Here is a 52,637-nt window from a genome sequence, read left to right on the forward strand (position 1 = left end):
ACATTTATTGACTGTTAATTGTTAAAGATCACAGAATATTGAATTCTTTTTTCTGCTTGCCTTCCGGCTTTTGCTTCGAATCGTTTTGTTCGTCAGCAGCAGAGAAACGAGATTATGAAGCCTAGCCCCGCTTGTGTCAACACCCTTCGATGAATTATGCTGAAATCCATTACAAGCAGCGCTTGAGTGTCTCGTCTTTGTTGAAATAGCAGGTGGGAACAAGCCTCATAGATAAAGAAGGAATTCAGCCTGGATAATTACCCTGTCCTTGGGATTCGAGATGATCTGCGGTTCGTATCATCGTGGTAATGGCGCGTTCAAACGCGGGGCCAGGTTCTATCAGTTTGGCCTGACTGCGGCTGAACTGTTGCAGCAGATATTTCTGCTCTGCGATCACGGGTTCACTGACGCCTGAAACACTGAGTATCAAAACGCATGCATGCGGGTCACTCCAGTGCACGCAAGCGCGCCTGGCATTTCCTTCATACTGTATTTCCAACGGTGTGCCAGCAATCAGCTTGTCCAATATCGCCTTGGAATCGAATGACTTGCCTGGCTTCAATGCGATCGGAATTGCTGCAGCATCAGTGTTATATGCTTCTGACTCCAGATAATGCACCGCTAAATCAATTTCTGCGGTCACTGCACTCAGGAAAGGACGGATAGCTGTATATTCTCCGCTCAAGTCCCCTTCGCTACACAACAGCGGGATGTGTCTGAGTAAGAGCGCAAACCGGTTCTGCAACTCCACCTGGCTCAGTACCGTTCCGCCTGTCGTCACCGTATTCAGGGCTTTTTGATGAGCATCGTTCAGCCAGCCATACAGTGCGTTTTGCTTAAAATTGTTCCAATTAAGCAAATCCAATCCCTGCTGCAGACAACTTTTTAGTTCTGGCAATTTATCAGTCAGCAGCAGTCTGTCCTCAATGCTGGGCTTGGGCTGAATACTCCAGATGACATCCGGCACGAAGGCACAGAAGCGCTGCATTTGGCTTTCACTCTGCCGCGCTGCCAGTAAAATTGCTCGTGCCCACTCCAGTTCGAGAAAATTTTTGAATTGCTGTGCAAGCGGGATGTCCGCTAACGGCCGCGAAATCAGCAAAGAAAGCCGGCTCTGCTCTTGATAACGCAACTGGGCTTCTTCTACCGACTTAACAGCCCGCCGGATCGCCTTATCCTGAACGCGCAATTCTTTCTCTACATAGATGTCAAAACGCGTATGAATTCTTTCGAATAAACCCGGCACTTCACAATCATGTCGTGCCAAGGTCTTAAAGATTTTTGCGATTTCTGCTTCGAATTCACGCTCAGTGGCACGATGTGCAGTGACGGCCAACATCACGCTCGAAATGCGACTCAGCAGTAATCTGGCGGGATGCCGCGGTGCGAGCACAAAACTGCTATCCATCAAGGCTAATTGCAGATAGAGAAATTGCAATCTGGCAAAACTCTGCTTCAACTCTGCCGTAATCAGCGTGTCAGCGAACACACTCTCAAACAGCATGCTGATGACATCGATCAACATTTGCTGCTCAGGTTTATCGGTCAGCGCACGCAAATTCTGACGTTGCTCGACAAGCAAATTTCGCAGATCGCCGCGTGCATTAAGTAACCCTGTCTGTTCGGTTACCCATTGTTTATGCATCTTGCCCAGCAGCTTCAGCAATACTGACTGGCTGGCAAAGCGTTCCGACGCCAACATACCGGAACTGGCTGCTTCAGACTGCAATTCCTTCAACAAAGGAAGGAGAGCTGCGGGAAAACTCAAATCCCGAGTCTTGACGTTGGTGGCAGTCTGGTTCAGGAACTGGGTATAACCTGATCCTTCAGGAAAACGGCCATCATCTTTACCGAAAATTCGCCGCAATACATCACCCAATGCGAACTTGTCTGACTTCCAGCTAAACTCGCTGTCATTTAACTGTCCATCTTGATTCAGTTCCGCACAGGCAGCACGTCCACGCTGTAGGCTGATAAAGTCCTTGAGACTGGGAACGGACGACATGCTCATCGCAGGGAAACCCGATGCCGCGGCCACCACGGCGGCCCGGCCATAATGCGATGTCGAATTCGCAAATGCAGAATGCCCGAATTTGCCCGTGGTTGTATTCGATACATCGGTGTTGTGCTTGACTTTGACGATCAGTTTGGCCTCCACGCCTTGTCGCGCCAGGTCAGCATTCACCTGCTGATAGATGTCTGAGATACTGCGGCCCAATGCCTCACTGAGATATATCACCATCAGATTTGCGATATCAGCCTCAAAGCGCATACTCTCGATGGCCTGCTCTATACAGCGCGCGAAAATATAGGGGCGGAAAGGATTTTCGCGCTCGCGTATATCTTCCTGACCAAATAAAGTGGAAATGCGCAGATTCAGTTCATTCAGTTGCTGATCTGCCTGATTGCGCAACAAAGTGGTGATGCTGTTAAAACGCAGCGTTTCTTCGAAACGCATAGAATCCAGCAAAGACAGGGAATCTGCCTGTTGAGTCAGGATATTACTGGCAGGGCGAAAATGGGCGTAACTGGTTTCCAGACCCCGATCAAGCAACATACGCAGAAAGAACTGCATTTTTTCCAGAATAGCCTGCCGCTTTTCCTGCAAGTAATAGCGCGTTTGAAAAACGGTCGCCTGCTCGACTGCAGACGAACTGGAGCTGGCTTTCGCAAACAAAGCCTCTATCGCGTGTGGAATCAGATTTTCTATCGCAGCCTGAAAAGACTGTTCCAGTACCTGTCGAGACGCCCCCAATACTTCGCGCGGCAGCATACATTTCCCAATGCAAAATTGTTATTGAGAACAATATACCGAACAAGCTGAGGAATTAGCAAATTTTGCTGCTATAACTGTCTGTTCTGAACTTCTTTGGCCGCAAAGCCGGACCAAAGAGACAGTCGTCCGCCAGCTGACTGCTTGCAGACGACCAGGATGAACGCGGATCAGGCCGCTTTCTTTTTACGTACGGCTGGTTTCTTGGCGACGGCTGGCGCGTCGGCCTCAGCCGCCACGGCTTTTGCTTTGGCTGTTTTTGCAGGCGCTTTAGCTTTGCGCTCTTCAAATTCAAAACCTATCTTGCCATCTTTAGCGCGCACCAAAAACGCCTTGAATGGCCGACGCGTACGTTGGGAAATGAAGCCAGGTAATAAATCGGTTTTTCCATCCACCAGTAATTTCACCATCTGCTCTGGCAAGATTTCCTGTTGCAGGATAATCCGTCCACTGCGGAAATCGCAGGCCTTAGGCTTGGCTACGGTTTTTTCGCAGACGTAAGCCAGACCCATTTCGTACACACCACTGGCGCATTTAGGGCAAGGTCCCAAGGCGGTCTGCTGAGAAAAATCGACGCCTTCGGCATCTTCATCATCATCCTGATTCTGGCCAAAGTCGAATTCCAGCTTCAGGTTATTGTGTTCGGTATCCGGCACGATTTTCAAAATCGCAGCAAACGGTCTGCCCATTTTTGAGCGGAAGCCTTGTAAAGGACCAATTTCCCGCTTAGCCAGCAACTCCTCCACTTCCGCAACTTCAAACTGGCGACTACCCGGTACTTTACTCATAGAGAAACTACATTGGGTACAGGCAAAGCGACGGTAATTCTCTTTCACGACACCGCCACAATGCGGACAAGGTGTCTGTAAAGTTGCATAGTCACCCGGTATGGTGTCGTTGTCATATTCTTTGGCACGCTTAACGATAATCTGCGTCATCTGGGCAATTTCGCGCATGAATTCATCGCGACTGATTTTGCCTTTTTCCATTTGCGACAGCTTGTATTCCCACTCACCGGTCAACTCCGGCGAAGTCAGCTCGTCCACACCCAAGCCACGCAGCAAGGTCATTAATTGAAATGCCTTGGCAGTCGGCATCAGTTCGCGACCTTCACGCAGCAAGTATTTTTCTGTGAGCAAACCTTCAATAATGGCGGCGCGGGTGGCTGGTGTGCCCAAGCCCTTACCTGCCATGGCCTCACGCAACTCGCCATCATCCACCAACTTGCCCGCACCTTCCATCGCGGACAGTAAAGTCGCTTCTGAATAGCGGGCTGGCGGCTTGGTGAACAGGCCATGCGCCTGGACTTCTTCGGTAATCACTTTCTCACCTTTAGCCACCGGCACCAGTGTTCCTTTGCCATCGCCGTCTTTTTCTTCCAGCGCTTCCTTACCGTAAATCGCCAGCCAGCCAGCCTGGGTCATGACCTTGCCTTCAGTTTTGAACTGATGACCGGATACTTCAGTGATGCGGGTCGTGACCTGGAATTCGGCAGCAGGGAAGAACACGGCCATAAAACGGCGTGTGACTAAGTCATACAATTTCTGCTCAGGCTCAGACAGATTTTTCGGCGCCTGGCCAGTCGGAATAATCGCAAAGTGATCACTGATCTTGCTGTTATCAAAAATCCGCTTATTCGGCTTGATCCAGCTATTCTTCAAAATCTGTGCCGCAAATTGCTGGTAATTATGATTTTCTGAAATATTTTCCAGTATCTGCTTCGTGGTTGGCAGATAGTCTTCCGGTAAATGACGGGAGTCCGTACGCGGATAAGTTAAGACCTTGTGCTTTTCGTACAAAGCCTGCGCCAGCCCCAGCGTGTTTTTTGCAGAGAAACCGAATTTGGCATTCGCCTCACGTTGCAGGCTGGTCAAATCAAACAAAGCCGGTGCCATCTGGGTAGCCGGTTTGGATTCTTCACTGACATGACCCTGACGTCCACGACATGCTGCGACAATAGATTCGGCCGCGGCTTTACTCCATAAGCGCTCGGCTTTCTTTTCTGTATCGTGTTCGTCTTTTTTGAAATTCGGATCAAGCCAGCGGCCTTCGTAAATACCGGCGGCACACACAAATTCTGCGCGTACTTCCCAAAAATCACGGGAGACGAATTTCTTAATCTTTTCTTCGCGCTCCACCACGATGGACAAAGTCGGCGTCTGCACTCGACCCACAGTAGTCAGATAAAAACCGCCTTCTTTGGAATTAAAGGCTGTCATTGCACGGGTACCATTGATACCGATCAGCCAGTCAGACTCGGAGCGGCAACGCGCTGCATCCGCCAGCGGCAACATGTCCGCATCACTGCGCAGCTTGTGGAAACCATCGCGTATCGCGGTAGGTGTCATCGATTGCAACCATAAGCGCTGCACTGGCTGCTTCGCCTTGGCATGCTGGGCGATCAGACGAAAAATCAACTCCCCTTCACGGCCCGCGTCACACGCGTTGATGAGTTGACTGACATCTTTACGCTTGATCAGCTTGGTCAGCACTTTCAGGCGCGACTCGGTCTTTGCGATCGGGTTCAGTGCAAAGTGTGGCGGTATCATCGGCAAATGCGTGAAACTCCATTTGCCGCGTTTAACGTCGTATTCTTCCGGAACCGTAATTTCCAGCAAATGACCGACTGCCGAAGACAACACATATTCATCCGATTCAAAAAAGTCATCATGCTTGGTAAATCCTCCCAAAGCTTTCGCTATGTCAGCGGCGACAGAAGGTTTTTCGGCAATGATGAGCGTTTTTGTCATTTCGGAATTCTCGGATGGTTTGGTACTGCAAATGTCGAATTTGCAACATTTATTGCAAAATAAGCGTAAGACTAACCTAAATTAGCGCGCAATAATAATCGGAGCTGGCAAGAAACCGCAATGCAGACCAGATTTTTGCGGGAAATCTTTCGTAAAAGAAAGGATTAATGTAAAAGCCGGGGTTCGTTGTCGTCATCTGACAACAATAACTCGTCAAACATTAACATGTCGGGCTCTGCACCCTGACTCCACAGCATCATCAGCACGATGATGCGCAGCTTTTCCAAAGGCAGGGGAGACTCATTCACTGCCAGCGCGCGCTCAATCACAATTTCACGCTGATGGAAACTTAATAAGCCTGCAGATTCCAGAAACTGTATAAACCCTATCGCCTGCGGACCCAGCACGCGCATTTCAGACTGGGCATAAATACGAAAACCACTTGAGGTCTGTACCGGCAACTGCGCTTGATCGGAAGTGGTGGCGAGCCCGGTCAGCCAGTCTATCGCTTCAGAAATTTCATCTTCAGGAAAACCAACCGCAGAGAGTTTTTTGACCAACGCCGCCGTATCGGGGCAGGCTTCCGGCCGATAATACGTTTCGTAGAGGTATACAAGAATATCAAACATGCGTGTACTGTATCTGTTGCTTTGCTCCGGCACAAGTCCCCGTGCACAGATTATGTGTATCAAGTCAGCACTGTCCGACGCACAGCACCAGCTTGCTTCCAAAAAATCAACACAAACGCCTTACCAGCCCACCGGGTAAAGTCTCGACCATACCGGATAATTCCAGCTCCAGCAGCTGCGCCTGTAAGCTGGCTAAATCCATCCCTGTCCTTACGCCCAGCTCGTCCAGCGGTACCGGGTCGTACGCAAGCTGCTGCAACAGTGCGCTGGCTGGTTCCGAATCGCACGAAGCTGGACTCAGCACCGCGTGAGCCCCTGAGCCAGCAGTGACGTCGAACCAGGCTAGCTCTTCCAGAATGTCTTGTGCAGACTCCACCAGTTTCGCTCCTTGTTTAATCAGCTGATGGCAGCCCTTGGCGAGCGGAGAATGTATCGAGCCAGGTATCGCAAAGACTTCCCGTCCCTGCTCAGCCGCCAGCCTGGCGGTGATCAATGAACCCGACTGGGCGGCAGCTTCCACCACTAATACCCCGGCCGATAAACCAGAGATCAGTCGGTTGCGGCGCGGAAAATTCCCTGCGATGGCAGGCGTTCCAAGTGAGTATTCACTAATGACACAACCTTTATCAGCTATGGATTTTTCTAAATTTTTATGACGGGCAGGATAAATAATATCGACGCCGGTACCGACGACTGCAATGGTAGAGCCGCGATATGCTAAGGCTGACTCGTGCGCGGCTGCATCGATACCGGCCGCCATCCCGGAACTGATACAAATTCCGGCTTGCGAAAGATGCTCAGCGAACCAGCCAGCATTGCGCACCCCTTGTACACTGGCGTTGCGACTACCCACCACGCCCAGACTGCGTGCGGATAACAAGTCGGTACGGCCTTTGACGTACAGCAGCAGCGGAGGATCAGGAATTTCCAGCAAAGTCGCCGGATAAGCGGCATCCGCGAGCGTGATCAGGTGATGGGAAGGCTGCTGCAGCCAGGCATCGGTTTGCTCTGCGAGACGTAACAAAGATGCTGAGACCGGCGCCAGCAACGCTTCTGCCAGCTTAGGGGAGACAATCGCAGTCAGCTGAGTTGTGCTGGCTGCAAAAATGTGTGAAGGTAAGCCAAATGCTGCCAGCAAGCGTCGTGCTGTTTCCGGCCCGACGCCTTTGGTATGTTGCAAACGTAACCAGTAAAACCAGTCTGGCAACAAAGCTCCTCCATTCGCTTACTGCGGAGACTGCGCGATATCTCCTACTTTCACAAAGTCCGTGACTTGCATCACCAGGCCATAAGAAATCGTATCGAACACGCGGAAAATAAACACATGACCATACTGCTCATTCGGCAGCTTGATAAGGCGGTTACCGTCGGTACGATCCTTCACCGTCGCACCGTAGCGCTGCAATGACAACACGGTTCCCAGATCGATGCCATGTTCGCGGCCACGGTTAATCGTCACAATCTGATTCTGTCCAGCGACCGATACACCACCATAAACACTGACTATCCTAGCCTTAATCTCATCATACGGCGGATGCGGGACATAGCTCAGTATGGGTGTAGGCGGAATCGGTAATAAACGATCCCCCACTGACATTTCCTCTTTCGAGTTCACCACCGTAAAAGTATGCACATCACCGTTCTCGTCGCCTTCGCGATCGAGCTTGACGGTACCGACGAACGCAGCTTCATAGCCGATGATATTCCCGCTTTCCGGATCTTTCAACGGTGTGCCGGGTCGAAATACCTGGAATGAGGTACCGCCGTCAAGATCACCCCGCACGTAGGCTTTTTCATTCTGTCCCAGATTCACACGGCTTTCCGGAGCTGCCACGATACGCGGCGTACGTTCCAGTGTGTTGACGTCAACTACCATAGGTTGCGATAAAAATGGCTCAATTGCCGATGCAGGTATAGAGCGGATCGCATTTGCGCCCAGACCCTGAACCCGGGCACGTGGCGACAATTTAACCGTAGCGACACCGCCCACCATGCCTTCACCCGAGGCATTTGCCAAACGCAAACGCTGGTTGACGCGATCAAAATAAACAATCTGTCCCGGATAAATCCAGTGTGGATTACGGATATCTTCTTTGTTCATGCCCCAAACCTGTGGCCAGCACCAAGGATTTTGCAGAAAACGTGAAGAAATGCCCCACAGCGTATCGCCGCTGACGACCACATGTTTATCGGGTGCATCTGGCAGAAAACTACATTTACTCTTGGCAGCAACTGCCTGAGCCTGAGCAATCGTCGCATCAGCCGGAGCCGCATGAGCATTTGCGGAGGCCAGAGGAAGGCCCGCAACGAGGAAGGCGGCGATTGTGCTAAACTTTTTCATGAACATTATCCGATGCAAAATGCTGCAATCCGCAAACTGGCGAGTAGGCACTAGCTTGCAAAACTTGCCAAATTGAATCAAATTCTGCCCATAAAACCCTGAACTAGCAAGAAAAACCGCGTAAACCTGTTTCCGGCTTGTTGCGAAAAATCTTATGTCTATACTAAATATTTTGTGTTATCCCGACCCACGTCTGCACACCGTGGCGAAACCTGTCACGGTATTCGATGACAAGCTGAAACAATTCATTGCTGACATGGCTGAAACCATGTACGACGCACCAGGTGTCGGTCTGGCCGCATCACAAGTGAATGTGCATGAACAAGTCGTCGTGATCGATGTTTCTGAGTCGAATGACCAGTTACAGGTGTTTATTAACCCTGAAATCACCTGGGCCAGCGAAGAAAAGCGTATCTATGACGAAGGTTGTCTGTCTGTTCCTGGCATCTATGATGGCGTCGAGCGCCCGGCGGAGGTCAAGGTAAAAGCACTGGATGGCGATGGAAAACCGTTTGAAATTCACTGCAAAGACTTGCTCGCCGTCTGCATTCAACACGAAATGGATCACTTAAAAGGCAAGGTTTTTGTGGAATATTTGTCTCCGCTAAAACGTAACCGTATTAAAACAAAGTTACAAAAAGAAGAGCGCGAAAAACAACGGAATCAGGCTGGTCGTCGATGAAAGTCATTTTTGCAGGTACACCTGAGTTCGCGGCAAGTGCGCTGGCAGCCATACATGCTGCAGGCTTTGAGATTCCACTGGTGCTGACCCAGCCAGATCGTCCGGCCGGACGAGGCATGCAACTACAAGCCTCTGCGGTCAAACAATTTGCGCTCAGCCACAATTTGCCAGTGGCGCAGCCAGTCTCGCTGAAACTGGATGGAAAATATCCGGACGTGGCGCAAAGTGCCCATGAATTATTACGCACGACCCCGCACGATGTCATGGTGGTTGCGGCCTATGGCCTGATCCTGCCGGTATCCGTACTCAGCATTCCGCGCTTAGGCTGCCTGAATATTCATGGCTCCCTGTTACCGCGCTGGCGCGGTGCTGCGCCGATACATCGTGCTATAGAAGCTGGCGATGCCGAGACCGGCATCACGATTATGCAGATGGAAGCTGGCCTGGACACAGGTCCTATGCTGCTGAAACAAAGTATGCCCATACTGGACAGCGACACCACCGGCAGCCTGCATGACAAACTCGCCGCCCTCGGTGCGCAAATGATTGTCGATGCCTTGCATGCCTTACAGCATGATGGCCTGACTGCGACCGTTCAGCCTGAGGAAGGTGTCAACTATGCGGCCAAAATCAGTAAGGAAGAAGCCGCGCTGAACTTTAAGCTGCCTGCCACTGAGCTGGCACGTAAAATCCGTGCATTTACGCCCTTCCCCGGCACCCATGCGCAATGTGCGGGCCAGACCATCAAAATTTTCGCGGCCAGGGTCTTGCCACATCAGGGCACTCAGCAACCTGGCAGTATCCTCAGCGCCCATCCTCAGCAAGGTATCGTTGTGGCTTGTGGCAAAGATGCCCTGCAACTCACTGAATTACAAAAGCCTGGTGGAAAACGCCTGCCAGCTCAGGAATTTTTACAGGGATTTCAATTCCCGGCTGACGCCAGCTTTTCCTGATTGTCTGCGAGGCGGTGCCGCAAGCCAGCGGCACCTGCTGCATTGTTTGCAAATGCAGCAAAAAAACGACATTCCTGACCAGAAATCTCATGTCAGCCCCAAAGTTCCCCCCAAAAATTTTGTTTATCTCTTAGTCGACTGCAAATTCTTTCGCTGAGGATACTAGTTGTTGTATTCTTCAAGGCGGATTCAGCCTCTGCATCTAGCGCAGAGCTGTGCAATTATTTTCAGTTTCTCAGGATTAAAGGTAAGCGGATGAAGAAATTTGTTCCCGTTGCTGCCGCAGTAATGCTGCTGGCGGGTTGTGCAAGCTCCAAATTCAGCAGCTATACGGAAGCAGGCACAACAAAAAGTACGGATAGTCAAACCAGTGCATCTAACTGGTTACTGATCGCCAAGGATGTCGCCAATCAGATTAAGCTGGGAACCGATACGATCGGCGCTCCGGTGTTTGTGACGCCGCCTGTAAATCCGAGTAAGTTTACTCAGACTTTTTATGCTCAAGTTGTAACATCGCTGGTCAATCAGGGTGTCACTGTGCGTAAATTTAATGATGGCACAGCGCAGATTATTGATATCGACACACAGTTAGTGCGTTTTGTTCCTGAAAAACAAGGCAACCGGCGCTTTCTCGGTCTGACTTCCGCTTCGGGCAATGAAACTCAGCCGAATTACGAAGTCATCGTCACGACTTCACTGGTGAAGAATTCACAATTTGTCGCGCGCCGCACAGATGCATATCCTGTCAACGAACACGATGCGTCTTTATACAACAAAGATACGGAATTCAAATTTAAAGTTATCGGGAGCCAATAATGATGAAAAAAATCGCACTTGCTGTCGGTTGCGGCTTAGTACTGAGCGCATGCTCAAATATGAACCTGCTGAACAACCAGTCTGCCAGCTCATCCACAGCGCTGTCCTGGAAAGATGCAGAAACCAATGAATTTATCCCTACCAACCAGAAAGCTGCAGCAGCGCTGATCGCGGCAGCCGGTCCGGCTCTGGATAAATCGCGTCCGCTGATCGTGGCAACATTGGCCAACATCAACGCATTAGAAGAATCGTCCCCCTTCGGCCGTATCGTGGCTGAACAGGTCTCCGGCCAGTTTTCACGTTCCGGCTACCAGATGGTAGAGATGAAATTCCGCGATAAAGTATTCATCAAACAAAACGTCGGCGAATTACTGCTGACCCGCGAAATCAAAGAAGTCGCCAGCAATCACAGCGCACAGGCTGTCATCGTCGGCACCTATGCGGAAAGCGAAAAACTGGTGTTTGTGAACCTGAAACTGATACGTCCAGGCGACAATATCGTGCTGAGCACCTACGATTACGCGGTTCCTATGGATCGTACCGTCAAATCCCTGTTAGGTCGCCGCTGATCATCCGTTTTACGGCCATTTTCAGACCGCCTGCTTTTGCAGGCGTTTTTTTTCCTGCCAGGCGGCCCACCAACGCTCACCAAACAGATTGCATATCAATCCAGACAAAATCAGTGCAGACGCGAACAGCTTTAAATAACCTATAGGCTCTGAAAAAAATAAAGCGGAAACAGCCAGTCCAAACACCGGAATGAGTAATGAAAGCGGCATCACTCTTGATACGGAATACTGACGAATCAGAAAATTCCAGGCGGTATATCCGAATAGCGTGACGATATAAACCTGGTAAAACAAGCCCAACCAAAATGATGGCGTCATGGCTCTGAATTGCGCTTTCAAAAAAAACATATCGTGTGACAGCCAGCTCATTAACAGTAAAGGTATTGGGGCGAATAAGCAGGACCACACTAAAAATCCGAGTAACTCTTTCGTACGCGACTCTTTAAGAACAAAATTGGACAATGCCCAGCAAAGAGCACCTGCCATGACCAATATAATCCCGCTAAAAGTGACCGTACCATCTGATACGAAAATAATCATACATAATCCCGCTCCCGCCATGCAAGACCCCTGCCACTGAAAACGATGGAGTTTTTCCCGGTATAGCCAGGCACTGAGACCTAGGGAAAAGAACACAGCGGACTGAATGATCAATGACGCGAGGCCAGCAGACAGGCCCGTTGCAATGCCCAGATTACACAAGCCCCACAAAAAGCTACCAAATAACAATCCGTATGCAAGCAGATAGGTCCACGCAACTTGTGGCCGCCGGACAAAGAAAATTGCGGGTATTGCACACAATAAAAAACGCAGTCCCGCCAGCAAAAAGGGATCTGCTACGGTCAGACTCCATTTGATCACAGAAAAATTACTTCCCCAGATCATCGTGACCAGCAAAGCCAGTGCTAAATGTCGATATTTCATGATGTCTCTCCTGATTCATTCACAGGAGACATTGTCAACTTGCTTGAATTAATCAACAATGACCGATAACTTCAATATATCTTTGAATAATATTCAATAATGTATCTACTCAACGAAATGGCGGTCTTTGCTAAAGTGGTGCAGACTCAAGGCTTCAGTCGTGCAGCCCGCGAACTTAACCTGACCACCTCAGCCGTAAGCAGACATATACAAAGACTGGAGCAACATCTGGGCGCAAGGCTGTTGGTCAGAACGACGCGCCGTCTTGCACCGACTGAACTGGGGCAAGAAGTCTATGCCTGCTGCTGCCGCATCGTTGAAGATGCTAAAGATATCGAAACCATGAGCAGCCGCTACCAGCAAAGCCCCCAAGGAAAGCTGCGCGTTTCTGCTCCGGTCACGCTGGGGCAAATTTGGCTGGCACCCCTACTGGCAGAGTTTTCTAGAATTTACCCTGCAGTCACAGTGGAACTAAGCCTGCTGGATCGTTTTGTCGACATGATCGAAGAGGGATACGATCTGGTCTTACGCATTAGCAAGGATATGGCGCCCGGCCTTGCTGTACGCCCGTTGCAACTGATGCGTTACATCCTCATTGCATCACCCGCCTATTTGGACAAGCATGGCAAACCAACCCATCCAACTCAGTTAGTACAACATCAATTCACTCTTTTTGGTTACGCTGACTTTGATGGAGACTGGTATATGCGCTCTGCAAAAGATGAACAGATTCACATTCGCGTTCATCCGACGATCACTGTCAATAACAGCACTGCCATGCTGAGCGTCGTCGAACAACATGGCGGGATTAGCTTGTTACCCGACTATGTTGCAGCGAATGCCCTGAAAACGGGTAAGGTCGTCAGACTCCTGCCTGATTGGGAGTTTGAACAAAACTATGCGCCCAGGCACATCGTAGTCGCCTATCATCCGACCCGCCACCTCGCACTCAAAGCCAGGGTCTTCATTGATTTTCTTCATAGCCATCCTTTCCTGCACGATGATGTCAGGGCAGTACCGCGGAGCGAGCCGCCTCGCTGATGGCGAGGACCGCGGGATGGGTGATCTTGCGCTGGATGGAAATCGCGTAAAACTGTTCCTGAATTTCAGGCGTTTGTCCGATTAACTCCACATCATACTGACGCATCACTCTGTCCATGATCACCGTTGGCGCAGCGAATACACCAGCGCCAGCCTGACCAAATGCACTCATGAGCGCACTGTCATCAAACTCGCCAGTCATCTTGGGGTGTAGTTGTTGCTGATCCAACCATTGCAGCAAACGCCCACGTAAAGCTGCATCTTCACCGGGTAATAAAAATGGCGCACCGTCCAGTAAAGCCGGAAAGCTACCGGACAGGTTGGCGCGCAGGGCTGAGGTGGCAAAAAAACTGATCCCGGATTCAGCCAGCAAATGGCTGTAACCGCGTACATTGGCGGTCACAGGCATAGGACTGTCCGACAACACCACATCCAGCTTATGCATCGCCAGTTCCGCCAACAGCAATTCCAGTTTGCCCTCGCGACAATTGATGCGTAAGGTCTGTGGCAGACTCATGGCCGGTTCCAGCAATTGATAGGCCACTGTCTTGGGTACCGCATCAGATACCCCGACCCGCAGTTGCACGGTACGCGCGGTCGGCCGGTGATGCAGCACCTCTTCCAATTCACGGCCCAATGCGAAGATATCTTCCGCATAGCTCAATACCAGGCGCCCTGCTTCGGTCAGCTCCAGATTACGTCCTTGCTTACGGAATAAAGCTTCGCCCTGCATTTCTTCAAACAACGTGAGCTGGCCGCTGATCGTCTGTGGTGTCAGATGCAATTGCTCACTGGCGCGTGCGATGCTGCCGGATTTCGCCACCATCCAAAAATAGTGCAGGTGTTTGTAATTTAAAGCGGGCATATTTTGGCAAGCGAAGGCAGGTAAAAAGGGGAAAATCCGGTCAGCATCAAACAACCCTTCACGCAGATTGATTAAGCAAGCGTAAAACATCGAATTTTACGAAGTATTTATCAAGTATATTCGACTTTTCTTTCAATTTGCTTGCAACTAGACTGTAGCCACCTTCTGTTGGGAAGGGGAAGTCCTGTTCTTAGGAATATTTGTGAGACTTCAACATTTCAGGAGAAAAGCATGAAAATCTTGAGCCGTTCGACTGCACGTGATGTGCAATCTGTCGACTATACCGATACCACCGCGAGTGACAGCCATAAGGTATTACGCAATACCTATATGCTACTGTCGATGACGCTGCTGTTTTCCGCGCTGACTGCAGGGCTCAGTGTGGCGTTTGCCGTACCGGGGCCGGGTATCCTCATCACCCTGGTCGCCTATTTCGGCCTGCTGTTTGCGGTGACTAAATTACGTAACAGTGGCTGGGGTATTGCTGCTGTATTTGCGCTGACGGGCTTCCTCGGTTACACCCTGGGACCTATCCTGAGTCTGTATCTGAAAATGCCAGGCGGCTCCTCCATCGTGATGACCGCCATGGGTCTGACCGGTCTGATTTTCATGGGCCTGTCTGCTTACGTGTTGGTCAGCAAGCGTGACTTCAGTTTCATGGGCGGCTTCCTGATGGCAGGCATGATCGTGGCGCTGGTCGCGAGTCTGGGCGCAATTTTCTTCCAGATTCCCGCTTTGTCGCTCGCGATTTCCGGTCTGATGGTACTGCTGATGTCCGGCATGATCCTGTTCGAAACCAGCAATATCATTCGTGGTGGTGAAACTAACTACATCATGGCGACTGTCAGCCTGTACATCACTATTTTCAACTTATTCACCAGCCTGTTGCAGTTGCTGGGATTTATTGAAAAAGAGTAAGCCATGATGCATTCCGTCGCACAGCCCTGGATGTGGGCCGTATTTATCGCTTTTGTGTTAGCTATGTTAGCCGTCGACGTATTCGCGCTGGGCGGCTCTAAAGCACATAAAGTCAGCGTCCGGGAAGCGGCGGGCTGGTCCATCGTCTGGGTGGCACTGGCAATGGCCTTCGATTTCGGTCTGTGGATGTATCTGACTGAAACCTTAGGCCGTGAGCTGGCGACTGCCAAGGCGATGGAATTTTTGACCGGCTACGTGATAGAAAAATCACTGTCGGTCGACAATGTGTTCGTCTTCCTGATGATCTTCGCGCACTTCAACGTGCCGCCACAACATCAGCGTAAAGTCTTGCTCTACGGCGTACTGGGCGCAATCATCATGCGTATCATCATGGTGCTGGCAGGCAGCTGGGTCGTAACGCAGTTTTCCTGGGTACTGTATCTGTTTGGCGTATTCCTGCTGATTACCGGTTTCCGTATGCTGGTCAGCGTTGAACAGGAACCGGATATCGAAGCCAATCCGGTACTGCGCCTGGCAAAAAAAATACTGCCTTTTACCAAAGAATTTCACGGTGAACAATTCAGCATCAAAGAAAACGGCAAACGTGTTTTCACGCCCTTGCTGCTGGTATTGATACTGATAGAAATTTCAGATGTGATTTTTGCGGTGGATTCGATTCCGGCGATTTTTGCAGTGACGACCGATCCCTTTATCGTATTCACGTCGAATATCTTCGCCATCATGGGCTTGCGTGCTCTGTACTTCTTGCTGGCAGATATGGCCGATCGCTTCCATCTGTTGAAATTCGGTCTGGCTTTTGTGCTGATGTTCGTCGGTATCAAGATGCTCATTGTCGAATGGATGCATGTACCAACCGGTATCTCTTTAATGGTCATCGGCACCATTCTGGGCGGCTCTGTCATCGCCAGCCTGTTTGTGACCCGGCATACAAAACACAAGTAAGTACTCTAGTCTACGCCTGCCAGATACTGGCAGGCGTAGACGCTGATTCCTTTTAGCTTCCATGTCAATTCCCTTTCGGCATATCTCTCTGTTGAGGATATGCTTTTTTTTTCGTTAATTTTTCACTGAAAGACAGCACAAACGATCGCGCCCGCAGCAAGGGAATTGTGTGAACTGCTTGCAAACAGACTGTGGTTTTTTGCATAAAGATCATAAGCATCTGCTCAAAATGTATAAACAAAATCCCGCAAACGGCGAGCCTGAGGGGTCCAAGCCCTTGATTTGACGTATAATTTCCCCTCAGCGCCGATTTGAGATTCAGATTGCGGGCGCATAATAAATGCTGCTAAAAGGACCCGACCCGATCCGCATGCATGCATCAGCCGATCGGGTTTTTTATTATCAGGACGCAAAGCGCAGCAGTCTGGATGACTGACACCGGCAATCAAACGCCGCGTAGCGCCCACCTCCTTGTTGAACGAGTAAACATCATGACTACAACTGTGCCTGTCTCTGCTACCGAAACCCGTTTGCGCACCCTGCTGCAACAACGCATCCTGATCCTGGATGGCGCGATGGGCACCATGATCCAGCGTTACAAACTGACCGAAGCCGATTACCGCGGCGAGCGTTTTCAAGACTTCACCGGCCCTGAAGGCGTACGTGAGCTGTTCGTCAAAGGGAATAACGAATTACTGTCGCTGACCCGCCCCGATGTGATCGCTGAAATCCATGAACAATACCTGGCGGCCGGTGCGGATCTGATCGAGACCAATACCTTCGGTGCCACCACGGTCGCGCAGGACGACTACCATATGGCGCATCTGGCCTATGAGATGAACGTGGCATCGGCCAGAATTGCACGTGCAGCCTGCGATAAATACTCGACCCCGGACAAGCCACGTTTTGTCGCGGGCGCACTGGGGCCAACCCCTAAGACCGCCTCCATCTCCCCTGATGTGAATGATCCGGCAGCGCGTAATGTCACCTTTGATCAACTGGTCACGGCTTACCACGAGCAGGTACGCGGCCTGGTAGATGGCGGCGCCGATGTGCTGCTGGTCGAAACCATCTTCGATACACTCAACTGTAAAGCCGCGCTGTTCGCCATTGATCAGTATTTCGAAGAAAGCGGCCAACGTCTGCCTATCATGATCTCCGGTACCGTCACCGATGCCTCCGGCCGTATCCTGTCGGGACAAACCGTACCTGCTTTTTGGAATTCTGTACGCCATGCCAAACCGCTCACCATCGGCCTGAACTGTGCACTCGGTGCCACGCTGATGCGTCCGTATGCCGAAGAATTATCCAAAATCGCCGACACCTTTGTCTGTATTTATCCGAATGCGGGTTTGCCCAACCCCATGAGCGACACCGGCTTTGACGAGCTGCCAGCAGATACTTCGGCCCTGCTCAAAGAATTCGCCCAAGCCGGCTTCATCAACATCGCCGGTGGCTGCTGCGGCACCACGCCAGCGCATATCAAGGCCATCGCCGATCTGCTGCAAACCCAGGCGCCGCGCCAGTTACCGCAGATCGCGCCAGCCATGCGCCTGTCCGGACTGGAACCGTTCACCATCGATCAGGACAGCCTGTTCGTCAATGTCGGTGAACGTACTAACGTGACCGGTTCCAAAGCCTTTGCGCGTCTGATCCTGAACGAGCAATACGATGAGGCATTGGCGGTCGCACGTCAGCAGGTAGAAAACGGTGCTCAGATCATCGACATCAATATGGATGAAGCGATGCTTGATTCGCTGGCGGCGATGACACGCTTCCTGAATCTGATCGCCTCGGAACCTGATATTGCGCGCGTCCCTATCATGATCGACTCATCCAAATGGTCGGTGATCGAAGCGGGTCTGAAATGCGTACAGGGTAAGGCGATCGTGAATTCGATCTCCATGAAAGAAGGTGAGGCCGAATTCCTGCGTCAGGCCACCCTGTGCAAACGCTATGGTGCAGCCGTGATCGTGATGGCATTCGACGAAACCGGTCAGGCCGATACCTATGCACGTAAGACGGAAATCTGCGAACGCGCATACCGTCTGTTGGTCGATCAGATTCAGTTCGATCCCCAGGATATTATTTTTGATCCGAATATCTTTGCGGTCGCGACCGGTATCGAAGAACACAATAACTACGCGGTAGACTTTATCGAAGCGACGCGCTGGATACATCAAAATCTGCCGGGCGCTAAAATCAGCGGCGGCGTATCGAATGTGAGCTTCTCTTTCCGTGGCAATGATCCGGCACGCGAAGCCATCCATACCGTGTTCCTGTATCACGCGATTCAGGCTGGCATGACCATGGGCATAGTGAATGCGGGCATGGTAGGGGTGTATAGCGAGCTCGATCCTGAACTGCGCGAACGGGTCGAGGACGTCGTGCTGAACCGGCGCGATGACGCGACTGAGCGCATGATCGAATTTGCTGCCACCCTCAAAGCTGGCGGTAAAAAAGAAGAAGCGACGCTGGAATGGCGCAATGACCCGGTAGAAAAACGTCTGGCCCATGCGCTGGTACACGGCATCACACAGTGGATAGTGGAAGACACCGAACAGGCACGCCAGCAATTTGAGCGCCCTATCCAGGTCATCGAAGGTCCGCTGATGGACGGTATGAATATCGTCGGTGACCTGTTCGGACAAGGCAAAATGTTCTTGCCACAGGTGGTCAAATCCGCACGCGTGATGAAGCAGGCCGTGGCGCATCTGGTGCCTTTCATCGAAGAAGAAAAGAAACGCAGCGGCGATCACAAACCAAAAGGCAAAATTGTGATTGCCACCGTCAAAGGTGACGTGCATGACATCGGTAAAAACATCGTGACCGTGGTCCTGCAATGTAATAACTTTGAAGTGGTGAACATGGGCGTGATGGTGCCCTGCTCAGAAATTCTGGCCAAAGCCAAGGCAGAAAATGCCGACATCATCGGCTTGTCCGGTCTGATCACACCATCGCTGGAAGAAATGGCCTATGTCGCCAAAGAGATGCAACGTGATCCGCATTTCCGCATGATGAAGATCCCGCTGCTAATCGGCGGCGCCACCACCAGCCGCGCCCATACTGCGGTCAAGATAGCGCCGAATTATGAAGGTCCGGTCGTGTATGTACCGGATGCCTCGCGCTCCGTATCGGTCGCGCAATCGCTGCTGACCCCGGAAAGCCGCGAGCAATACATCACCGAACTCGGCAGCGATTACGAACGTATCCGGATTCAGCATGCGAATAAAAAAACCACGCCTATGCTGACGCTGGAACAGGCACGCGCCAATAAGATGCGGGTTTCATTCAGCGGCGCGGAAGCACCGGTGAAACCGAAATTCATCGGCCGCCGTGTATTTAAAAATGTCGATCTGGCCACCATCGCTAACTACATAGACTGGGGTCCGTTCTTCCAGACCTGGGATCTGGCCGGACCTTTCCCTGCCATCCTGAGCGATGACATCGTCGGCGATGCCGCGACCAAGGTGTATGCCGAAGGTCAGGCCATGCTGAAAAAAATCATCGAAGGTCGCTGGCTCACTGCCAATGGCATCGTCTCACTACTGCCAGCCAACAGCGTGAATGAAGACGATATAGAAATCTATACCGATGACAGCCGCAGCGAAGTTGCGTTCACCTATTACGGCGTGCGCCAGCAAACCGAAAAACCGATCGTCGATGGCCCTGATGGACAAAAAATCCAGCGCCCGAATCAATGTCTGGCCGACTTCATTGCGCCTAAAACCAGCGGTATCGCCGACTACATAGGGATGTTCGCCGTGACTGCCGGTCTGGGTATAGAAAAACACGAAAAACGCTTTGAAGATGCGCATGACGACTACAGCAGCATCATGCTGAAATCGCTGGCTGACCGTCTGGCCGAAGCCTTTGCCGAGTATCTGCATGAGCGTGTGCGTACCGATTTGTGGGGATATGCGGCCAACGAGCAACTGAGCAATGAAGAGCTGATACGCGAAAACTATCGCGGCATCCGCCCTGCTCCCGGCTATCCGGCCTGCCCGGAACACACGGTAAAAACCGAGATGTTTTCGCAAATGCAGTGTCAGGATATCGAGATGTATGTGACCGAATCCTGGGCCATGATCCCTGGCGCTGCCGTCTCAGGTTTCTACTTCGCGCATCCTGATTCCAAATACTTCAGCGTCGGCAAAATCGGTGATGACCAGGTCAGCGACATGGCCAGCCGCCGTGGCGTAGCCAAGTCAGATGTGGAACGCTGGCTGGCACCGAATCTGTAACAAGTGTTCAGAGTCTGCGGCCCAGCCGTATATGCACGTACAGGATTCCGGGTAACAGCAGGCCCGGAATCCAATGCAACACGGACCAGACCGGACGCAGCTGTTCGCTGGCAAAATAATACAGCCCGTAACCGGAAATTTGTAGCCAACACAAGAACAGCAACATCGTCCAGCCGCTGTAATGATTGTGCCTGCCTAAATGCGCTCGCCTCATGTGCTGGAACAACATACTGCCAACCAGGAACACCAAAGGGATGATCAATGCCCCATGGACCTGCATACTCCAGTGTTCAGCCGGATGTATACTCTCTCCAAATTCACCCACAGTTCGTAAGAAAAAATGAGCGGTCAGCCATATCAGTCCGCTTACGGTCAGACCAGCAAACAGTACGTACAGACTGCGCCTGTGCCAGTTTTCCAGACGATATCTGGGCTGTGGCGAAGAGCGTGAAGAACGGTGAGGATGCAAAGTGTGTTTGTTTGTACGCATGAGCAAAAATCATTTGGCAGTCAGGATGGCAGAATTATCGCCCTCGCGCCCCATAAATCAAGGCAGGCGTCTGCCGGGTTCCCGGTGGCGGCAATCAGCTTAGTTAAGGCGTCGGCGATCATACATTGATCAGCAATAACACTATAGCTTTTCCCGCCACTTATTTGATCCCCGTTACGTCCATCAATCAGTACAGAGGCTGCTCCTGTTTCAACCAGATCTGTGTTTCTATTACGTTCAGAAAAATAGCTGGCTGAACTCGCGATACATTGCTGATTCAGTGTCAACGACATTGCCATATGGGTTGGAAATTGTGGGTCACGAATAGATATCGTATGTTCACCAATTACCCCTAAATCACCTCCGGCATTAATACAGGCACGCTGTACCGCAAAATTTTTCAAGACCTTGGTAGCCTGATCAACCGCATAGCCTTTAGCAATCCCGCCCACATCCAGCCAGTCATCCCTTAATTTTTCAATGCACAGGTCATCAACAAAACGAAAAGCCTGCTGATCAGGAACATACTGTGGCACCCTGGTCTGCGAAGGCAGTAATCCAAGGCGGGCCAATCTGCTGGCGACGCGCAGATCAAAAATTCCACCTGTTTGTTGTTGCAACTGAAGAGCAGTCTGAAGCACCGCAGCAGTATGAGGATGTAACTGGAGACAGGTGCCTGTCTTAGCCCGATTGAATGCATATATATCACTACCTTCGCTGTGATAGCTCATGCATGTGTGAATTTGCGCGATCACCTGAAATGCTGCCTGTATAGCTGCAGACCAGTCCGGCGCTACTTCCGTTGGCGCATCCCAAATCGCGACTTCTACCAGCGTGCCTAACCAGGGCTGAGCTCGCCGTATCATTTTTTATAAAGCACCTGAACAATAGCGGCAATACGGCGTACACCGTCGGTTACATGCGAGCAAGACAAAGTAGCACCACTGATATTGGCGATGCCATCTCCTATCTGCATGCCTGCACCAGCGTTTTTGCCAATGAATTGTTTCCTCCAATTGGCGTTGCGGATTTCAAAACCATGACTTTCGCGATACGCCATAATCTCTACCTGACGCACCAAGCCATCTGCTTGCAACCCTACTGCATAGGAAATCAGTTCAAACTTGCCAATGACGTCATCAAAGAAAATATACCCTAATAATTTATCATCTTTGTACGCCTGGACAACACGCCAGGAAACAGAGCGGGCAGGTACAGCCGCCAGCTTCTCGACCTGCTTCATTTGATCCAGCGTTAACTGCACAGGCTGTGCCTTGAAAAGCGTCGCTTCGGGAAAAATGACTTGTTGCGCCTGCTCCGGACTGAGGTACTGAGTTGCCAATGCGTTACCGCTGGCGGTTGCCAACAGTACCAGAGAAAGAGGAGCAAGCTGATTCATGTTCTATGATAAAAGGGAAATGCCAGCACCAATTGCACTGGCATGTCGGCTTCAAAAAGCATACCCGACACCAAGATTATAGCGGTCGCGGCTATTATCCTGACGGAACTTCTGATAATCGGTTTTTACAACAACGCCTTCACCGATTTTGAAACTCAGACCGAAGGTTATCACTTTCTCATCATCAGTCGACAAGACACCTAATCCTAAAGGTACGGGGGCATACGACTTAGCCGTATTAAACTGTTCGTAGCGCACAAATGGAGTCAGGCTGTAATCGCTGTCTTTCCATGTCAGGTAGGCCGCTTGTACATACCACCCGGCAAAGGCAGAAGGCACAGGATTTGGATTCCCAACAAATGTCAAATTCAAGTCAGCCGTGTTGCTGATTGTACCGCGCGCATACAAAGCACTTAAGTCCAGTGGGCCCGGATTATATCTGCCATGCAGTTCCCACAGCGTGACACGGGCATCATTTGCTGCAAAAGCTTTAGTACCATGCCCCGCTTTTCCTGAGAATGCTGACCCACCCACTAACAGTCCAGGTACACCACGCCAGTTCAGTGCAGCATGCAAACTCAAATCTTTTGATTTAGCATTTTGCCCCTCCTGATGAATCGCACCTAACGGAGACTCCCTGCCATCAGCTGAAGCGGCGTCCCACTTGGTCAAATTGAATCCTGTGGTCAGTCCCAAGTCCCAGCTAACGCCGTTTAAGTGCGAACCAGACATCCCCAAACCCGCTTCTCTCCACGTAGTCGGGATAATCGCGGTTTCAACAAAGTTTCGATGTACTCCATAGAAAGCCGTAGGCTCGTGGCTGGTATTCATGAAACCTGTCGGTATCAGAAACAAGCCTGCCTTTGCGGATAAGCCAGGCTTGAGCTCATGTTCCACGTACAACTGCTCAACGGCAGCTTCGCCATCATCGCTTTTAGAGGCGATAGCATGTTCCCATTCAAATTCGGCGACCATTTTTGTTTTACTATCAAAGCGATGGGTAACACCGATGACCGCACGTTTCACATCTGTCTGCGCCTGATCACTGGCGTTACGTGGTCGCGAATATGCCACTTCGCCATAGCCACTGATCACGGTCTTAGTCAATTCTTTTCTTAACTCTTGAATCTGCACGTCGACATTAGTGGAGACCGGTACCGCTGCAGCTGCTGATTGATTCACTGTCTGCGGTGCTTCTGTACCCGGCTCGTTTTTTTTACGACTGGCGGCCAGTTCCGCCTTGATCGCGTCCAGCTCAGCAGCCAGCTTTTCTATTTTCTGTAACAGCTCCGCTTCACCGGCATAGGCTGGAGCAATACATGCGGAAGAGATGAGTGCACCGCAAATGGCCTGGGTCAACATATTTTTTTTCATTATCGTCTTTCAATTTAAAAATTTTATCTGCAGCGATCAGGGCTTATACCCGTCACTCAACGTTGACAGGAATTTCAGGACATCCTCGACTTCGTCTGCTGTTAATGCGGCAGCCATACCGCGCTGTCTGTTGTAGGGGACTTCTTTTGTATTTACGTTCGCGATGTAATCAGGCGGTAAATCATTGAATTTCCACACAGTGCCATCTGTCATCACCGGAAACCATTCTTCAGGATTGGTGTCGCGGCGCACATAAAAATTGACGGCATCACGTAAGCTATGCATTTGTCCGTTATGAAAAAATACCTTCCGGGTCGCAACATTACGCAAGGTGGGCACTTTAAATGCACCACATAAATCGGTTCGTTTTTTTAAATCCTGACGATCCACACCACACAAACCAAAATCAAAATAGCTGCTATCTGCAGTAGCGGGAATAGAACGGTTCCTTGGGACACCGAGATTATCGTAGGAGTAATCGGTAAACACTGGCAGACTGCCATCACTCCCCTTAGCACTGGTATGACACGCAGCGCAATTCCCTTTTTGCGGGTTATTGAAAAGAGCTAAGCCACGTAGTTCCGCATCACTGAGTTTTACCTTGCCCGCCAGGAATTGGTCATATTTCGAGTCATATGGATGAAAATCCGCATCCTCTTTCTGGTATTGCTGCAAAGCGAACAGTAAACGCTCAAATGCCGCGTTGGTATTATCAAAAATACCGGTGCCAAATGCAGCTTTGAATTCATTGACGTAAGTGCTGCGTTTTAATTTCTCGACGACGCTTGCACGATCTGTATTGGCCATCTCATGAGCGGCCAGCAGCGGTGTCTCTGCCTGGGATGCCAGCGTATCGGCGCTTCCGTCATGCGTAAATCCCCCTTTTGCTTTGCCGTCTTTGTCGAAACCAAAAGCAGGTGTCAAATGTAAGTAGCGCAAAGAAGGAACCGCGCGCAACCCGGGTACGCTCATGTCGCTGCCACCTAATTGCACAGAAAGATCATTCGTTTGAGCGTAAGCATTCTCAGGAAGATGGCAAGTTGCACATGACATTTTCCCTGAGGCGGACAAACTGCTGTCTTTGAAAATCTTTTCCCCGACCAGCGCTGCTGCGCTCATCTGCGGCGCCTGAACTTCAGACTGACTCTGGCCACCTGAGCTTCCACCACATGCAGACAGCAAACCGACGATTGCCACAGGTAAGCATCTGAGTAACGGACTGGGAGAGATGTGTACAGTCTTGAATAGCGCAATTTTATTAAAAAATGACATACAAATTCCGGTAATGATTGCCTGGGGAAACAAAGACGATCAGTGGGCTGAGGCAAACATTGTCCGTACAGACGGGGAAAGTTGAGGCGTGCTGGATGTGCACCAATACCCTGTTTTCCCTGCTGGCATGGAGTTACTGCAGCCTCAAAACAATAAATGAGAATGATTTGCATTATAACTCCTATCCGGCCCGGAACTCAATCCTTGTAACATAGGAGCAACATGAGTCGCAGTATTGGTCCACTGACCTTAGCCGGTAGCGCAGTCAGCGCATCCTGATTTTGTTTATATGCTTTATTTAGGCAAGAACATCCAGATTTGTTTCTGCGTAATCGCCCAAGCATTGCCGGCTCTGGGATAATGCTGCAATATTTCTTTTACCTGTTAATTTGTCGGATAATTTGGCGATTAATAGGCTCATCTCAATTAAGGTCCGTCATGACGAAAATCGCTGCCACCTCCCGCACCAGAAAAACTGCCAAGCCTGCAGCGCCAGTGTTACCTGCGCCGGAACCGGTGCAGGCAAAAAGCCTGAAGCGTAAACAATTTGCCAGCACCGGTGACGTGCATATCCTGGGCGATGTCATCATCACCACCCAGCTGATCGTCGGCGGTGATTTACTGATCGATGGCGACCTGATCGCAGAAGAAGTTTTTTGCCTCGGCAAACTGACCGTGACCGGCGATGTACAGGTCCAATCCTTATACGTCGGCCATACGCTGGACGTAGGCGGACATATCGATGTGGAATTCCTCATCAAAACCGGCTGCAGCGCCGAATGGATGGCGCGTGTATTAGAGCTGGATCAGCGCAAACTGGCTGAAGGCCAGAGCTTCATTGACCTGCTGGTCCATCCGGCGATTGCTGCACGCCAGGCACATCACGATGTGTTCGGCGGTTTTGGCGATATTCAATGCCTGGGCTATCTGTCCTGCGCCGATCTGGATTGTCACGGCAACCTGCAACTGGATGAAGATCTGGAAGCCTCAGAAGTGCAGTTCGTCGGTGGCCATCTGGCCGCTGCCAGCATCCATGTGACAGGCGATTGCAACTGCCAGGGTGAAGTATTCAGCGAAACCCATATCGAAGTCGAAGGCAGCCTGTTCGCCGGTGAGATCATCAGCCAGGGCAATATCGAAGCGGGAGCAATCGGCAGCCAGGGCGACATCACCGCCTGGGGCAGCATACGCGCCAAGGGCGAAATCAGCGCCTTGTTCGGTGAAATCCATGCGGGCCGCTGGATCGCGACGGCAGCCACCTTGTATGCCGCAAAATACATCAAAGCCGGTGAATCAGTGGTCGGTGAAAAAGGCATCAGCTGCGGCAAAGACTATGGCATCTTCGCAGGCTCCGTGTTGCCACGTTCAGCCTGGGCCACGCAGGGCATGATTTCTGCGGCGACCAAGCCACGCCTGATTTTGTCGGGTGAATTTGTCGAAGGCAAAAAACTGCGCCATATCGACGCGCTGGAAAAAAAACGCAATAAAGAACTGGACTGGGAAATCAGCCGCCGTGTAAAACGCGAGATGCTGGCGGAGTAAGCAAGAGACAGTCAGACACAGCAGCATACTGTGTCACCGGTTGGTATCGCGCTCAGCCCGCGATACCATTCGAACAGGCTGGCTGCTCATCCAAGTGCACGTAACACCGCTTGCGGCTCTTTTGCCACAACGTGCAGCAATGCTAAAGCCGGACCATGCGGAGAGCGGTCACCGCGTTCCCAGTGACGCAGGGTGCCGATACTGATACTAAATTTGGCCGCAAATTCCATTTGCGTTAGCCCCAGACTACGGCGTAACTGCGCGACATCAATTTCTGCAGGACGATGCGTACGCACTGCGACGTCCTTACCCTGAGTATGCGCTATCGCTTCCTGTAATCCCTGCCTGATACTTTCAAATGCTTTAGTCATATTATTTCCCCAATGCTGACTTAACGAGCATATCAACTAACTGCGCCAGAAAATGTCGATCCGACCTGGATAAATTCGCTTGTTCGTTTTTTCCAAAAAGAGTGAGCAAATACAAAGGAATGCGCTCATCGTGAAAATAGTAAATCACACGCACACCACCACTTTTCCCCTTGTTGCCACGCCCCCAGCGTAATTTACGAATGCCGCCGGTTCCCTCCATTAAATCACCTGCTTTTGGAAATTCCGACAGGTAATCAATGACTGCTTTACGCTCAGACTCGCTCAAAAGCGCATCCGCACGCTTGATGTATTCTGGGAGCTCGGTAATAGTCGTCAGCATAGTCCGAGTGTAATCCATTGGATTACTTAGGGCAAGGTATTGATGGCAAGTGCAAGCAAACGATGTGCCCTAACAAGCATCCCCTTCATCCGCCAGTAACTGCTGCAGCCGTCTCGGGTAGTGATTCAGAAAATCCCGGGTCACCGCATAGTGTTCCGTGTCTTCGTAAGCGACTTCGCTGATGCCACTGCGGTCGAACTGGAAAATGGTGGCATGCGGATACGACAGCAGGATTGGCGAATGGGTGGCGATGATGAATTGCGACTGATCCTCGACCAGCTGGTGTATCGCACTTAATGCCGCGAGCTGGCGGTTCGGCGATAAAGCAGCTTCCGGTTCGTCCAGCAGATAAATCCCATTGCCCTTCAGTTTATTAAGCAGTACCGCCATAAACGCTTCGCCGTGCGACTGGGTATGCAAAGACTTGCCGCCATATTCGCCCAGATAGCTGAGTTCATCCATATAGGTAGCGACATTGAAAAAACTTTCAGCCCGCAGAAAGTAACCATCACGCGGCACCGGCACACCACGCGCCAGCCGCAACTTGTCGTGCAGCGAAGAGACCGACTCTGCGGTACGGAACTGCACATTGCGGGTACCGCCCTCAGGACCGAATCCCAGCGCCAGCGCAATCGCCTCCAGCACAGTGGACTTACCGCTGCCATTTTCACCGACAAAGAAACTCACATTTGGATGAAAGCGGATATTTGCAAGCTCGCGCACAGCGGGTATGCAATACGGATAGCTGGCAAAGTCCGGATCGACATCGGGTCGTAAGCCTGCCTGTCTCAGATAGGGTTGTTGGCGTCTGGCCATATCAGAATCTGCCTGAATGTATAAAGCTGATTCAATTTATTAAAAGCCCAATATCAATCATATGTCTAGATCAATTGTGTTTCTTACTGCGGGATGCTTCTACTAATAAACGTGATGTTAGTTCTCTGTATAACTTCTAAGTTCAGTTTTAAGTTCTTCAATAGTTAAAGCTGGTGAAGTTCGATGAATCATGGCGTGGCAGTTTGCACAAACTGGAACTAGGTCTTCGATGGGATTTACGACATAAGTATCTTTGACCTGTGACAAAGGTTTAATGTGATGGACATGAATATATGATTTCCCTAATTCTCCGTATTTTCTCTCAAAATTAAATCCACAACATTTGCATTCGTAGCCGTAGAATTTTAGACATTTATTTCGAGCCTCAGCGCTGCGTTCATATGCATTGACTAAAATAGTTTTCTTTGCCCCCTCACTCAACTCTTTAAGGTTCTCGATTTCCTCGGCAACCATAAACTCTCTTTGGCTTGAGCCACTTGCATGGCGATAAATTCCATGCCCAACACGGATAAACTTAGGCTCTTTTTTACTTAAGTCGAAACCTTCTGCTTGAGGGCAGTAGTCTTCTATCTTGCGTTGTATCGTTTGGCGAAACGATTTCTCGTGCTGATAGTTATCAGGAATTTCGTCTCTGCAATGATCTTTCAGTATTTTGTCTTGAATTGCCTTTGCCCTCGCTTCACCACCAAGGTCACGCAACGCTCGCTCAATATCAGTAATATTTACCGTGTACTTCATAGATTGATACCTAACTCAACTTGGTTCGGGAATATTGCACTTTAACAATACTAACAAAATAAAAATACATCTACCAGTTAGGCCCCTACCTATTAAAGCAAGCCATTCCCCACACCCACCCCACAAAACCAAGTCAAAATGTAAATAACTTTTCTTTTTTTCTTTACGCACGTAAGGATATCTGTCAAATTTCACCCTTTACCGGAACTTTTCCTGCGGCGGCGGGTCTGGAAACCGGGTTCTGACATGATCTCAGGATGGGCAAGTATGTGGAGCTGTTGCCGTCCTGCATAATGAAGAGCAGCGTACAGCGTGCTGCATTAGCGTCTGTCGCGCTGCCCCACCGCAATCGGCTGGCCTCAGGATGGGGCTGGGCTGTTGACCACTGACGGAGAAAAAGTTGAAACAATCGTATGCATGGAGTCTGGCGCTGGCCGGACTGACTTTGGCCAGCAGCCCGCTGGTCCAGGCGGATGAAGGACAATGGCAGCCACATCAGTTGCCGCAATTAAAGGCAGAACTGAAGCGTATCGGTATCGCCATTCCGGCTGAAAAACTGGCGGATCTGTCCAAACATCCGATGACGGCGATCGTTTCGCTGGGTGGTTGCTCGGCGTCGTTTGTGTCGCCAACCGGTCTGGTGGTGACCAATCATCACTGCGCGTATGGCGCGGTACAGCGCAATTCCAGCGCAGAAAAAAACTATATCGCCAATGGCTTCCTGGCGAAATCACCGGCCCAGGAATTACCGGCCGGTCCGGATTCTCGCATGTATATCACCGACAAGGTGGAGAATGTGACGGAACAAATCATGCGCGGCATCACGCCATCCATGAGCGGCAAGCAAAGGCATGAGCACGTGGAAAACCGCATCAAGAACCTGATCGCAGAATGTGAACAGGCGGATGGAAAAGACCAGGCCTACCGCTGCTCTATCCCTAGTTTTCACCGTGGGCTGGAGTACTACCGTATCCGTCAGATGATGATACGTGATGTGCGTCTGGTGTATGCGCCGTCAGACAAGATAGGCAATTACGGTGGTGAGGTGGATAACTTTGAATGGCCACGTCACACCGGCGACTATGCCTTCCTGCGTGCCTATGTGGGCAAGGATGGCCGCCCGGCGGATCCATCGCCCGACAATGTGCCTTATCAGTCTAAAGATTTTCTGACGGTTTCGGCTCAGGGTCTGAAAAACGGCGATCCTATTCTGCTGGCGGGCTATCCTGGCCTCACCAGCCGTTACAAGCTGCCGGAAGAAATCCGTTATGCGCGCGATGTCAGCTATCCGGCCCGCGCGTTTGAATCGCGTTCCGATATTTCCGTAATCGAGGCAGCCACCGCTGGCAATGCCGAAGGCAAAGTACGCTATGCGAGCGTGGTCAAGGGCATACAGAATCGCTTAAAAAAAACCGAGGGTTTGCTGGCGGGTTTTGCACGTAAAGATATCGCCGCCATCAAGGATGCGCAGGATGCGGAATTCCGCAGCTGGGTGGCGCAGCATTATGCCGATAAAGACTTCCTCAAAGATCTGGATGCCGTGATCGCCAGCGATATGGCACTGACCGAAGAAGAGTTTGCCTACAGCGTGGCCAGCAACAGCGATTTGCTGAAAAGCGCACGCACGCTGTACCGTCTGGCACTGGAAAATCAAAAACCGGATGCAGAACGCAAAGCCGGCTTCCAGCAACGTGACCTGCCTTTCATCACAGCGCGTCTGAGCCGTCTGGAGCAATCCTATCTGCCGAACGTGGATCAGGCCCGCTTCACAGCTGGCTTACAACGCTATAACAAACTGGCTGCCAAAACCCATCCTCAGGGTCTGGATGTATTGCTGCCTTTGCCGGAATCGGTGTCTGCGTTTTACCCTATGACGGAACTGGGTGATACCGTAAAACGCCTGGCCTGGCTGAAAAAAGATGCGGCAGAATTCCGCGCTTCCCAGGATGCCTTTATCCATCTGGCGGTCAAATTGCATGACATCGGCATGCAACTGGAAGATCGTCGCCAGGAAGTCGATGGCAATCTGGAGCGTGTGATTCCCAAATACATGCAGGCTGTGATCGCGTGGAAGCAATCCCAGGGCAAGCCGGTGTATCCGGATGCGAACTCCACGCTGCGTGTGACTTACGGCACCGTGGCACCATACAGCCCGCGCGATGGCGTGACTAAGGGCCCGTTCACGACCGTGGAAGGGATCGTTGAAAAACACACAGGCAAAACGCCTTTCATCGCACCGGACAATTTGCTGGCAGCGATTAAAGACAAACGCTACGGTGTGTATAAAGACTCGGTGCTGGGTACGGTACCGGTGAATTTCCTGTCCAGTGCGGATACCACCGGTGGCAACTCCGGTTCTGCGGTGCTGAATAAAAACGGCGAGCTGATCGGTCTGAATTTCGATTCCACGTATGAATCGATCACCAAGGACTGGTACTTCGACAGCGCCATCACCCGCGCCATCCATGTGGATATCCGCTACATGCTGTGGGTCATGCAGGAAGTCGATCATGCCGACAATCTGCTCAAGGAAATGCGTATCCGCTATCCGGCGAAATAAGTCGTTCGGTCTGCAAAAGATTTGAGAAGATGTGAAAGAGCGTGGCTCCTGTGCAAACAGGGACCACGTTTTTTTTGTACAGACTACACTGAAAAGCTACCGTTAAAAACCAATGTCCGCATCCTTACTGGGCTGCAGCCCGAAAAGCGGCTGCACGCCTTATTCCATGCGGACTTTTGTTTTGTATGTTGCATCATTTAGCTGAACAATCAGCACAACATGCAGACCTGGCCAGCCTGCTCAGCCAGCCGCGCCAGCAATCTTGCTGAGGCTAAGTAGGCGCACATCGCCTACAATACGGCTTCCGGCGGGCGGTTTGCCTGCTCACTTCTGTAAAGCCACACCATGTCTGATACCCTCTCTTTCTCCTCCCTCCCCTTAGCGCCTGCGCTGCTGGATAATCTGGCCAGTCTTGGCTATCAGCAGATGACGCCGATTCAGGCTGCCAGTCTGCCCATCATCCTGCAGCAACGTGACCTGATTGCGCAAGCCAAAACCGGCAGCGGCAAAACGGCTGCATTCGGACTGGGGATGCTGGCGAAACTGAATCCCACTTACTTTGCAGTGCAGGGACTGGTGATTTGCCCGACGCGCGAGCTGGCCGACCAGGTCGCCAATGAATTACGCCGCCTCGCGCGCCGTATCGAAAACGTCAAAATCGTGACCTTGTGCGGCGGCACACCGATGCGTCCGCAAATGGCTTCATTGGAATTTGGTGCCCACATCGTGGTCGGCACACCGGGCCGCCTGATCGATCACATCAGCCGCGGCAGCCTGCAACTGAATGCAGTGCAAACCCTGGTCCTGGATGAAGCTGACCGCATGGTGGATATGGGCTTCTACGATGATATTTATGAGATCGTCGGCGCCTGTTCACCACGCCGTCAAACCCTGCTGTTTTCTGCCACCTATCCGGATGATATCCGCGCCGCCAGCGAGCAATTGCTGCGCGATCCGGAAGAGATACAGATCGAGGCGCAGCACAGCAGTAATCAGATCGAGCAGCATTTTTTCCATGTCAGTCAGGAAGGCCGCAATCAGGCGGTCGCACGCCTGTTACTGCATTACCAGCCCAGCTCCAGCATCGCATTCTGTAATACCAAAATCCATTGCCGCGAACTGACAGAAGAATTGAATGCTCAGGGCATCAGCGCACTGGCGCTGCATGGCGACATGGAACAACGCGACCGCGATGAAGTGCTGATACGCTTTGCCAATCAAAGCTGCTCGGTGCTGGTGGCGACCGATGTGGCGGCACGCGGACTGGATATTCAAAATCTGGGCGCCGTCATCAATGTCGATATTTCCAAAGACAGCGAAGTACACATCCACCGCATAGGACGTACCGGGCGCGCCGGAGAGCAAGGACTGGCGCTGAGTCTGGCCACCTCGGGTGAAAAAAAATGGGTCAGGCTGATCGAAGAATATTCAGGTATCAGCGCGCAATGGCTGGAACTGGACAGTCTCAGCGATGCGACTGAGAGTCTGCTGCAGGCACCGATGATGACGATCTGCATCCAGGGCGGTAAGAAAGACAAGCTGCGTCCCGGCGATCTGTTAGGTGCCTTGTGTGCGGATCTGGGTTTGCAAAAAGCCCAGGTCGGTAAAATCAATGTATCTGAATTCGTGACCTATGTGGCGATAGAACGCGCTATCGCTCACGACACGCTGCAGCGTTTATCACGCAGCCAGATCAAGGGCCGTCAATTCAAAATGCGCATGATAGATTAAGGCGAAGCGGCAGACTCAGCCTGGGCATGGACGCGGGCCCGGAACAGCGGCAACTGCTGCGCTGACATCCCCATCTTGTGCTGTAACAGCGCATGGTAGTCGGCTTCGCTGTCTATGCTGTGCACGCTGCGTTTGCCATGTTGGGTCACGATCATTTTCTGATCGGCGATGCTGATGCGGCCGTCTGCCGTCGGCAAGGAGCAGATGGTCTTTTGCGTGAAATGCGAGTTTGGCGATGTCTGCTGATAAGCGAACATAGGCAGGAAATCGTCAAGCTGGAACGCCTGCGTCTGAAAGCGGTACTGTGGTGTGGCGGCCTGTCCGGCTTTCTGCTGCAGCAATATCCAGTGGGCACCATCGGCCTCGCAGCGATACCTGATACCCAGCTCCTGATTCCCCGCGCCAGCAGGCAGTAAAGGCTGGCGAAAGCTGTCGCCAAATCCGACATCTGCGATCCAGCATTGCGCCTCCAGCTGCACGGCCAGCAGCATGTGGTCGAATTCCGGTCCATAGGCTTTGCCATTCCATACCCGTGCCGATAATAAGCGAGCCTGAAAACCCAAGGTCTGTAATAACCAGGAAAACGCCAGATTCAGCTCATAGCAAAAGCCACCGCGCCGACGCAGCAACATTTTTTCCAGCAAGGCATCCTGCTCCAGACTGATGGGCAGACCGGCACGGATGTCCAGGTTTTCAAATGGAATCTGCATCAGATGCGCCAGATGCAGCGTGCGCAAACCCTGCAGATCGGGCGGTGGCGCCTGATCCAGCTGCAGACGTTGTAAATACAATCCAGTGTGATATGGACTTAACATCCTTACCCCCTTCATAGAAACTGTCTGATTTTTTCTGGTATCTTTGGTCGCTGCTACGTCTCAGGACTGACCGATAAAACCAAGCCGGCGAAAGCGCAGTGCGGACCAGTCTTCATCAAAAGCGACCTGACGCACCGTATCCCAGCCCGCCGCCCGCAGGCTGTCCCAGCCATGATCCCGGCTCAGCTCACCCGCATACAAAGCGGAACTCTTTTTAGGATAGACCATCCACAGAATCGCATCACCTTCTGCCTGCGGCAGGATAGCACTCAGTGCCTGCTCCAGACGCTGCCGGGTCGCAACGAATACGATGAAAAACCGCGCAGGCTGCAGCGCGTCCATTTGCAATAGACAGGGATGAGCGGCAGGTATATCCAGCAGCGCCAGCTGGGCTGCATCCGCGTGTAATACGACAGTCGGCGCCTGCTGTTTCCAGTTGAGTTTTTTCAGCAGCGTATGCATGCTTGTCCTTGTTGGCGAACGATATCAGCACTACAGTGCCATAGCACCCAAAAAAACACCAGCCCGTGAGCTGGTGTTTTGATTGGCTTTGCTACCTCAGAACCCGAGTCGGAAATCCACCCGGAAGCTGTTGGCACGATAGGTGTGGGCACCCATAGAACCCAGCCAGCTGAAGTTAGTCGTGATGCCACCGCGCGATTTCACATTCAGTCCCAGACCAACAGACTGTATGTCTTCCGGCAAACCAACGACCAGTACGTTGTAGTTGGTGCTGCCGGCACCCAGATCCGTGTAATACATAGACTGGTTCATTTCGCCGCTGGTACGGTGACGCCATTGCAGTTTCAGCGATGGTGTGATCTGGCCAAAGTCCAAGTAGAAATCTTTGGCGAAGTTCAGACCACCGGTAAATGCTGTCGTCACACTGCTGGTGTTATTCAGTGTCAGTGCCAGCACGCTGCCGCGTTCTGTGTATGCGTCCAGTTTGGTATGCAATACATCGAAGCGTCCGAATGGCTGGATATGCAGATCTTTATCGACCGTCACATCACGGGTCAGCGTCAGCGACAGGAAACGGACCTGTCCGGTACGCTCACCAGCCAACAGCTGACTATTCACTTCATCCCAGCGGTGATTATCGTAATTGACCTTACCAATACCACCCATACCATCAATAAACCATTCCTTCTCTGGTTTATAGGTTCCGTACAACATACCCGACCATTGCCTGGACTTACTTTCACTGCCAAAGTTATCCATGGTTGCCTTATCGCGGGCATAGCCGACGGACAGACCTACGATCAGTTTAGGATTCCACATCATATCCATACCGATCGTCAGACCCGAGCTAGAGAACTTGGTGCGGCTGCCATCAGCGGCGTCGATACCACCGAAGTCGATATTCCCCGCAGTCCACATGCCAACTGGTTTGCCAGCGATCTGGAACCACTCGTCATTCTTAGGCGCTTCTTCCTCCTCATTGTCCATCAGTTTATGCGCGGCTTCATCTTTGGCAAACGGTGCCTTGGCCTGACGTACATCAGCCGGATTGAGGCGATACAAATCGTTGCCGAAGCTGTCTTTATTGGCAGTCAGGTTTTCCGAGATTTTGTTGGCCGCCATGCGGAACATATCCAGACCTGGTGCATTAAAGCTGATACCAAAACGGTTCTTGATCGAAAAGTCATGGTGCAGAACCTGAACGTGGCTGTAAATATTCGTCATCTGTGCCTGAGTGAAGCGCTGACTGATATTGGCTGCCGCGACAGCTGTGTTTTTCACCACCGGATCAACCGCTGGATCAGGACGCTTGCCGACCGTCACCGTGATGCCGACACTATTGCCTGGTGCGGTGACTGCATCACCCGAATACACCGCAGTGATGGTATGAACACCAACGGCCAGGTTTTTCGCGACCAGCAAGGCTGAACCATTCGTCAACGTGACCGTTGCCAGGTTCACCGATCCATCCATAAAGCTGATGGTACCGGTAGAAGCTGCCGGTGTCACCGCTGCCGTCAATGTGACTGGCACACCATCCAGTACCTGAGACTGCGTAGTGCCTATTGTTACGCTGGCTGCAGTCAGATTCTGAATCTGTATCATGATGCTGGCTGAGACCGTACTGAAATTCGCGTCGCCCTCTTTGGTCGCAGTCACCACACAATTACCTGCTGTGCTGCCAGCCGACAGGACATTGCCAGACAAACTGCAGGCACCGGAGCTGACCGCGAAACTGATCGCACCGTTGCCAGAACCACCAGAAGCAGTCAGCGTGGCTTTACCTGTCACTTTAAAAATCGCCAGCTTGTCAGCAGTCAGCGTGAGTGCAGCTTGGGCATTTTTACCCACCGTCAGGCTATAACTGGCCACAGCCTGCGCATTGATGCCAGTCACTGCCGCCTGGGTGGCGGTAATCACGACGCTGCCCGCTGCAACCGGTGTGACTTTGCCTGTTGCGTCAACCGTCGCAACCGCTGCATTACTGCTGCTATAGCTGATTCCGCCGTAGCTGCCGCCGCTTAATGTGGAGCTCGCTGCGTTTGTTAAGCTGTTGCCTAAAGTGATTTGCAACGGGCCAGCCTGGGTGAAACTCAAGACTGGGACTGGCAAGGCACTGACTGTCAGGCTGTAAGTCTGGGTAGCCTGTGCATTCACACCTGTTACTGCCGCCTGGGTGGCAGTGATCACGACGCTGCCTGCTGCAACCGGTGTGACTTTGCCTGTTGCGTCAACCGTCGCAACCGCTGCATTACTGCTGCTATAGCTGATTCCGCCGTAGCTGCCGCCGCTTAATGTGGAGCTCGCTGCGTTTGTTAAGCTGTTGCCTAAAGTGATTTGCAGCGGTCCGGCCTGGGTGAAACTCAAGACTGGGACTGGCAAGGCACTGACTGTCAGGCTGTAAGTCTGGATAGCCTGCGCATTCACACCTGTTACTGCCGCCTGGGTGGCAGTGATCACGACGCTACCTGCTGCAACCGGTGTGACTTTGCCTGTTGCGTCAACCGTCGCAACCGCTGCATTACTGCTGCTATAGCTGATCGCACCGTAGCTACCACCGCTCAAGGTCGATGTCACGGCATTGTTCAGGCTATTGCCTAAAGTGATTTGCAACGGGCCAGCCTGGGTGAAACTCAAGACTGGGACTGGCAAGGCACTGACTGTCAGGCTGTAAGTCTGGGTAGCCTGTGCATTCACACCTGTTACTGCCGCCTGGGTGGCAGTGATCACGACGCTGCCTGCTGCAACCGGTGTGACTTTGCCTGTTGCGTCAACCGTCGCAACCGCTGCATTACTGCTGCTATAGCTGATTCCGCCGTAGCTGCCGCCGCTTAATGTGGAGCTCGCTGCGTTTGTTAAGCTGTTGCCTAAAGTGATTTGCAGCGGTCCGGCCTGGGTGAAACTCAAGACTGGGACTGGTAACGCACTGACAGTCAGGCTGTAAGTCTGGATAGCCTGTGCATTGATGCCAGTCACTGCGGCTTGGGTTGCAGTGATCACTACGGTACCTGCCGAAACAGGCGTGATCACACCGCTGACACTGACCGTGGCAACGCCTGTATTGGAACTGCTATAGCTGATTGCGCCGTAGCTGCCGCCAGTTAATGTAGAAGTAGCTGCATTCGTTAAGCTATTGCCCATCACGACGCTGGCTGAAGTCGGCGTAGTAAATGTCAGAACCGGAACCGGCAATGCGGCGACTGTCAGTGTATAGGTTTGTGTCGCCTGGGCATTCACACCGGTTACTGCGGCCTGGGTGGCGGTGATCACCGCTGTACCTACCGAAACCGGTGTGATCACACCGCTGGCACTGACCGTGGCAACGCCTGTATTGGAACTGCTATAGCTGATCGTGCCATAGCTGCCGCCTGTTAATGTGGAGCTCGCTGCGTTTGTTAAGCTATTACCTAAAGTAATTTGCAGAGGACCAGCCTGGGTGAAACTCAATACTGGGACTGGCAAGGCACCCACCGTGAAAGAACGGCTGACCTGGGTCGCCGCTGTGAAGCTTGCATTACCACCCTGATCCGCAGTGATCGTACATGTACCCGCTGCGATCAGATTGACGCTGGAGCCTGTCACTGTACAAACCGGCAAAGTCAAAGAGCTAAAGCTGACTGACAAACCGGAACTGGCCGTTGCGGCCACATTCACCACACCGCCCACGACGCCATTGGCCGGCGCAGTGAAGCTGATCGTCTGGCTAGCTTTAGGTGTGATCGCACCGGATGCAGTCGATGCGCTGCTGTTACCCGCACTATTGGTCGCTTTCACGGTAAAGGTATACGCCGTACCGTTAGTCAGACCGGTGACGCTAATTGGACTCAATGTACCGGTGAACGTCGCGCCAGTCTCTACCACGGTGACGGTGTAGCCGGTAATTGCAGCACCACCGGTAAATACAGGTGCTGTGAATGCGACCGTTGCGGATGCATTCCCTGCAGTTGCGCTAACGGCAGTCGGTGCGCCTGCTGCCACGGCAGCAATCGCAAAAGTTTGCTGTACCTGCGGCGCAGCGTTGTAACTGCCATTACCAGCCTGATTCGCATTAATCGTACAGTTGCCGGTGGCAACCAGGTTCAGTGTACTGCCACTGACTGTACACACGGCAGGCGTGGCGCTGCTGAAAGTCACACTCAGGCCGGAACTGGCGCTCGCCGTCAGGGTCGGCGTCGTGCCAAAGTTCTGGCTGCCGGGATTATTAAAGCTAATGGTCTGTACGGATTGTGGTGTGACCGCAGTCGTTGCACTGGATGCCGTGCCACTACCTGCGCTGTTAGTCGCTTTAACGGTAAAGGTATACGCAGTACCGTTGGTCAGACCCGTCACACTGATCGGACTCGCTGCACCGCTGAAGGTCGCTCCGCCCGGACTCACGGTCACGGTATAACCCGTGATCGTCGCACCACCGGTAAATACTGGTGCCGTAAATGCGACTGTTGCTGACGCATTTGCTGCTGTCGCGCTTGCAGCCGTTGGTACACCCGGTACCACAGCAGCGACAGTAAAGGTTTGCTGTACCTGCGTTGCTGCATTAAAACTGCTATTACCTGCCTGATTCGCATTGATCGTACAGTTACCTGCTGTAACGAAAGTCAGGGTGCTGCCACTGACAGTACACACGCCAGTGGTGGCGCTGCTGAACGCAACAGCTAAAGTCGAGCTGGCGGTCGCACTCAGTGTTGGTGTGCTGCCAAAGTTCTGGCTGCCTGGATTCGTAAAGCTAATCGTTTGATTGCCTTTAGGTGTTACTGCAGCCGATGCCCCCGAGGTCAAGCCTGTGCCACTGCTGTTAGTCGCGGTCACAGTAAACGTATACGCAGTACCGTTAGTCAGACCGGTCACGCTGATAGGACTCGCCGCACCGCTGAAGGTAGTACCACCCGGGCTTACAGTCACGGTATAGCCGGTGATCGCCGCACCGCCATTCGATGCCGGTGCGGTAAAGCTCACACTGGCTGTGGTGTCACCTGCTGTCGCGCTCACGCCGCTTGGCGCGCCCGGTACCGTTTTTGGTGTCACCGCTGTCGAAGCGGTCGATGCCGTGCCGGTTCCTGCTGTATTGGTCGCTGTTACAGTAAATGTATACGCCGTACCGTTGCTCAGACCCGTCACATTGATCGGGCTGGACGTGCCGGTTGCCGTTGCGCCGCCAGGGCTGGCTGTGACGGTATAACCGGTGATCACTGCACCACCATTGGAGGCCGGTGCGCTAAAGCTGACTGCTGCCGATGTATCGCCGGCGACTGCACTGACACCGCTTGGTGCGCCAGGTACGGTATTTGGTGTGACCGCCGTCGTGGCACTCGATGCGGTGCCGCTACCTACGCTGTTAGTCGCTTTAACGGTAAAGGTATACGCAGTACCGTTGGTCAGACCCGTCACACTGATCGGGCTCGCTGCACCACTGAAGGTCGCTCCGCCCGGACTCACGGTCACGGTATAACCCGTGACGGTTGCACCACCGGTAAATACCGGTGCTGTGAATGAAACCGTTGCACTTGTATTGCCTGCCGATGCGCTCGCTGCTGTCGGTATGCCTGGTACTACGGCCGCAACCGTAAAGGTTTGTTGTACCTGCGCCGCAGCGCTATAAGTGGGGTCACCGGCCTGGTTGGCATTGACGGTACAGGTACCCGCTGTCACGAAAGTCAGGGAGCTGCCACTGACAGTACACACACCAGTCGTCGCGCTGGTAAAAGTCACTGGCAACGTCGAGCTGGCGCTGGCGCTCAACGTCGGTGTGGTACCAAAATTCTGGCTGCCTGGATTATTGAAGGTAATGGTCTGGGCTGTCTTTGGCGTCACTGCCGTCGATGCGGCAGAGGCTGTACCAGTACCCGCGATATTGCTTGCTGTCACGGTAAAGGTATACGCCGTACCGTTAGTCAGACCGGTCACGCTGATAGGACTCGCCGCACCGCTGAAGGTAGTACCACCCGGGCTTACAGTCACGGTATAGCCGGTGATCGCCGCACCGCCATTCGATGCCGGTGCGGTAAAGCTCACACTGGCTGTGGTGTCACCTGCTGTCGCGCTCACGCCGCTTGGCGCGCCCGGTACCGTTTTTGGTGTCACCGCTGTCGAAGCGGTCGATGCCGTGCCGGTTCCTGCTGTATTGGTCGCTGTTACAGTAAATGTATACGCCGTACCGTTGCTCAGACCCGTCACATTGATCGGGCTGGACGTGCCGGTTGCCGTTGCGCCGCCAGGGCTGGCTGTGACGGTATAACCGGTGATCACTGCACCACCATTGGAGGCCGGTGCGCTAAAGCTGACTGCTGCCGATGTATCGCCGGCGACTGCACTGACACCGCTTGGTGCGCCAGGTACGGTATTTGGTGTGACCGCCGTCGTGGCACTCGATGCAGTGCCGCTACCTACGCTGTTAGTCGCTTTAACGGTAAAGGTATACGCAGTCCCATTCGTCAGACCCGTCACACTGATCGGACTCGCTGCACCATTGAAAGTCGCGCCACCCGGACTCACGGTCACGGTATAACCCGTGATCGTCGCACCACCGGTAAATACTGGTGCCGTAAATGCGACTGTTGCTGACGCATTTGCTGCTGTCGCGCTTGCAGCCGTTGGTACACCAGGCACCACAGCAGCGACAGTAAAGGTTTGCTGTACCTGCGTTGCTGCATTAAAACTGCTATTACCTGCCTGATTCGCATTGACCGTACAGTTACCTGCTGTCACGAAAGTCAGGGTGCTGCCACTGACAGTACACACGCCGGTCGTGGCGCTGGTAAAAGTCACAGGCAAAGTCGAGCTGGCGCTGGCACTCAGCGTCGGTGTCGTACCAAAGTTCTGGCTGCCTGGATTATTGAAGGTAATGGTCTGGGCTGTCTTTGGTGTCACTGCCGTCGATGCGGCCGAGGCTGTACCGGTACCTGCGACATTGGTTGCCTTGACTGTAAACGTATACGCAGTACCGTTGGTCAGGCCCGTCACACTGATCGGGCTGCTGGCACCAACAAAGGTCGCGCCAGTCTCTACCACGGTCACGGTATAACCAGTGATCGCTGAACCGCCATTCGACGCCGGTGCGCTAAAGCTGACGCTGGCAGTGGTATCACCCGCTGTCGCGCTCACGCCGCTTGGTGCGCCCGGTACCGTTCTTGGGGTCACAGCTGACGATGCAGTCGACGCGATACCAGTTCCTGCCGAATTGGTCGCCTTAACGGTAAATGTATACGCAGTACCGTTAGTCAGACCCGTCACACTGATCGGGCTCGCTGCACCATTGAAAGTCGCGCCACCCGGACTCACGGTCACGGTATAACCCGTGATCGTCGCACCACCGTTGAAGCCTGGCGCCGTGAAGCTGACTGAGGCTGAAGCATTACCCGGCGTTGCACTCACACTGGTTGGTGCGCCTGGAGGCGTGGCACCTCCAGTCACATGTAAGGTCAACGTAACCTGACCAAACTCTGCCGTAAATTGATCTTGATAGTAAATGACCACTGTATCGTCACCGGTATACCCGATGCTTGGAGGGGTATAGATAAAACCGTTGTAGTTCATGGTCATTGCGTTATTCGGAAGAAAGTTCCCTCCGGCATTCGTACCAATTGCACCGGTATTCCCGTTTGAAGCGGTGAATACGCCACCGCCCGATCCCATCCCGTGCACGCCCGGATCGCAATTCGTTAAATCTTGATTCGTATAATTGTATGTATAACTGGATGCACCGGTATTGGTGATATTGATGGTGCAAGAAGTTGGCGGAGCTGCTGCATAAGCTAAACCTGAACCAGCCATGCTGAACAGCATCAGCAATGTGAGCCAGACTGCTTTCATGCGTGTCCTGGTATCTGTCAAGGATTTCCATCCTGAATATCTGGACAGGGAATGCAAGAAAACTTGCGTGAACAGGGCGAAGAGTTTTTGGGCTGAGGGGACTGCTTGCATTTGCATGCTCCGAAGAATTAGGTGACAAAACCCACCGTGGCCATTTAAGGCTTGGGCTATGCCAGATAAAGCGAATTAGAATTACCCCTCAATGTTACAATTTTTTTCAATTGCAAATTAGAAATTGACGAAAATAAATTGTTTTTTCATCAAAAAAGATACGCATCAGAAATTTCACTTGAACTCACGCGCTTTTTAACAAATCATCAAACCCGAAGCGGAGTTTGATGTTTTTTAGCATCTTACTTTTTTAACTGAGCTTGAAAATTCGGAGGATATGTGGAGTCATTTCTTGGTGAAATCAGGATGTGTGCTTTCCCCTTTGCACCAGATGGTTGGGCTTTGTGTGACGGCTCTTTATTACAAATCTCCCAGAACACAGCGCTATATAGTCTGCTGGGTACTAAATTTGGAGGAGATGGATCTAAGACCTTCGGACTGCCCGATTTACGCGGACGTACCATGCTGGGGCAATTTGGAGGCTACAACATAGGCACTAAGGGCGGGGCAGAGTCGGTCACGCTGACTAGCGTGAACATGCCACCTCACAATCATTTGCTTTGCGTCTCGGACACGCCAGCCAATGCCGCCAACGTAGGTACGAACGCAGACCGCGTTCTGGCGACCAGCAATATCTATAATCCCCCGCCCCCGGGTCCCGCAGCACCGGCGAAAAAACTGTATGCGAAGGCCGATAACTCCAACACCCTGCAGTCCAGTGCCTGTACCATCGTTGGCGGGGGCGGGGCTCATAACAATATGCAAGCTTCCTTAGTGATCAATTTCATGATTTCCACTAAAGGTTATTATCCGCCACGCCCTTAAGGAGCTATACATGTCAGACTGTTATTTAGGTGAAATCCGGATTTTTGCCGGCAATTACGCCCCGGTGGGTTGGGAACTCTGCGATGGGCGATCTATACCGATTACTAACAACGAAGCACTTTATGCGCTGATAGGTGTTACCTACGGCGGGGATGGCAAGACTAGCTTCAACCTCCCGAACCTGAATCAAACCTTGCCGATAGGCCAAGGGCAAGGTGTGGGTCTGACCAATCGCACGATGGCCCAGCGCTTGGGCGACGCGAGTGCGACATTGACAACAGCGATGATACCTCCACACCTGCACACGATTTTCAGCACGAAGGAAGACGCTAGTTCTGTTGCCCCAGGAACGAGCATGCAATTAGCTGCGATAGAGCAAACGCCCTCCGCTTCAAATTTTTATGACAATGGTGCTGCTGCGGCAACGGCCATCAAAGCCTTCAGCTCAAAAGCGCTCAGCACAGCTGGCAGCTCTCAGCCACATGAAAACAGAATGCCATCGCTTGCGCTGACTTATATCATTGCAACTAATGGAATTTTTCCAACCAGTCCATAAAGGAGAAAAGGAATATGGCAGATGCATTTATTGGCGAAATCCGGGCTTTTTGCTTTAATTTTGCGCCCATGGATTGGGCTTACTGTGACGGTAGCAAGCTGTCAGTGAATCAATTTCAAGCTTTAAATGCTATTCTTGGCCAGAGATTTGGCGGAGATACCTATACGTTCAATCTGCCAAATCTGATTGGACGCGCTGCAATAGGCCAAGGTGCATATGCTGGTCAGGGAAATCTTCCGCTGGCGAAAGTGACAGGGCTAGAAAGTGTTGTATTAAACGAAGGTAATTTACCGAATCACACGCATGGACTGAATGCCAACATACTCAAACCAGCGTCGCCTGTACCACAAGCTCACTTGCCTACACGCTTCATCGAGCCCAACAATTGCGCATACACAAATCTGGATCCAAACACCTATCTGGCTCCCGCTACTGTGCAGGAATGGCCTCAGAATCAGACCACGCAAGCGCATGAAAACCGACAGCCATATCAAGTTGTTAATTTCTGCATCGCACTAATTGCCAATTGGCCTGAGCATCCATGACGATAGAATTTTTCCTGTTTTTCTTTGAAGAGCAGGAAAAATTATGAATTGAAATAGGATTCATTGCTACTTTTCAGTCTGGACTGTGCTACACAGTCTGCCCGGTAAACAGTTAGTCCTTTCTTTCCGATTGTATTTATGAATTTATCAGCAGAACTTTTTCAGGATCATTTACAGACCTCCTTTTTCATTCCTGTTCAACCGGAAGAAAAGCTTGAACTGACGCTGAACGCCATTCAGATCCGGCCTGAGGATCAGTCGCCTTATCACCAGTTTTCCTTATTTTTTCTGTGTAGCGATGAATTACAATTGCAGCAAGGTAGCTATTTACTGCAACATAGCAACCTGCCTGATATGCAGTTGTTTCTGGTTCCGGTTGCCAATTCCGGACAGACTTATACCTATCAGGCTAGTTTCACCATAGAAAAATCGCAGCTGGGCTGATATGCAATTGACGGACCCCCAGATTACATTACGCCCGGTCAACGAGGGCGACTTCCCTTTCCTGCTCACTGTGTATGGCTCCATCAGAGAAGATGAACTGATGCAGACCGGATGGAGTGAACAGGAGAAGCTGGGCTTTATCCAGATGCAGTTCGATGCGCAGCATCGTGCTTATTCGGGCTATCCCGATACCGAATTCTTAGTGATAGCCTACGCTGGTGCAGACGTAGGTCGTTTGTATTTACAACATCAGAAAAACGCATTGCACATTGTCGATATCTCCCTGCTCAAAGAATACCGGCGACGCGGGATAGGACACACTTTGCTGTCAGGATTGTTTGCCAAAGCGAACAGCCAAGGTAAAGTCGTACAAATTCATGTGGAAAAAAACAATCCAGCTCGCAAATTGTATGCAGAACTGGGCTTTCAGCCCGTCGCTGACAAAGGCCTGTATTTGTTAATGCGCAAAGAATTTGACGAAAAGGCAAGCTTGGACTGATAATTGCCCCTCTATGGCTTGGCTCTGGTATTTGCCAGAGCGATGGCGAAGCACAATATTAAGCCCAACGACTACAGGAGTCCCTATGCAATTAGCTGGCAGCGAACATTCTTTCGGCGGCTCACGTGAGCGCTTTATCGCCAAGGTATTTAATCATCTGGGTGGTGCTATCCTGGCTTTCACTGCGGTAGAAGTCCTGATTTTCAGCTCAGGTTTGTCGGTAGCGATTAATCAGGCCATGCGTGCACTGCCCTGGATCGCCATCATGGGTGCATTTATTCTGATCAGCTGGCTGGCCTCACGCGCAGCGCATCAGGTGGAAAGCCTGGCGGCGCAGTATGCGGCACTGGGTGTGTTTATTGTGGCGGAGGCGATTATTTTTGTGCCACTGCTGACCATCGCCAATCAGGTCGCACCGGGCGCGATTTCGAATGCAGGCCTGATCACGGTATTCGCCACGCTGGGTCTGGTTGGTATCGCTTATGTGTCGCGTAAAGATTTTTCTTTCCTGGGCAGCATATTGAAATGGGGTGGTCTGCTGGCACTGGTGACTATCCTGTGCGGTGCAATTTTCGGTTTTCAGCTGGGTATGTTTTTCAGTATCGCGATGATCGGTCTGGCAGGTGGCGCGATTCTGTATGACGCATCCAACATCATTCATCATTATCCGGAAGACCGTTATGTCGGCGCAGCACTGGAATTGTTCGCGTCGGTGGCAATGATGTTCTGGTACGTACTGCGCCTGTTCCTGCGCCGTTAAGACGGTTTTATTCGCTACAAATTGCTATAAGCCAGCCGCTGTCAGAATTCGACAGCGGCTTTTTTATGTCAGACTGTCCGGGCCGCCAAACCATTTACGTAACTGCTCCCCCGCACGTTGCTTGACGTCGTTATCAATGTAATGACCTACGGTGACCAGCGCAGCAGCCAATACGCCCAGATCATCGGTATAACCAACACCGGGCAAGACATCAGGAATCGCATCCAGTGGGGAAATAAAATAGGCAAGCGCGCCGAAAATCGCGGTTTTCGCCCACAGCGGGGTGTCCGGCCTTTGCGCTGCGTAGTACAGGCACAATGCTTTTTCCACCACTTCACGTCCTGCCTGGCTGGCAAAAGCGCGTAACTTAGCCCAGAAACCGGCATCGCTATAGGATTCAGCAGCTTTCATTGTGCACCTCACTTATTCAAACTTAGGTGAGTAAGCCTATCATATATCTACAGGATCAATTTCCAGACTCCATTTGACGCGGCTCTTCCAGCTGCGTAACTCCGTGATCCAGAGCCGGGCAAATGCCTGTAATGCCGGGCGTGAGGCGGATTCGATCAATAGCTGGGCACGGTCGCGATTCGCCACGCGTGTCATGGTCATAGGAATAGGATCGTTGATGGTGATCATGGGGTGCGGCATACAGGCAGCCGCCTGTTGCAGAAAATCCAGCGCAGTTTGTAATTCACGCGCTTCTGCCCTGAGCAGCGCCTGATACATGTAAGGCGGCAATTGCGCCTGTTCGCGCTCGGCCAGCATATCGGCCGCGAAATGGCGGTAATTGTGCGCCATCAGCGCGTGATACAACGGATGATCGGGATAACGGGTCTGGACATAGACTTCAGACGCATTGCCCCCTTCGGCCTGGGCACGGCGTCCGGCGCGGCCTGCGACCTGCATCAGTTGGGCAAACAGCCGTTCGCTGGCGCGGTAATCCTGAGAAAACAGGGCGGCATCCGGGTTCAGGGCCGCCACCAACGTCAGACGCTGAAAATCATGGCCTTTGGCGACCATCTGGGTGCCGATCAGGATATCCACCTCCCCCTCGTGTACCCGTTCAAACGCAGCAGCGGCGCTGCCTTTAAGGCGGGTAGAGTCGGCATCGATGCGAAATACCCGCGCCTCGGGGAACATGGCGGCCAGGGTTTCCTCCAGCCTTTGCGTGCCACGACCCAGTGGCTGTAAATCAATATTGCCGCAAGTCGGGCAGGCGCGCGGTATGCGCTGCTCCAGACCGCAATGATGGCAGCGCAAGCGATGATCGCCTTTATGCATGACCAGATTGGCGGTACAGCGCGTGCACTGGCTGATCCAGCCACAGGCATCGCAGGACAACACCGGCGCATAGCCGCGCCGGTTCAGGAATAGCAAGGATTGCTCGCCCTTCTCCAGCCTGAGCCGGATGGCGGCGATCAGGCGTTGACTCAGGCCCTCGCTGGGTTTTTCTTTTTCCAGATTGATGATCTTAACGATGGGTAAGACTGCATCCTGCACCGCACGCTGACTGAGTTCCGACAACTGATAACGCCCATGCTGGACCGCATACCAGCTTTCCAGCGAAGGCGTCGCCGAGCCCAGCAATACCGGTATCTGGCGCTGATGCGCGCGCCACACGGCGAGGTCGCGCGCCGAGTAACGCAAGCCTTCCTGCTGTTTATACGAGGGGTCATGCTCTTCATCGACGATGACTAACTGCAGATCCGGCAGCGAGGCAAAAATAGCCAGCCGGGTCCCCAGGATAATCCGTGCAGCACCAGTGTGTGCGGCTAGCCAATGTAGCAAGCGCTCACCTTCTGCCAACCCGCTATGCAGTGTAGCCAGCATCACGCCAGGAAAACGATGGCGGATATGGGTTTCAAACTGAGGCGTCAAATTAATTTCCGGAACCAGAATCAAGACTTGTGCGGTAGCTGATTGCGCCAGTATGCGTGCTGCAGCCTGCAGATAGACTTCGGTTTTGCCACTGCCGGTGACGCCGAACAATAATCTGGGTGCAAAGCCTTTACCCTCCGTCACCGCCGCCACCGCAGCTGCCTGTTCTGCATTCAGGCTGGCCTCCTGTTGTGCGACGGGAGTTTGCGTTGGGGCCGCAGTCAGTTTGCTGAGCTTTTTAAGTGCACGGTCGAGGGCGACAGTTTTGATCGCTTTCAGATTCTTAGGCAGCGAAGGTAACACCACCTCACCCAGCGGACGCTGGTAATACTCTGCCGCAAAACGGGCCAGGCCCAGCCACTCTTCACTCAGTGGCGGCAACTGTGGCCGCGCGGCCAGTACATCACGGATCTTTTCCGGCGGCACCGCCGTTTCATGCAAGATCTGCAGCACGATACCCGTGATTTGCTGGCTGCCAAACGGGATCAGCACCAGGCTGCCAATGGCTGGAACCGGCAACAAGGCACCCGCCTCATCGCGCAAGGAAAAACGATAATCAAAAAAACTGTCAAGTGGGGTATCGATCGCGACCCGCAGAAATACCGGTTCAGACAAGCTCATACGCCCTGTTTGGCCACGCTAAGTATTGGTTTCATAAGCAGTTTTTGAGATATCCACAATTTCTGTGGACAACTTTGTGGAGAAAGCCCTATTGACAAACGTTTTGATTAGGAATGGCGCGGGTTTCCAGCCGGTCAGCGCTCAGCAAGTCAATATTTTACCCGTTTAAAATCAATGACTTACAAATTTTTGCAAATTAAAACAAAAATATTTCTGGCTTTTTTTGCTGTGCCCAGATTTTGTGCATAAGTAAGTAAGGTGAAATGAAAAATTGCAAACAGATGGCCGCATCTGATCTGCATTTCCAGCCCATTCTGACCGGAAAAGCGCATGAAATATACGTTTTGCAACGCAACATGACGTATGAAGGCGCTTGTCGGGCACAACACACTTGCTGAAGGCTTTATTGCTGTATGTGCAAAGCAGCCAGCGCCCCGTTACGGTGCGGTGCGGCGCTGGCTATCGACATCACTTAAGCAGCCTGACGCTGGCTGCGGCTATAGCTGTGAACCGTCTCGACCAGAACGCTGACCGCTTCCGGTGGTGTGAACTGGGAAATACCATGCCCCAGATTGAACACATGCCCCTGACCTGGGGTTGGCTTGCCATAGGCATCCAGTGTGGCAATAACCTGAGCCTTGATTTGTTCCGGCTCAGCAAACAGCACAGCCGGGTCCAGATTGCCTTGCAAGGCGACCTGATGTCCTACCCGAGCACGCGCCTGACCCAGGTTCACGGTCCAGTCCAGGCCGACTGCGTCAGCACCGATAGCGGCTATCTGTTCCAGCCATAAGCCACCGCCTTTGGTGAATACAATGGCAGGAATACGCTGGCCATTTTTCTCTTTTTGTATTTGCTGAATGATGTCCCGCATGTACTTGAGCGAGAAAGCATGGTATTCCGCATCCGCCAGCGCCCCGCCCCAGCTGTCGAAAATCATCACAGCCTGGGCACCGGCATCGATCTGCGCATTGAGATAGCTGGCAACTGCATCGGCATTGGTTTTCAGGATATGGTGCATCAGGTCAGGACGCTGATACATCATCTTCTTCACAGTATGGAATTCACGCGAACCCTGCCCCTCAACCATATAGCAAGCCAGTGTCCACGGGCTGCCAGAAAAACCGATCAGCGGTACCCGGCCATTGAGCGCATGGCGGATCTGAGTCACTGCATCAAACACGTACTGCAGGCTGCCTGCCTCGGGAACGCGCAAGGCCAGCACGTCTTTTTCATCGGCCAGACGGCGCTCAAACTTCGGTCCTTCACCCTCTTCAAAATACAGACCCAGACCCATCGCATCCGGCACCGTCAGGATGTCAGAAAACAGGATGGCCGCATCCAGAGGATAACGGTCTATCGGTTGTAGGGTGACTTCGGTCGCGAAATCCGGATTTTTTGCCAGCCCCATGAACGAACCTGCGCCTTTACGGGTCGCGCGGTATTCAGGCAGATAGCGACCCGCCTGACGCATCAGCCACAAGGGCGTGTAGTCAGTTTCCTGACGCAACAAGGCTTTGAGGAAAGTGTCATTTTTTAAAGGAGCAAAGGATGTGGACATGTCAGCTTTCTAAGAGGCAGTTTCTTTAGGACTTACGCAAAATTGTCCCAACAAGGCATGGCGACGCAGGCAGTACGCATAGTACAAGGTTCACTACCTGGAGCCATAACGCCGCTGGGGCGGTTTTGCGTAAGTCCTATTCTTTTATGATCAGAACAGCCAGCATTATCGCTTAAGCTGCCGTGATCAGCATCTGATCTCGCGCAAGACTGGCGCGTCAGACAAAAACGGATAAGACCGCAGCTGTGGATAACTTTGTGGACAGCTTTTACTTATTTGAGGTTTACTTCGATTTTATCATCATGGTTATTAAATAATCCGCATAACTATATGATTTCATTGACTTTATTTACGTTAACTAATTTTGCAAATTTAAATTGCTTAAAATTTGTGCTTGACAGACTGTGCATAAGTAACATTCACGAACACAGATTTTTGTGTTTCCCTACATACATTGTGAGTAATTGCTCCGCCCACAGCGCTGCGCCCACCGCGGAAGGATGGTAGCCATCAATCGCCATACAGCGCTTATCGCGCATGACAGGCATGGCAACATGGCACAGTTGTGGCGATGTCTGTAAGGAGCAAGCAACCAGCTCAGCCACAACACGATCCAGACTTGCTGCCTTGTAGCCGAGCACCTGGCGTAACGGAGCAGGTAAAGCTGGAAATTCAGCCAGTTTAGGCACACCTGAGATCAGGATCTGTGCCGCTGGCCAGCGCGCCTGCAATTGCTGCAATAAAGCCGCCATCTGACGCCGGTATGCGGCTACCGGTGTCAATGCGGTCGTGTCGTTCACCCCGAAGCTCAACAAAATGATATCCACGGCATCTGTGTGCGAGGCTGGTAACTGCTGTAACCAGCTGGAAGCCGCCTCCAGTCTGGCGCCATTTTCAGCCAGTACCTGCCAATGCACCTGACAGTTCTGCTGCTGCGCGAGTAAAGCCGCAAAACGGCCACACAGGCTGTCTTCGTAATGCGCGACGCCGACACCTGCCATCGGCGATTCACCGATACCTAAGACCCGCAAAGTCCGGTTAGCGTCGTGCGGTCCGGCCAATCCGAACGACTGACCCGCAGCGATCGGCAGACGCGGCGTGATACGGCGGGTACGTCTGCCCTGCCACCATAGCAAGGGGAACAGCGCAGCAGCCAGTAATTCTGGTGCGTAATCGCGCAGTGCCAAGACCTACTCGACTTTCAGTTTGCTGAATTCAGGATTACCCGGCGGGAAGCTTAATTGCAAACTTTCCAGTCTTTCCAACACAATGCTGGCGATCACCAGATTACGTTGCGTCTTCGAGTCGGATGGAATCACGTACCAGGGCGCATAAGGCGTATCAGTCGCTTTGAGGGCCCGTTCATAAGCATCCTGATACGCATCCCAGTGTTCACGCTCAGCCAAGTCCTGAGGATCAAATTTCCAGTGTTTGGCGGGGTCAGCCAACCTTTCCTGCAAACGCGATTTTTGTTCGTCTTTCGAGATATGCAGGAAAAACTTCAGGATGATGGTGCCGGTTTCGCTCAGCATGCGTTCGAAATCGCGGATATGCGCGTAACGCTGTTCACATTCCGCCGCAGTAATCCATTCATGCACACGTGCGATCAGCACCTCTTCATAATGGCTGCGGTTAAAGATCACCATTTCGCCCTTAGCCGGGACTTCCTGATGCACGCGCCACAGATAATCGTGATCTTTCTCGGCATTACTCGGCGCTTTGAACGCGACGGTCCGTGCGCCCAGCGGATTGACCTGCCCGAATACCGCTTTGACAGTTCCGTCTTTGCCAGAAGTATCCATGCCTTGCAGGATAATCAGGAGCTTCGGCGCATGGGCTGCAACAAAGATTTCTTGCAGATCAGAGATTTTTTCGCCGATACGCAAAGTCTGTAACTTATCCACCGCCTTGGCATCGGGCTGGCCAGCGGCAGCGGCACCGATTAATTTACGATTTGCGTCACTGTCTTTGAGTTTGAAGCCTTGAGGCAAATGGAATACTTCGGCAATACTCATACGTAGAACTCCTGATCAGGTGGATTAGCACTGGGAAAAACGCTTACGGTGTTCAATTTTCAGACACAGATCCATCACCACCAGCAAACCCGCCGCCTGCGCGGTGGCTGCCGCCTGGGGATGAGTGATGCCGGATTGCATCCACAGGCAGCGCGCACCTATCTGTATTGCTTGCTGCGCGAGTTGTGGCATATAGCTGGCCTGCCGGAAGCAATCGACGATATCTATCGTATATGCCTGCGCTGCCGCCAGCAAATCGGGATACACCAGTTCACCGAGCAAAGTTTGTCCGGCCAGACCGGGATTCACCGGCACGATGCGATAGCCCTGTTGCTGCATGTATGCAGCCACCTGATGGCTGGGGCGCTCAGGATTGGCGGAAAAGCCAGGCACAGCGATCGTGCGGCTGCGCACGAGGCAAGCACCGATCGCATCATGACTGGTTGTATCGGTATGCATCTGCGCTCCCGGAAAAATAAAAAGGCAGCCTGTGAAGTGACCCCATTTAGTTGGACAGCTTGATAGTTACGTGGCCAAGGGCTGATTCCTGTATTGAACAGGACTCAGCCCTTTTAATTTCAGTTTTATACGGTCATGATTATAGTAGTGGATGT

General features: G+C 52.1%; 43 protein-coding genes. 17 read left to right on the forward strand and 26 right to left on the reverse strand.

Translation table 11 applies throughout. From position 1 onward, the window contains the following. Positions 1–244: 244 nt before the first annotated feature. The 5 genes from H8K47_RS15370 to H8K47_RS15390 form a co-directional block, all read right to left on the reverse strand. Positions 245–2,773: a DUF1631 family protein gene (locus H8K47_RS15370; RefSeq protein WP_186882289.1), complete on the reverse strand. Its 2,529-nt coding sequence runs from the start codon at positions 2,771–2,773 to the stop codon at positions 245–247. Between the two features lie 170 nt (positions 2,774–2,943). Then, positions 2,944–5,523 (reverse strand): DNA topoisomerase III, encoded by a 2,580-nt coding sequence (locus H8K47_RS15375; protein WP_186882290.1) that lies wholly within the window; start codon positions 5,521–5,523, stop codon positions 2,944–2,946. A 164-nt stretch (positions 5,524–5,687) separates the two neighbouring features. Beyond that, positions 5,688–6,152: a Smg family protein gene (locus H8K47_RS15380; RefSeq protein WP_186882291.1), complete on the reverse strand. Its 465-nt coding sequence runs from the start codon at positions 6,150–6,152 to the stop codon at positions 5,688–5,690. A 106-nt stretch (positions 6,153–6,258) separates the two neighbouring features. Next, the gene (gene dprA, locus H8K47_RS15385; protein WP_230405285.1) at positions 6,259–7,359 is read right to left on the reverse strand and encodes a DNA-processing protein DprA; all 1,101 of its coding nucleotides are present in this window, start codon (positions 7,357–7,359) and stop codon (positions 6,259–6,261) included. A gap of 18 nt (positions 7,360–7,377) precedes the next feature. Beyond that, the gene (locus tag H8K47_RS15390) at positions 7,378–8,493 is read right to left on the reverse strand and encodes a LysM peptidoglycan-binding domain-containing protein (protein WP_186882293.1); all 1,116 of its coding nucleotides are present in this window, start codon (positions 8,491–8,493) and stop codon (positions 7,378–7,380) included. A gap of 154 nt (positions 8,494–8,647) precedes the next feature. On the opposite strand from H8K47_RS15390, the gene def reads away from it, so the two are divergent. From def to H8K47_RS15410, 4 genes are all read left to right on the forward strand, one after another. Continuing rightward, positions 8,648–9,175, forward strand: coding sequence for a peptide deformylase (gene def, locus H8K47_RS15395; protein ID WP_186882294.1), 528 nt, complete (start codon positions 8,648–8,650; stop codon positions 9,173–9,175). Further along, complete coding sequence (gene fmt / locus H8K47_RS15400) at positions 9,172–10,128, forward strand: methionyl-tRNA formyltransferase (protein ID WP_186882295.1); 957 nt, start codon at positions 9,172–9,174, stop codon at positions 10,126–10,128. Before def ends, fmt begins: the two co-directional genes overlap by 4 nt. A 255-nt stretch (positions 10,129–10,383) precedes the next feature. Continuing rightward, positions 10,384–10,944, forward strand: a complete 561-nt coding sequence (locus tag H8K47_RS15405) for a hypothetical protein (RefSeq protein WP_186882296.1) — start codon at positions 10,384–10,386, stop codon at positions 10,942–10,944. Further along, entirely contained in the window at positions 10,944–11,513 is a 570-nt protein-coding gene (locus tag H8K47_RS15410; protein WP_186882297.1) for a FlgO family outer membrane protein, read from the forward strand. Before H8K47_RS15405 ends, H8K47_RS15410 begins: the two co-directional genes overlap by 1 nt. 21 nt (positions 11,514–11,534) lie before the next feature. Here the strand turns inward: H8K47_RS15410 and H8K47_RS15415 are convergent, their stop codons facing one another. After that, positions 11,535–12,410 carry an EamA family transporter gene (locus tag H8K47_RS15415; RefSeq protein ID WP_230410224.1) on the reverse strand — a complete coding sequence of 292 codons (876 nt, stop codon included), beginning with the start codon at positions 12,408–12,410 and terminating at the stop codon, positions 11,535–11,537. Between the two features lie 126 nt (positions 12,411–12,536). Between H8K47_RS15415 and H8K47_RS15420 the strand changes: the two genes are divergently transcribed. Beyond that, entirely contained in the window at positions 12,537–13,478 is a 942-nt protein-coding gene (locus H8K47_RS15420) for a LysR family transcriptional regulator (RefSeq protein WP_230405286.1), read from the forward strand. On the opposite strand, the gene nhaR is transcribed toward H8K47_RS15420, so the two are convergent. Continuing rightward, complete coding sequence (gene nhaR / locus H8K47_RS15425; protein ID WP_186882299.1) at positions 13,444–14,343, reverse strand: transcriptional activator NhaR; 900 nt, start codon at positions 14,341–14,343, stop codon at positions 13,444–13,446. The two genes, H8K47_RS15420 and nhaR, sit on opposite strands and share 35 nt — an antisense overlap. A gap of 231 nt (positions 14,344–14,574) precedes the next feature. Between nhaR and H8K47_RS15430 the strand changes: the two genes are divergently transcribed. The 3 genes from H8K47_RS15430 (at position 14,575) to metH (ending at position 20,468) form a co-directional block, all read left to right on the forward strand. Then, complete coding sequence (locus H8K47_RS15430; RefSeq protein ID WP_186882300.1) at positions 14,575–15,261, forward strand: Bax inhibitor-1/YccA family protein; 687 nt, start codon at positions 14,575–14,577, stop codon at positions 15,259–15,261. Between the two features lie 6 nt (positions 15,262–15,267). Further along, complete coding sequence (locus H8K47_RS15435) at positions 15,268–16,224, forward strand: TerC family protein (protein WP_186882325.1); 957 nt, start codon at positions 15,268–15,270, stop codon at positions 16,222–16,224. 491 nt (positions 16,225–16,715) lie between these two features. Continuing rightward, entirely contained in the window at positions 16,716–20,468 is a 3,753-nt protein-coding gene (gene metH / locus H8K47_RS15440) for a methionine synthase (RefSeq protein WP_186882301.1), read from the forward strand. A gap of 7 nt (positions 20,469–20,475) precedes the next feature. Here metH and H8K47_RS15445 read toward each other — a convergent pair whose 3' ends face one another. The 5 genes from H8K47_RS15445 to H8K47_RS15465 are packed head-to-tail and all read right to left on the reverse strand — an operon-like array spanning position 20,476 to position 24,850. Beyond that, positions 20,476–20,958, reverse strand: coding sequence for a DUF4405 domain-containing protein (locus H8K47_RS15445; protein ID WP_230405287.1), 483 nt, complete (start codon positions 20,956–20,958; stop codon positions 20,476–20,478). Positions 20,959–20,978: 20 nt separating this feature from the next. Further along, on the reverse strand, positions 20,979–21,824 hold the full coding sequence (locus H8K47_RS15450; RefSeq protein WP_186882302.1) for an FAD:protein FMN transferase: 846 nt from the start codon (positions 21,822–21,824) through the stop codon (positions 20,979–20,981). Continuing rightward, the gene (locus H8K47_RS15455) at positions 21,821–22,357 is read right to left on the reverse strand and encodes an FMN-binding protein (RefSeq protein ID WP_186882303.1); all 537 of its coding nucleotides are present in this window, start codon (positions 22,355–22,357) and stop codon (positions 21,821–21,823) included. The genes H8K47_RS15450 and H8K47_RS15455 overlap by 4 nt, the downstream gene beginning before the upstream one ends. 51 nt (positions 22,358–22,408) lie before the next feature. After that, positions 22,409–23,731 (reverse strand): hypothetical protein, encoded by a 1,323-nt coding sequence (locus tag H8K47_RS15460; RefSeq protein ID WP_186882304.1) that lies wholly within the window; start codon positions 23,729–23,731, stop codon positions 22,409–22,411. Positions 23,732–23,767: 36 nt separating this feature from the next. Then, entirely contained in the window at positions 23,768–24,850 is a 1,083-nt protein-coding gene (locus H8K47_RS15465; RefSeq protein WP_230405288.1) for a cytochrome-c peroxidase, read from the reverse strand. A gap of 591 nt (positions 24,851–25,441) precedes the next feature. Between H8K47_RS15465 and H8K47_RS15470 the strand changes: the two genes are divergently transcribed. Continuing rightward, on the forward strand, positions 25,442–26,545 hold the full coding sequence (locus H8K47_RS15470) for a hypothetical protein (protein WP_186882306.1): 1,104 nt from the start codon (positions 25,442–25,444) through the stop codon (positions 26,543–26,545). Between the two features lie 86 nt (positions 26,546–26,631). On the opposite strand, the gene H8K47_RS15475 is transcribed toward H8K47_RS15470, so the two are convergent. From H8K47_RS15475 to H8K47_RS15490, 4 genes are all read right to left on the reverse strand, one after another. Next, positions 26,632–26,916: a helix-turn-helix domain-containing protein gene (locus H8K47_RS15475; RefSeq protein ID WP_186882307.1), complete on the reverse strand. Its 285-nt coding sequence runs from the start codon at positions 26,914–26,916 to the stop codon at positions 26,632–26,634. A gap of 1 nt (position 26,917) precedes the next feature. Beyond that, the gene (locus H8K47_RS15480) at positions 26,918–27,256 is read right to left on the reverse strand and encodes a type II toxin-antitoxin system RelE/ParE family toxin (RefSeq protein ID WP_186882308.1); all 339 of its coding nucleotides are present in this window, start codon (positions 27,254–27,256) and stop codon (positions 26,918–26,920) included. Between the two features lie 69 nt (positions 27,257–27,325). Then, positions 27,326–28,072 carry an AAA family ATPase gene (locus H8K47_RS15485; RefSeq protein WP_186882309.1) on the reverse strand — a complete coding sequence of 249 codons (747 nt, stop codon included), beginning with the start codon at positions 28,070–28,072 and terminating at the stop codon, positions 27,326–27,328. 117 nt (positions 28,073–28,189) lie between these two features. Then, positions 28,190–28,831, reverse strand: a complete 642-nt coding sequence (locus H8K47_RS15490) for an HNH endonuclease (RefSeq protein ID WP_186882310.1) — start codon at positions 28,829–28,831, stop codon at positions 28,190–28,192. Positions 28,832–29,255: 424 nt separating this feature from the next. Here H8K47_RS15490 and H8K47_RS15495 point away from each other — a divergent pair, with 424 nt between their 5' ends. Both H8K47_RS15495 and dbpA read left to right on the forward strand, forming a co-directional pair. Beyond that, complete coding sequence (locus H8K47_RS15495; RefSeq protein WP_408057906.1) at positions 29,256–31,391, forward strand: S46 family peptidase; 2,136 nt, start codon at positions 29,256–29,258, stop codon at positions 31,389–31,391. A 345-nt stretch (positions 31,392–31,736) separates the two neighbouring features. Then, positions 31,737–33,122, forward strand: a complete 1,386-nt coding sequence (gene dbpA / locus H8K47_RS15500) for an ATP-dependent RNA helicase DbpA (protein ID WP_162019468.1) — start codon at positions 31,737–31,739, stop codon at positions 33,120–33,122. Here the strand turns inward: dbpA and H8K47_RS15505 are convergent. The 3 genes from H8K47_RS15505 to H8K47_RS15515 form a co-directional block, all read right to left on the reverse strand. Then, complete coding sequence (locus tag H8K47_RS15505) at positions 33,119–33,937, reverse strand: arylamine N-acetyltransferase family protein (RefSeq protein WP_186882311.1); 819 nt, start codon at positions 33,935–33,937, stop codon at positions 33,119–33,121. The genes dbpA and H8K47_RS15505 overlap by 4 nt on opposite strands. A gap of 60 nt (positions 33,938–33,997) precedes the next feature. After that, complete coding sequence (locus H8K47_RS15510) at positions 33,998–34,399, reverse strand: hypothetical protein (RefSeq protein ID WP_186882312.1); 402 nt, start codon at positions 34,397–34,399, stop codon at positions 33,998–34,000. 96 nt (positions 34,400–34,495) lie between these two features. Next, positions 34,496–42,205, reverse strand: a complete 7,710-nt coding sequence (locus H8K47_RS15515) for a fibronectin type III domain-containing protein (RefSeq protein ID WP_186882313.1) — start codon at positions 42,203–42,205, stop codon at positions 34,496–34,498. Between the two features lie 390 nt (positions 42,206–42,595). Here H8K47_RS15515 and H8K47_RS15520 point away from each other — a divergent pair, with 390 nt between their 5' ends. From H8K47_RS15520 to H8K47_RS15545, 6 genes are all read left to right on the forward strand, one after another. Further along, positions 42,596–43,141: a phage tail protein gene (locus tag H8K47_RS15520; protein WP_329604179.1), complete on the forward strand. Its 546-nt coding sequence runs from the start codon at positions 42,596–42,598 to the stop codon at positions 43,139–43,141. A gap of 10 nt (positions 43,142–43,151) precedes the next feature. Then, positions 43,152–43,697 (forward strand): phage tail protein, encoded by a 546-nt coding sequence (locus tag H8K47_RS15525; protein WP_186882314.1) that lies wholly within the window; start codon positions 43,152–43,154, stop codon positions 43,695–43,697. Positions 43,698–43,711: 14 nt separating this feature from the next. After that, complete coding sequence (locus tag H8K47_RS15530; RefSeq protein ID WP_186882315.1) at positions 43,712–44,242, forward strand: phage tail protein; 531 nt, start codon at positions 43,712–43,714, stop codon at positions 44,240–44,242. Positions 44,243–44,380: 138 nt separating this feature from the next. Then, positions 44,381–44,686, forward strand: a complete 306-nt coding sequence (locus tag H8K47_RS15535) for a DUF6916 family protein (RefSeq protein ID WP_186882316.1) — start codon at positions 44,381–44,383, stop codon at positions 44,684–44,686. 1 nt (position 44,687) lies between these two features. Then, positions 44,688–45,185, forward strand: a complete 498-nt coding sequence (locus tag H8K47_RS15540; protein WP_186882317.1) for a GNAT family N-acetyltransferase — start codon at positions 44,688–44,690, stop codon at positions 45,183–45,185. Positions 45,186–45,270: 85 nt separating this feature from the next. Beyond that, positions 45,271–45,945 carry a Bax inhibitor-1/YccA family protein gene (locus tag H8K47_RS15545; RefSeq protein ID WP_186882318.1) on the forward strand — a complete coding sequence of 225 codons (675 nt, stop codon included), beginning with the start codon at positions 45,271–45,273 and terminating at the stop codon, positions 45,943–45,945. A gap of 63 nt (positions 45,946–46,008) precedes the next feature. Here the strand turns inward: H8K47_RS15545 and H8K47_RS15550 are convergent, their stop codons facing one another. The 7 genes from H8K47_RS15550 to H8K47_RS15580 all read right to left on the reverse strand — a co-directional run. Beyond that, entirely contained in the window at positions 46,009–46,356 is a 348-nt protein-coding gene (locus tag H8K47_RS15550; protein WP_186882319.1) for a YkvA family protein, read from the reverse strand. A gap of 39 nt (positions 46,357–46,395) precedes the next feature. Then, complete coding sequence (locus H8K47_RS15555) at positions 46,396–48,447, reverse strand: primosomal protein N' (RefSeq protein ID WP_186882320.1); 2,052 nt, start codon at positions 48,445–48,447, stop codon at positions 46,396–46,398. Between the two features lie 472 nt (positions 48,448–48,919). Beyond that, complete coding sequence (gene hemE / locus H8K47_RS15560) at positions 48,920–50,008, reverse strand: uroporphyrinogen decarboxylase (RefSeq protein WP_186882321.1); 1,089 nt, start codon at positions 50,006–50,008, stop codon at positions 48,920–48,922. Between the two features lie 419 nt (positions 50,009–50,427). Continuing rightward, positions 50,428–51,195 (reverse strand): SGNH/GDSL hydrolase family protein, encoded by a 768-nt coding sequence (locus H8K47_RS15565; RefSeq protein ID WP_230410225.1) that lies wholly within the window; start codon positions 51,193–51,195, stop codon positions 50,428–50,430. 3 nt (positions 51,196–51,198) lie between these two features. Then, positions 51,199–52,023 carry a PPK2 family polyphosphate kinase gene (locus H8K47_RS15570; RefSeq protein WP_186882322.1) on the reverse strand — a complete coding sequence of 275 codons (825 nt, stop codon included), beginning with the start codon at positions 52,021–52,023 and terminating at the stop codon, positions 51,199–51,201. 24 nt (positions 52,024–52,047) lie between these two features. Continuing rightward, positions 52,048–52,482 carry a CoA-binding protein gene (locus tag H8K47_RS15575; protein WP_186882323.1) on the reverse strand — a complete coding sequence of 145 codons (435 nt, stop codon included), beginning with the start codon at positions 52,480–52,482 and terminating at the stop codon, positions 52,048–52,050. A 66-nt stretch (positions 52,483–52,548) separates the two neighbouring features. Next, the coding region (locus H8K47_RS15580) for an IS3 family transposase (RefSeq protein ID WP_186882330.1) at positions 52,549–52,637 on the reverse strand (89 nt) is incomplete at its 5' end.

This window comes from Cognatundibacterium rugosum (assembly GCF_014284365.1).
GTDB lineage: Bacteria > Pseudomonadota > Gammaproteobacteria > Burkholderiales > Burkholderiaceae_D > Undibacterium > Undibacterium rugosum.

Bases quoted from the DNA above. Each gene is read 5' to 3' on its own strand.
- H8K47_RS15410 (WP_186882297.1), top strand. From the start codon at position 10,944: ATGATGAAAAAAATCGCACTTGCTGTCGGTTGCGGCTTAGTACTGAGC.
- H8K47_RS15375 (WP_186882290.1), bottom strand. From the start codon at position 5,523: ATGACAAAAACGCTCATCATTGCCGAAAAACCTTCTGTCGCCGCTGAC.
- fmt (WP_186882295.1), top strand. From the start codon at position 9,172: ATGAAAGTCATTTTTGCAGGTACACCTGAGTTCGCGGCAAGTGCGCTG.
- H8K47_RS15475 (WP_186882307.1), bottom strand. From the start codon at position 26,916: ATGACTAAAGCATTTGAAAGTATCAGGCAGGGATTACAGGAAGCGATA.
- dbpA (WP_162019468.1), top strand. From the start codon at position 31,737: ATGTCTGATACCCTCTCTTTCTCCTCCCTCCCCTTAGCGCCTGCGCTG.
- H8K47_RS15515 (WP_186882313.1), bottom strand. From the start codon at position 42,205: ATGAAAGCAGTCTGGCTCACATTGCTGATGCTGTTCAGCATGGCTGGT.
- H8K47_RS15575 (WP_186882323.1), bottom strand. From the start codon at position 52,482: ATGCATACCGATACAACCAGTCATGATGCGATCGGTGCTTGCCTCGTG.
- H8K47_RS15570 (WP_186882322.1), bottom strand. From the start codon at position 52,023: ATGAGTATTGCCGAAGTATTCCATTTGCCTCAAGGCTTCAAACTCAAA.
- H8K47_RS15510 (WP_186882312.1), bottom strand. From the start codon at position 34,399: ATGCATACGCTGCTGAAAAAACTCAACTGGAAACAGCAGGCGCCGACT.
- H8K47_RS15370 (WP_186882289.1), bottom strand. From the start codon at position 2,773: ATGCTGCCGCGCGAAGTATTGGGGGCGTCTCGACAGGTACTGGAACAG.
- H8K47_RS15530 (WP_186882315.1), top strand. From the start codon at position 43,712: ATGGCAGATGCATTTATTGGCGAAATCCGGGCTTTTTGCTTTAATTTT.
- H8K47_RS15380 (WP_186882291.1), bottom strand. From the start codon at position 6,152: ATGTTTGATATTCTTGTATACCTCTACGAAACGTATTATCGGCCGGAA.
- H8K47_RS15445 (WP_230405287.1), bottom strand. From the start codon at position 20,958: ATGCGTACAAACAAACACACTTTGCATCCTCACCGTTCTTCACGCTCT.
- H8K47_RS15555 (WP_186882320.1), bottom strand. From the start codon at position 48,447: ATGAGCTTGTCTGAACCGGTATTTCTGCGGGTCGCGATCGATACCCCA.
- H8K47_RS15435 (WP_186882325.1), top strand. From the start codon at position 15,268: ATGCATTCCGTCGCACAGCCCTGGATGTGGGCCGTATTTATCGCTTTT.
- hemE (WP_186882321.1), bottom strand. From the start codon at position 50,008: ATGTCCACATCCTTTGCTCCTTTAAAAAATGACACTTTCCTCAAAGCC.
- H8K47_RS15490 (WP_186882310.1), bottom strand. From the start codon at position 28,831: ATGAAGTACACGGTAAATATTACTGATATTGAGCGAGCGTTGCGTGAC.
- H8K47_RS15470 (WP_186882306.1), top strand. From the start codon at position 25,442: ATGACGAAAATCGCTGCCACCTCCCGCACCAGAAAAACTGCCAAGCCT.
- H8K47_RS15460 (WP_186882304.1), bottom strand. From the start codon at position 23,731: ATGAAAAAAAATATGTTGACCCAGGCCATTTGCGGTGCACTCATCTCT.
- nhaR (WP_186882299.1), bottom strand. From the start codon at position 14,343: ATGCCCGCTTTAAATTACAAACACCTGCACTATTTTTGGATGGTGGCG.
- H8K47_RS15540 (WP_186882317.1), top strand. From the start codon at position 44,688: ATGCAATTGACGGACCCCCAGATTACATTACGCCCGGTCAACGAGGGC.
- H8K47_RS15550 (WP_186882319.1), bottom strand. From the start codon at position 46,356: ATGAAAGCTGCTGAATCCTATAGCGATGCCGGTTTCTGGGCTAAGTTA.
- def (WP_186882294.1), top strand. From the start codon at position 8,648: ATGTCTATACTAAATATTTTGTGTTATCCCGACCCACGTCTGCACACC.
- H8K47_RS15545 (WP_186882318.1), top strand. From the start codon at position 45,271: ATGCAATTAGCTGGCAGCGAACATTCTTTCGGCGGCTCACGTGAGCGC.
- H8K47_RS15525 (WP_186882314.1), top strand. From the start codon at position 43,152: ATGTCAGACTGTTATTTAGGTGAAATCCGGATTTTTGCCGGCAATTAC.
- H8K47_RS15420 (WP_230405286.1), top strand. From the start codon at position 12,537: ATGTATCTACTCAACGAAATGGCGGTCTTTGCTAAAGTGGTGCAGACT.
- H8K47_RS15480 (WP_186882308.1), bottom strand. From the start codon at position 27,256: ATGCTGACGACTATTACCGAGCTCCCAGAATACATCAAGCGTGCGGAT.
- H8K47_RS15455 (WP_186882303.1), bottom strand. From the start codon at position 22,357: ATGAATCAGCTTGCTCCTCTTTCTCTGGTACTGTTGGCAACCGCCAGC.
- H8K47_RS15535 (WP_186882316.1), top strand. From the start codon at position 44,381: ATGAATTTATCAGCAGAACTTTTTCAGGATCATTTACAGACCTCCTTT.
- H8K47_RS15390 (WP_186882293.1), bottom strand. From the start codon at position 8,493: ATGAAAAAGTTTAGCACAATCGCCGCCTTCCTCGTTGCGGGCCTTCCT.
- H8K47_RS15465 (WP_230405288.1), bottom strand. From the start codon at position 24,850: ATGAGCGCAGCAGCGCTGGTCGGGGAAAAGATTTTCAAAGACAGCAGT.
- H8K47_RS15430 (WP_186882300.1), top strand. From the start codon at position 14,575: ATGAAAATCTTGAGCCGTTCGACTGCACGTGATGTGCAATCTGTCGAC.
- H8K47_RS15405 (WP_186882296.1), top strand. From the start codon at position 10,384: ATGAAGAAATTTGTTCCCGTTGCTGCCGCAGTAATGCTGCTGGCGGGT.
- H8K47_RS15485 (WP_186882309.1), bottom strand. From the start codon at position 28,072: ATGGCCAGACGCCAACAACCCTATCTGAGACAGGCAGGCTTACGACCC.
- H8K47_RS15450 (WP_186882302.1), bottom strand. From the start codon at position 21,824: ATGATACGGCGAGCTCAGCCCTGGTTAGGCACGCTGGTAGAAGTCGCG.
- H8K47_RS15505 (WP_186882311.1), bottom strand. From the start codon at position 33,937: ATGTTAAGTCCATATCACACTGGATTGTATTTACAACGTCTGCAGCTG.
- metH (WP_186882301.1), top strand. From the start codon at position 16,716: ATGACTACAACTGTGCCTGTCTCTGCTACCGAAACCCGTTTGCGCACC.